This window comes from Mesorhizobium sp. M7A.F.Ca.US.010.02.1.1, assembly GCF_004023085.1.
GTDB lineage: Bacteria > Pseudomonadota > Alphaproteobacteria > Rhizobiales > Rhizobiaceae > Mesorhizobium.
This window is the reverse complement of the sequence record NZ_RZRV01000037.1, coordinates 1-54593: the sequence shown is the minus strand read 5'-3', so window position 1 is coordinate 54593 and position 54593 is coordinate 1. Positions and strand designations below refer to the sequence as shown.

At 62.3% G+C, this 54593-nt stretch carries 63 protein-coding genes and 2 tRNA genes (1 of these 65 running past the window's edge); 23 read left to right on the top strand and 42 right to left on the bottom strand.

Annotated elements, in window-relative coordinates; genetic code table 11:
* The 6 genes from EOA19_RS27490 to EOA19_RS27460 form a co-directional block, all read right to left on the bottom strand.
* Positions 1–291, bottom strand: partial view of an amino acid ABC transporter ATP-binding protein gene (locus EOA19_RS27490; protein WP_013532420.1) — the start only. 513 nt of this gene lie to the left of the window's left edge; the window shows 291 of its 804 coding nt (coding positions 1–291); the start codon lies at positions 289–291; the stop codon falls past the left edge of the window.
* A 26-nt stretch (positions 292–317) separates the two neighbouring features.
* Positions 318–1475 (bottom strand): amino acid ABC transporter permease, encoded by a 1158-nt coding sequence (locus EOA19_RS27485; RefSeq protein ID WP_127289116.1) that lies wholly within the window; start codon positions 1473–1475, stop codon positions 318–320.
* 9 nt (positions 1476–1484) lie between these two features.
* On the bottom strand, positions 1485–2672 hold the full coding sequence (locus EOA19_RS27480; protein ID WP_128305379.1) for an amino acid ABC transporter permease: 1188 nt from the start codon (positions 2670–2672) through the stop codon (positions 1485–1487).
* Between the two features lie 63 nt (positions 2673–2735).
* A complete protein-coding gene (locus EOA19_RS27475; RefSeq protein ID WP_023814120.1) occupies positions 2736–3764 on the bottom strand; it encodes an amino acid ABC transporter substrate-binding protein in 1029 nt (342 codons plus the stop codon).
* Between the two features lie 433 nt (positions 3765–4197).
* A complete protein-coding gene (locus EOA19_RS27465) occupies positions 4198–5043 on the bottom strand; it encodes a DUF2182 domain-containing protein (RefSeq protein ID WP_128305377.1) in 846 nt (281 codons plus the stop codon).
* A gap of 9 nt (positions 5044–5052) precedes the next feature.
* Positions 5053–5688 carry a DUF1326 domain-containing protein gene (locus EOA19_RS27460; protein ID WP_023814117.1) on the bottom strand — a complete coding sequence of 212 codons (636 nt, stop codon included), beginning with the start codon at positions 5686–5688 and terminating at the stop codon, positions 5053–5055.
* Between the two features lie 515 nt (positions 5689–6203).
* Here EOA19_RS27460 and EOA19_RS27455 point away from each other — a divergent pair.
* The 5 genes from EOA19_RS27455 (at position 6204) to EOA19_RS27435 (ending at position 10441) form a co-directional block, all read left to right on the top strand.
* Positions 6204–7382, top strand: coding sequence for a cystathionine beta-lyase (locus tag EOA19_RS27455; protein WP_128305376.1), 1179 nt, complete (start codon positions 6204–6206; stop codon positions 7380–7382).
* A 232-nt stretch (positions 7383–7614) separates the two neighbouring features.
* Positions 7615–8676 (top strand): HPP family protein, encoded by a 1062-nt coding sequence (locus tag EOA19_RS27450; RefSeq protein ID WP_027037856.1) that lies wholly within the window; start codon positions 7615–7617, stop codon positions 8674–8676.
* A 130-nt stretch (positions 8677–8806) separates the two neighbouring features.
* Entirely contained in the window at positions 8807–9481 is a 675-nt protein-coding gene (locus EOA19_RS27445; protein WP_128305375.1) for an RNA polymerase sigma factor, read from the top strand.
* A gap of 115 nt (positions 9482–9596) precedes the next feature.
* Positions 9597–10121 (top strand): DUF4142 domain-containing protein, encoded by a 525-nt coding sequence (locus EOA19_RS27440; protein ID WP_128305374.1) that lies wholly within the window; start codon positions 9597–9599, stop codon positions 10119–10121.
* Positions 10122–10132: 11 nt separating this feature from the next.
* The gene (locus tag EOA19_RS27435) at positions 10133–10441 is read left to right on the top strand and encodes a cupredoxin family copper-binding protein (protein ID WP_128305373.1); all 309 of its coding nucleotides are present in this window, start codon (positions 10133–10135) and stop codon (positions 10439–10441) included.
* Here EOA19_RS27435 and EOA19_RS27430 read toward each other — a convergent pair.
* Positions 10402–11283 carry a crotonase/enoyl-CoA hydratase family protein gene (locus EOA19_RS27430; protein WP_128305372.1) on the bottom strand — a complete coding sequence of 294 codons (882 nt, stop codon included), beginning with the start codon at positions 11281–11283 and terminating at the stop codon, positions 10402–10404. The two genes, EOA19_RS27435 and EOA19_RS27430, sit on opposite strands and share 40 nt — an antisense overlap.
* 87 nt (positions 11284–11370) lie before the next feature.
* Here EOA19_RS27430 and EOA19_RS27425 point away from each other — a divergent pair, with 87 nt between their 5' ends.
* Positions 11371–11958, top strand: a complete 588-nt coding sequence (locus tag EOA19_RS27425; RefSeq protein WP_164748925.1) for a TetR/AcrR family transcriptional regulator — start codon at positions 11371–11373, stop codon at positions 11956–11958.
* Between the two features lie 76 nt (positions 11959–12034).
* Here the strand turns inward: EOA19_RS27425 and EOA19_RS27415 are convergent, their stop codons facing one another.
* The 4 genes from EOA19_RS27415 to EOA19_RS27400 all read right to left on the bottom strand — a co-directional run bounded on the left by EOA19_RS27415 (position 12035) and on the right by EOA19_RS27400 (position 15913).
* Positions 12035–13261 (bottom strand): anion transporter, encoded by a 1227-nt coding sequence (locus tag EOA19_RS27415; RefSeq protein ID WP_128305371.1) that lies wholly within the window; start codon positions 13259–13261, stop codon positions 12035–12037.
* Positions 13262–13407: 146 nt separating this feature from the next.
* Positions 13408–14370, bottom strand: coding sequence for a glycosyltransferase family 4 protein (locus EOA19_RS27410; protein WP_128305370.1), 963 nt, complete (start codon positions 14368–14370; stop codon positions 13408–13410).
* A gap of 294 nt (positions 14371–14664) precedes the next feature.
* Positions 14665–15453, bottom strand: a complete 789-nt coding sequence (locus EOA19_RS27405; RefSeq protein ID WP_128305369.1) for a GGDEF domain-containing protein — start codon at positions 15451–15453, stop codon at positions 14665–14667.
* 238 nt (positions 15454–15691) lie between these two features.
* The gene (locus EOA19_RS27400) at positions 15692–15913 is read right to left on the bottom strand and encodes a hypothetical protein (RefSeq protein ID WP_023814103.1); all 222 of its coding nucleotides are present in this window, start codon (positions 15911–15913) and stop codon (positions 15692–15694) included.
* Positions 15914–16221: 308 nt separating this feature from the next.
* Here EOA19_RS27400 and EOA19_RS27395 point away from each other — a divergent pair, with 308 nt between their 5' ends.
* The 3 genes from EOA19_RS27395 to EOA19_RS27385 are packed head-to-tail and all read left to right on the top strand — an operon-like array spanning position 16222 to position 17092.
* Positions 16222–16485, top strand: coding sequence for a hypothetical protein (locus EOA19_RS27395; protein ID WP_348629854.1), 264 nt, complete (start codon positions 16222–16224; stop codon positions 16483–16485).
* A gap of 4 nt (positions 16486–16489) precedes the next feature.
* Entirely contained in the window at positions 16490–16771 is a 282-nt protein-coding gene (locus tag EOA19_RS27390; protein WP_031213538.1) for a helix-turn-helix transcriptional regulator, read from the top strand.
* Positions 16772–16810: 39 nt separating this feature from the next.
* A complete protein-coding gene (locus tag EOA19_RS27385) occupies positions 16811–17092 on the top strand; it encodes a hypothetical protein (RefSeq protein WP_128305368.1) in 282 nt (93 codons plus the stop codon).
* A gap of 87 nt (positions 17093–17179) precedes the next feature.
* Here the strand turns inward: EOA19_RS27385 and EOA19_RS27380 are convergent.
* Both EOA19_RS27380 and EOA19_RS27375 read right to left on the bottom strand, forming a co-directional pair.
* A tRNA-Arg gene (locus tag EOA19_RS27380) sits at positions 17180–17256 on the bottom strand.
* A gap of 47 nt (positions 17257–17303) precedes the next feature.
* Positions 17304–17609 carry an ETC complex I subunit gene (locus tag EOA19_RS27375; protein WP_023812590.1) on the bottom strand — a complete coding sequence of 102 codons (306 nt, stop codon included), beginning with the start codon at positions 17607–17609 and terminating at the stop codon, positions 17304–17306.
* A 140-nt stretch (positions 17610–17749) separates the two neighbouring features.
* Here EOA19_RS27375 and EOA19_RS27370 point away from each other — a divergent pair.
* Positions 17750–17826, top strand: a tRNA-Pro gene (locus EOA19_RS27370).
* Positions 17827–17927: 101 nt separating this feature from the next.
* Positions 17928–18209, top strand: coding sequence for a hypothetical protein (locus EOA19_RS27365; RefSeq protein WP_128305367.1), 282 nt, complete (start codon positions 17928–17930; stop codon positions 18207–18209).
* Positions 18210–18224: 15 nt separating this feature from the next.
* Here the strand turns inward: EOA19_RS27365 and hdaA are convergent, their stop codons facing one another.
* From hdaA to EOA19_RS27350, 3 genes are read right to left on the bottom strand one after another with little or no spacing between them, the layout of a single operon-like run.
* Positions 18225–18929 (bottom strand): DnaA regulatory inactivator HdaA, encoded by a 705-nt coding sequence (gene hdaA / locus EOA19_RS27360; RefSeq protein WP_128305366.1) that lies wholly within the window; start codon positions 18927–18929, stop codon positions 18225–18227.
* Between the two features lies 1 nt (position 18930).
* A complete protein-coding gene (locus EOA19_RS27355; RefSeq protein ID WP_128305365.1) occupies positions 18931–20133 on the bottom strand; it encodes an AI-2E family transporter in 1203 nt (400 codons plus the stop codon).
* A complete protein-coding gene (locus EOA19_RS27350) occupies positions 20105–20662 on the bottom strand; it encodes a CDP-alcohol phosphatidyltransferase family protein (RefSeq protein ID WP_023812594.1) in 558 nt (185 codons plus the stop codon). The genes EOA19_RS27355 and EOA19_RS27350 overlap by 29 nt, the downstream gene beginning before the upstream one ends.
* Before the next feature lie 238 nt (positions 20663–20900).
* Here EOA19_RS27350 and purM point away from each other — a divergent pair, with 238 nt between their 5' ends.
* From purM to EOA19_RS27330, 3 genes are all read left to right on the top strand, one after another.
* Positions 20901–21980: a phosphoribosylformylglycinamidine cyclo-ligase gene (gene purM / locus EOA19_RS27345; protein ID WP_023812595.1), complete on the top strand. Its 1080-nt coding sequence runs from the start codon at positions 20901–20903 to the stop codon at positions 21978–21980.
* Positions 21977–22690 carry a phosphoribosylglycinamide formyltransferase gene (gene purN / locus EOA19_RS27340; protein WP_023812596.1) on the top strand — a complete coding sequence of 238 codons (714 nt, stop codon included), beginning with the start codon at positions 21977–21979 and terminating at the stop codon, positions 22688–22690. Before purM ends, purN begins: the two co-directional genes overlap by 4 nt.
* A 195-nt stretch (positions 22691–22885) precedes the next feature.
* On the top strand, positions 22886–23392 hold the full coding sequence (locus tag EOA19_RS27330) for a histidine phosphatase family protein (protein WP_023812597.1): 507 nt from the start codon (positions 22886–22888) through the stop codon (positions 23390–23392).
* Between the two features lie 51 nt (positions 23393–23443).
* Here the strand turns inward: EOA19_RS27330 and EOA19_RS27325 are convergent, their stop codons facing one another.
* From EOA19_RS27325 to EOA19_RS27280, 10 genes are all read right to left on the bottom strand, one after another.
* Complete coding sequence (locus tag EOA19_RS27325; RefSeq protein ID WP_023812598.1) at positions 23444–23677, bottom strand: DUF680 domain-containing protein; 234 nt, start codon at positions 23675–23677, stop codon at positions 23444–23446.
* A 411-nt stretch (positions 23678–24088) separates the two neighbouring features.
* The gene (locus tag EOA19_RS27320; protein ID WP_023812599.1) at positions 24089–24316 is read right to left on the bottom strand and encodes a DUF680 domain-containing protein; all 228 of its coding nucleotides are present in this window, start codon (positions 24314–24316) and stop codon (positions 24089–24091) included.
* 47 nt (positions 24317–24363) lie between these two features.
* Entirely contained in the window at positions 24364–24567 is a 204-nt protein-coding gene (locus tag EOA19_RS27315; RefSeq protein ID WP_128305364.1) for a DUF680 domain-containing protein, read from the bottom strand.
* Positions 24568–24614: 47 nt separating this feature from the next.
* Positions 24615–24818 carry a DUF680 domain-containing protein gene (locus tag EOA19_RS27310; RefSeq protein ID WP_128305363.1) on the bottom strand — a complete coding sequence of 68 codons (204 nt, stop codon included), beginning with the start codon at positions 24816–24818 and terminating at the stop codon, positions 24615–24617.
* Between the two features lie 397 nt (positions 24819–25215).
* Positions 25216–25995, bottom strand: coding sequence for a 4-hydroxy-tetrahydrodipicolinate reductase (dapB, locus tag EOA19_RS27305; protein ID WP_128305362.1), 780 nt, complete (start codon positions 25993–25995; stop codon positions 25216–25218).
* Positions 25996–26014: 19 nt separating this feature from the next.
* Positions 26015–28108, bottom strand: coding sequence for an ATP-dependent helicase (locus tag EOA19_RS27300; protein ID WP_128305361.1), 2094 nt, complete (start codon positions 28106–28108; stop codon positions 26015–26017).
* 89 nt (positions 28109–28197) lie between these two features.
* The gene (locus EOA19_RS27295) at positions 28198–28371 is read right to left on the bottom strand and encodes a hypothetical protein (protein ID WP_023812604.1); all 174 of its coding nucleotides are present in this window, start codon (positions 28369–28371) and stop codon (positions 28198–28200) included.
* 487 nt (positions 28372–28858) lie between these two features.
* Positions 28859–30031, bottom strand: coding sequence for a M20 aminoacylase family protein (locus EOA19_RS27290; RefSeq protein ID WP_128305360.1), 1173 nt, complete (start codon positions 30029–30031; stop codon positions 28859–28861).
* An 18-nt stretch (positions 30032–30049) separates the two neighbouring features.
* The gene (locus EOA19_RS27285; RefSeq protein ID WP_128305359.1) at positions 30050–31270 is read right to left on the bottom strand and encodes a Zn-dependent hydrolase; all 1221 of its coding nucleotides are present in this window, start codon (positions 31268–31270) and stop codon (positions 30050–30052) included.
* Positions 31267–32475 (bottom strand): diaminopropionate ammonia-lyase, encoded by a 1209-nt coding sequence (locus EOA19_RS27280; protein ID WP_128305358.1) that lies wholly within the window; start codon positions 32473–32475, stop codon positions 31267–31269. Before EOA19_RS27280 ends, EOA19_RS27285 begins: the two co-directional genes overlap by 4 nt.
* A 105-nt stretch (positions 32476–32580) precedes the next feature.
* Between EOA19_RS27280 and EOA19_RS27275 the strand changes: the two genes are divergently transcribed.
* From EOA19_RS27275 to EOA19_RS27265, 3 genes are all read left to right on the top strand, one after another.
* Positions 32581–33060, top strand: a complete 480-nt coding sequence (locus EOA19_RS27275; RefSeq protein WP_128305357.1) for an Lrp/AsnC family transcriptional regulator — start codon at positions 32581–32583, stop codon at positions 33058–33060.
* Between the two features lie 76 nt (positions 33061–33136).
* The gene (locus EOA19_RS27270; protein WP_128305356.1) at positions 33137–34279 is read left to right on the top strand and encodes an NAD(P)/FAD-dependent oxidoreductase; all 1143 of its coding nucleotides are present in this window, start codon (positions 33137–33139) and stop codon (positions 34277–34279) included.
* A 313-nt stretch (positions 34280–34592) separates the two neighbouring features.
* Positions 34593–35096 (top strand): hypothetical protein, encoded by a 504-nt coding sequence (locus EOA19_RS27265; protein ID WP_128305355.1) that lies wholly within the window; start codon positions 34593–34595, stop codon positions 35094–35096.
* A gap of 137 nt (positions 35097–35233) precedes the next feature.
* On the opposite strand, the gene EOA19_RS27260 is transcribed toward EOA19_RS27265, so the two are convergent.
* From EOA19_RS27260 to EOA19_RS27250, 3 genes are all read right to left on the bottom strand, one after another.
* Complete coding sequence (locus tag EOA19_RS27260; RefSeq protein WP_023812610.1) at positions 35234–37342, bottom strand: molybdopterin oxidoreductase family protein; 2109 nt, start codon at positions 37340–37342, stop codon at positions 35234–35236.
* A gap of 135 nt (positions 37343–37477) precedes the next feature.
* The gene (locus EOA19_RS27255; RefSeq protein WP_031213540.1) at positions 37478–37891 is read right to left on the bottom strand and encodes a GFA family protein; all 414 of its coding nucleotides are present in this window, start codon (positions 37889–37891) and stop codon (positions 37478–37480) included.
* Positions 37884–38798 (bottom strand): NAD(P)-binding domain-containing protein, encoded by a 915-nt coding sequence (locus tag EOA19_RS27250; protein WP_128305354.1) that lies wholly within the window; start codon positions 38796–38798, stop codon positions 37884–37886. Before EOA19_RS27250 ends, EOA19_RS27255 begins: the two co-directional genes overlap by 8 nt.
* A 135-nt stretch (positions 38799–38933) precedes the next feature.
* On the opposite strand from EOA19_RS27250, the gene EOA19_RS27245 reads away from it, so the two are divergent.
* The gene (locus EOA19_RS27245; RefSeq protein ID WP_023812614.1) at positions 38934–39272 is read left to right on the top strand and encodes a helix-turn-helix domain-containing protein; all 339 of its coding nucleotides are present in this window, start codon (positions 38934–38936) and stop codon (positions 39270–39272) included.
* A gap of 244 nt (positions 39273–39516) precedes the next feature.
* On the opposite strand, the gene EOA19_RS27240 is transcribed toward EOA19_RS27245, so the two are convergent.
* The 5 genes from EOA19_RS27240 to EOA19_RS35430 all read right to left on the bottom strand — a co-directional run bounded on the left by EOA19_RS27240 (position 39517) and on the right by EOA19_RS35430 (position 44132).
* Complete coding sequence (locus EOA19_RS27240) at positions 39517–41394, bottom strand: ABC-F family ATP-binding cassette domain-containing protein (protein ID WP_023812615.1); 1878 nt, start codon at positions 41392–41394, stop codon at positions 39517–39519.
* Between the two features lie 124 nt (positions 41395–41518).
* On the bottom strand, positions 41519–41968 hold the full coding sequence (locus EOA19_RS27235; RefSeq protein ID WP_023812616.1) for a MucR family transcriptional regulator: 450 nt from the start codon (positions 41966–41968) through the stop codon (positions 41519–41521).
* A gap of 162 nt (positions 41969–42130) precedes the next feature.
* Positions 42131–42334, bottom strand: coding sequence for a hypothetical protein (locus EOA19_RS27230; RefSeq protein ID WP_023812617.1), 204 nt, complete (start codon positions 42332–42334; stop codon positions 42131–42133).
* Positions 42327–43253 (bottom strand): DMT family transporter, encoded by a 927-nt coding sequence (locus EOA19_RS27225; protein ID WP_128305353.1) that lies wholly within the window; start codon positions 43251–43253, stop codon positions 42327–42329. The genes EOA19_RS27230 and EOA19_RS27225 overlap by 8 nt, the downstream gene beginning before the upstream one ends.
* A gap of 45 nt (positions 43254–43298) precedes the next feature.
* Complete coding sequence (locus EOA19_RS35430; protein WP_023812619.1) at positions 43299–44132, bottom strand: hypothetical protein; 834 nt, start codon at positions 44130–44132, stop codon at positions 43299–43301.
* 110 nt (positions 44133–44242) lie between these two features.
* Here EOA19_RS35430 and EOA19_RS27210 point away from each other — a divergent pair, with 110 nt between their 5' ends.
* Both EOA19_RS27210 and EOA19_RS27205 read left to right on the top strand, forming a co-directional pair.
* Positions 44243–45202, top strand: a complete 960-nt coding sequence (locus tag EOA19_RS27210) for a LysR substrate-binding domain-containing protein (RefSeq protein ID WP_023812620.1) — start codon at positions 44243–44245, stop codon at positions 45200–45202.
* A 1-nt stretch (position 45203) separates the two neighbouring features.
* A complete protein-coding gene (locus tag EOA19_RS27205; protein WP_206535255.1) occupies positions 45204–45794 on the top strand; it encodes a GNAT family protein in 591 nt (196 codons plus the stop codon).
* Positions 45795–45842: 48 nt separating this feature from the next.
* On the opposite strand, the gene EOA19_RS27200 is transcribed toward EOA19_RS27205, so the two are convergent.
* The gene (locus tag EOA19_RS27200; RefSeq protein ID WP_023812622.1) at positions 45843–46355 is read right to left on the bottom strand and encodes a DinB family protein; all 513 of its coding nucleotides are present in this window, start codon (positions 46353–46355) and stop codon (positions 45843–45845) included.
* Between the two features lie 60 nt (positions 46356–46415).
* Between EOA19_RS27200 and EOA19_RS27195 the strand changes: the two genes are divergently transcribed.
* Complete coding sequence (locus EOA19_RS27195; protein ID WP_128305352.1) at positions 46416–47108, top strand: glutathione S-transferase family protein; 693 nt, start codon at positions 46416–46418, stop codon at positions 47106–47108.
* Between the two features lie 17 nt (positions 47109–47125).
* Here the strand turns inward: EOA19_RS27195 and EOA19_RS27190 are convergent, their stop codons facing one another.
* Complete coding sequence (locus EOA19_RS27190; RefSeq protein ID WP_023812624.1) at positions 47126–47383, bottom strand: DUF2934 domain-containing protein; 258 nt, start codon at positions 47381–47383, stop codon at positions 47126–47128.
* 345 nt (positions 47384–47728) lie between these two features.
* Here EOA19_RS27190 and ndk point away from each other — a divergent pair, with 345 nt between their 5' ends.
* A complete protein-coding gene (gene ndk / locus EOA19_RS27185) occupies positions 47729–48151 on the top strand; it encodes a nucleoside-diphosphate kinase (protein ID WP_013532476.1) in 423 nt (140 codons plus the stop codon).
* A 69-nt stretch (positions 48152–48220) separates the two neighbouring features.
* Here ndk and EOA19_RS27180 read toward each other — a convergent pair whose 3' ends face one another.
* From EOA19_RS27180 to EOA19_RS27155, 6 genes are all read right to left on the bottom strand, one after another.
* A complete protein-coding gene (locus tag EOA19_RS27180; RefSeq protein ID WP_023812625.1) occupies positions 48221–48985 on the bottom strand; it encodes a YbaY family lipoprotein in 765 nt (254 codons plus the stop codon).
* A gap of 111 nt (positions 48986–49096) precedes the next feature.
* On the bottom strand, positions 49097–49573 hold the full coding sequence (locus EOA19_RS27175; RefSeq protein ID WP_023812626.1) for a molybdenum cofactor biosynthesis protein MoaE: 477 nt from the start codon (positions 49571–49573) through the stop codon (positions 49097–49099).
* A gap of 1 nt (position 49574) precedes the next feature.
* The gene (moaD, locus tag EOA19_RS27170) at positions 49575–49832 is read right to left on the bottom strand and encodes a molybdopterin converting factor subunit 1 (protein WP_023812627.1); all 258 of its coding nucleotides are present in this window, start codon (positions 49830–49832) and stop codon (positions 49575–49577) included.
* A 1-nt stretch (position 49833) separates the two neighbouring features.
* The gene (gene pgsA, locus EOA19_RS27165) at positions 49834–50430 is read right to left on the bottom strand and encodes a CDP-diacylglycerol--glycerol-3-phosphate 3-phosphatidyltransferase (protein ID WP_023673449.1); all 597 of its coding nucleotides are present in this window, start codon (positions 50428–50430) and stop codon (positions 49834–49836) included.
* 100 nt (positions 50431–50530) lie between these two features.
* Positions 50531–52594: an excinuclease ABC subunit UvrC gene (gene uvrC, locus EOA19_RS27160; RefSeq protein ID WP_023812628.1), complete on the bottom strand. Its 2064-nt coding sequence runs from the start codon at positions 52592–52594 to the stop codon at positions 50531–50533.
* Complete coding sequence (locus tag EOA19_RS27155) at positions 52591–53355, bottom strand: SDR family oxidoreductase (RefSeq protein ID WP_023812629.1); 765 nt, start codon at positions 53353–53355, stop codon at positions 52591–52593. Before EOA19_RS27155 ends, uvrC begins: the two co-directional genes overlap by 4 nt.
* 413 nt (positions 53356–53768) lie before the next feature.
* Between EOA19_RS27155 and EOA19_RS27150 the strand changes: the two genes are divergently transcribed.
* Positions 53769–54425 (top strand): outer membrane protein, encoded by a 657-nt coding sequence (locus EOA19_RS27150; protein WP_023812630.1) that lies wholly within the window; start codon positions 53769–53771, stop codon positions 54423–54425.
* Positions 54426–54593 lie beyond the last annotated feature (168 nt).

The following is a 54593-nucleotide window of genomic DNA, read 5'->3' as shown; positions in this document are numbered from 1 at the left end:
CTTCTTGAGATCGTTGGTCAATTCCTTGCCGTCGACAATGATCTTGCCCTTCTGGTGCTCCTCCAGGCGATTGATGCAGCGGATCATCGTCGATTTGCCGGAGCCGGAGGGGCCGCAGATGACGATGCGCTCGCCGCGCATCACTTTCAGGTTGATGTCCTTCAGCACATGGAACTCGCCATACCATTTGTGCATGGCGATGATGTCGATGGCGACATCGGTGGTGGAAATCTGCATCTTGGCGGCGTTGACCTTGATCTCTTCGGCGCTGACGGCATTTTCGGTGGCCATGACAGGGGGTCCCCTTGTTCTTTTGTTTAACGTTTGTGGCCGGTGTCGAGCCGGCGTTCGGTGTACATTGAATAGCGCGACATGCCGAAGCAGAACAGCCAGAAGACGAAGGCCGCGAAGATCAGGCCGGACCTCGCCGTCTGCGCGGTTGCCCAGTTTGCATCGGAAAAATTCTGTTTGACGATGCCGAGCAGGTCGAACATCGAGATGATGATGACCAGGCTGGTGTCCTTGAACATGCCGATGAAGGTGTTGACGATGCCCGGGATGACCAGTTTCAGCGCCTGCGGCATGACGATGAAATACATTTTCTGCCAATAGCCGAGACCGAGCGAATCGGCACCTTCATACTGGCCCTTGGGAATCGCCTGCAGGCCGCCGCGCACCACTTCGGCCATATAGGCCGCGGCAAACAGCGACACACCGATCAGCGCGCGCAGGAACTTGTCGAACGAGACACCCTCCGGCAGGAACAGTGGCAGCATGACGCTGGCAAAGAACAGCACGGTGATCAGCGGGATGCCGCGCACCGTCTCGATGAAGACGACGCACAGCGTCTTGATGATCGGCATCTTGGAGCGGCGGCCGAGCGCCAGCACGATGCCGAGCGGCAGCGACACGGCAATGCCGACGAAAGACAGGCTGAGCGTTACCAAGAGCCCGCCCCACAGCGAGGTCTCGACATGCGGCAGGCCGAACATGCCGCCGACCAGCAGGACGAAGGAGACGACCGGCAGCACGAAGAACAGCAGAACCGCATTCAGCCCTTTGCGCGGCACTTTCGGGATAAGCATCGGCACCAGCAGTGCCACGAACAGTATGGCGACCAAAATCGGCCGCCAGCGCTCCTCGATGGGATAGCGTCCGACCATGAACTGGCCGAATTTGGCGTTGACGAAAGCCCAGCAGGCGCCGGTCCAGCCATCCGGCTGGATGCCGCCTTGCGCCACCGTGGCGCATACGGTCCGGTCCGGTCCCGTCCACACGGCGTTGATGAACGCCCAATTGATGATTTGCGGCAGGATCATCGCCACCAGGGCGATGCCGACGATGGTCAAAATGGTGTCGCCGGCAGAAGCGATCAGGTTCTTGCGCACCCATGCGCCGAGGCCGGTGACGCTGGCGGGCGCCGGCTGCGCCAGCACCATTTCGGTTCGCACCCAGGACATATCATGTTCTTGCATGTCCTTACCTCACCTCTCCACCAGCGCCATCTTGGCGTTGAACCAGTTCATCACAAGCGAGGTCAGGAGGCTGATGGCCAGATAGATCACCATCATGATCACCACGCCTTCGACGGCCTGGCCGGTCTGGTTCAGCACCGTCCCGGCGGTCGCCGTCAGGTCCGGATAGCCGATGGCGATAGCCAGCGACGAGTTCTTGGTCAGGTTGAGATACTGGCTGGTCAGCGGCGGAATGACGATGCGCATGGCCTGCGGCACGACGACCAGCCGCAGGATCGATCCGGACCGCAAGCCCAACGCACCGGCAGCTTCCGTCTGGCCCGCGCTGACACCCCTGATGCCGGCGCGCACGATCTCGGCGATGAAGGCGGCGGTATAGCAGGACAGCGCCAGATAAAGCGACAGGAACTCCGGCCGGACCTGAAAGCCGCCGGCCAGGTTGAAAGTCGACTGCTTCGGGTAGTCGAAGCTCAGGGGAAAGCCGCTCAGCGCATAGGCGAGCAGCGGAAGCCCGACGATCAGCGCGGTGGACGTCCAAAACACTGGAAATTGCTGGCCGGTCGCCATCTGCCGTTGCCGCGCCCTGCGCGCGACGAACCACGCCATGGCGATGCCGACGAGCAGGGCGACGAAGATCAGCCATGAGCCGTCGCCCCACACGGCGCGTGGAAAATAGAAACCGCGCTGGTTGAGGAAGGAGCCGAACGGCAAACCGATGCTGTCGCGCGGCGCCGGCAACACGGCCAGCACGCCGGAATACCAGAAGAAGATGACCAGCAACGGCGGGATGTTGCGGAAGACCTCGACATAGACGGTGCAGATCTTCCTGATCAGCCAGTTCTGCGAGAGCCGGCCGATGCCGATGACGAAGCCGATGATTGTCGCGGTGATGATGCCGACGATGGCGACGATCAAGGTGTTGATGAGGCCGACCAGAATCGCGCGGCCATAGGTCGAATCCGACGAATAGGCGATCGCGCTCTCGCTGATGTCGAAGCCGGCGCGGCCCTTGAGGAAGCCGAAGCCTGAAGCGATGCGCAGCCGCGTCAGGTTGTCGATGACGTTGTGGGCAATCCACCAGACGCCCGCCACCAGCAGCACGACGACCAGCACCTGGAAGAATATGCCCCGGATTTTCGGATCGTTGATGAAGGAACCGCGGCTGGGCTCCTCGCGAAGTACGTCCTGCGATGCCATTCGACCGTCCCCTGGAAAGAGAAACCGGGAGGCAGATGATCTGCCTCCCGGATCACATTTCGATCAGCGGATCGGCGGCGCGTATTGCAGGCCGCCTTTGGTCCACAGCGCGTTGATGCCGCGCGCGATCTTCAGCGGGCTGCCCGAGCCGACATTGCGCTCGAACATTTCGCCATAATTGCCGACTGCCTTGACGATGTTGACCACCCAGTCATTGGAGACGCCGAGATCGGTACCGATCTTGGTATCGGCTTCCTGGCCGAGCACGCGCTTGATCTCGGGGCTGGCCGAGTTCTTCATCTCATCGACATTGGCCTTGGTGATGCCGAGCTCTTCAGCCTGCAGCAGCGCGAAATAGGTCCACTTGACGATGTGGTACCACTGGTCGTCGCCCTGGCGAACGGCCGGTCCGAGCGGCTCCTTGGAGATGATCTCGGGCAGCACGACATGGTCGGCCGGCGCTCCCAGCGTCAGGCGGATGCCATAGAGGCCCGACTGATCGGTGGTGTAGACGTCGCAGCGGCCGGCATCATAGGCGGCGTTGACCTCTTCCAGCTTTTCGAAGACGACGGGATTGTACTCCATCTTGTTGGCCTTGAAGTAGTCGGCGAGGTTCAGCTCGGTGGTGGTGCCGCTCTGCACGCAGACGGCGGCGCCCGAAAGCTGCAATGCCGAATTGACGCCCGGCAGCTTCTTGGCGTTGATCATGAAACCCTGGCCGTCATAGTAGGTGACGCCGATGAAATTCAGGCCAAGCGCCGTATCGCGGTTGATGGTCCAGGTGGTGTTGCGCGAGAGGATGTCGATCTCGCCCGACTGCAGCGCGGTGAACCGCTCCTTGGCGCTGAGCGGCGTGAACTTGACCTTGGAGCCGTCACCAAAGACGGCGGCCGCGACAGCGCGGCAGAAATCCGCATCGATGCCTTGCCAGTCACCCTTGTCGTCCGGCGCCGAAAAGCCGGCCAGGCCGGTGGAGACGCCGCACTGGATGAAGCCCTTCGCCTTGACGGTGTCGAGCGTGGCCGCCGACGCGGCGGACGCCATCAATCCAAGCGTGGCGGCGCCTAGAATGCCGATAGCAATATGTTTCATGACCCACAGACCCTTTTCTCTGTTTTTCAGGAGTAAATCCTGATTTTTTTCTCCCGTGTGAACGCGGCTCCCATCCCGGCCCATCCCGGAACCCCGCATCGTAACCGACGCGCCGCCTCCCGTTCACAAATGTCATCGAAGGCGATAATTCCTGTGAGGTCAAGGAAAATGACCGAAACCCAAAGAGTTTGAAAACCGATTGCCGCAAATGCCCGATTTACAGACAAACACGCCCGCGATTTAGCCAGCAGGGCTAATAAAGGCGGCAAATCTCATGCAACGCCAACGCCGGGCCAATACGGGCTGCGGCAGCGAAATCCATCCCGGGCAATACCTCGTCGTTGTTGACCTCCCCGTGCGACGAACTACCAGGTTCCAAGATTGTCATCTGACGATTTACTGACGGCTCACAGACCGCCGACGAAGACTGCTCTCAAAAGGCTTGAAAGACGATCCAGGTCCCGACGGCGGCCATCAACGCGCCTGAAACGCGCGGAATCAGCTGCCCGGTCGGCACCGTCTTCTCCAGCAGAACAAGGATGGCGATGCCGGCGATCCACAGCACGTTCATGACGCCACCGACGAACAACAGAGCCATCAGCGCCCAGCAACACCCCAAGCAATAAGCGCCGTGATCCATGCCGAGCCGAAGCGCGCCGAGCGGAGCGGAACGGAATCCGCCATGGCTGGCCAGGAACGCGATCGGTGCCTGACATTGGCGCAGGCAGACGCCCTTCATCGGCGTCCATTGATAGAGACCGGCGGCGATCAGGACGAGGCCGCCGAGGATCGCGCTGACGGTCGCCATCAAGGGATCGAGCAAGGCTACACGGGCGAGAAGCCATTGCGCACCGGTCGCCAGGAGGCTGAAGACGACCCAGACGGCGAGATAGCCGGCAAAAAACCATCCCGTCGAAGCGATGGGCCGGCCATCCGCCCGCGCCTTGCGGCCGACACCGGCATAGAGCAGCAGCATCGGCGCGACCGAAGGCGTCATCATGCCAACCATCATCACTGCCCACATCGTGAAGGTGAAGGCGAAATCGCCCATCGCCCAGGCCCGGAAGCCGGGCGCCATGGCGGCGCCCATATCCATGCCGCCCATATCCATGCCGGCCATGTCGTCGCCTCCGCCGTCCGGCAAAGGGGAGCCGGGCATGACCATGGTGGCGGCGAGCCACAGCACATAGGCCCAGGCGAGCACGGCGATCACGACGAGCGCGGCCGTCACGACCGCGCGATCGCGCCTCAGCACCGCCTCGAGGGCCGTATCGCCCATTGGATCAGGTCAATGCACGATGCCGCTCTGCGTGAGATGCAGATTGGCGAAATGGCTGTGCGTATCGGCCAGCTCGAACTTGATCGGGCCCGTCGCCTTGGTCCAGCCCCGCCCGACCTCGGCGATCGCGTATTCGAAGCCGTGCGGCAAGTCGATGCGCGCCTGGTGCGCGGCCCCGGTGACCGGATTCCGGATCGGCTCGCCGCGACCGTCGGTTATACCCTCGACATGCAGCTGACTGGTCCGCGCGTCGACGTCGATCTTGAATTCGATCGGCGCGAAGATCGGATCGTGGAATTTCTCCAGCGTGGTCGAAAAGACCTGAAATATCGTTGCACCTGGCTCGGTGTCCAGACCGCCCAATATGCGAAGCAGCGCGCCACGTTGGGCTTCCGTCGCCCTCTCGTCGATGACCACCGCGGCTTCGCCCCCGCCCTGGTGTATGGCGCCGGGCCAGCTGAAAATCCCGACGAACCGCAACCCGTCGAGCTTGGTGTCGCCGTGATGGCCGCTCTCGATTTCCATGCCGGCGACCGCCTGGCAGAATCCGTATGTCGGCATGGCGTTGAACTGGCACGGGCAGCCATAGGCGCAGTTGCAGTTGATGAATTCGCTCGCCTTCATGGCCCATTTGACGTCCGGCATGGCATTCCTCCCTTGCCGCGCTCACGCTTCGTGAGCGCGATCCGGATCGTGGAGGACCAGAAGTCAACCGGCAGCAACCATCCGGCAGCATCTGATCGAAGCAATCCGGCGATTAATATTAGCCGACGATCATATACCATTCACCGCCGCCCACAATAGACCGATCGGCTGGGACAAGGGCTCCGAACGCAGGTCAACAAAAGACCTGACGACAACAGGTCGGCGGCGGCGGCAGCAGCTTTTTGTGCCGGTAGCTTTTGTGCCTGTCGCTTTTCTTGATAGGAATTTTTTCTTGACTCCCTGCCCTCAGCTATGGTACATATTCGTCCATGGTGCTGATTTGCGCCGATAGCCCGCCGCACAGGCGGGTTTTTCGTTTAATACTCCGTCCCCGCATCGCTGTTTTTGCCGCGACGAATTGGCATATTCGAAGTCCGCCTCCTGGCGGGCGGTGGCCGTTGCACGGTCCATAGCGCCGCACTATGGCTAGCGGCTTATCAAACAAGGCGACGCAGATGGCGAAAGACGGCAGCGAGCACGGCGGGATGGGCATCAACACGCGGCTTGCCCATTCGGGCAACAATCCGCACGACTATTTCGGCTTCGTCAATCCGCCGGTGGTGCATGCTTCGACCGTGCTTTTCCGCGACGCGGCTTCGATGGCGACGCGAACCCAGAAATACACTTACGGCACGCGCGGCACACCGACGACCGATGCGCTTGCCCATGCCATAGACGCGCTGGAAGGCTCGGCAGGCACGATCCTGGTGCCGTCGGGCCTTGCGGCGGTGACGGTGCCGCTGCTCGCCTTCGTCTCGGCCGGCGACCATCTGCTGATCGTCGATACCGTCTATCATCCAACCCGCAATTTCGCCGACACGATGCTGAAGCGGCTGGGCGTCGAGGTCGAGTATTACGCCCCCGATGTCGGCGCCGGCATCGCGGCGTTGATCAAGCCCAACACCAAGGTGGTGTTCACGGAATCGCCGGCCTCCAACACGTTCGAGGTGCAGGACATCCCGGCCATCGTCAAGGCGGCGCACGCCGCGGGCGCCATCGTCATGATGGACAACACCTGGGCGACGCCACTCTATTTCCGCCCGCTCGACCACGGTGTCGACATATCTATCCATGCCGCGACCAAATACCCGGCCGGCCATTCCGACGTGCTGCTTGGCACGGTGTCGGCCAATGAGAGTTGCTGGACGCACCTCTACGAAAGCTTCTGCACGCTTGGCTGTTGCGCCGGGCCCGACGACGTCTACCAGGTGCTGCGTGGCCTGCGCAGCATGGGCGTGCGCCTCGAACACCATCAGCGCAGTACGCTTGCCATCGCCTCCTGGCTCGAGGGCCAGAAGGGCGTGGCGCGCGTGCTCCACCCGGCCCTGCCCAGCCATCCGGATCACGCTCTGTGGAAGCGCGACTTTTCCGGCTCGAGCGGCATCTTTTCCATCGTTCTTGCCGGTGGCGGCCAGAAGCAGCAGCACGCCTTCCTCGACGCGCTGCGGATCTTCGGCCTCGGTTATTCCTGGGGCGGCTATGAGAGCCTTGCCGTACCGGTCTGGCTCGGCGACCGCGTCGTTGCAAAAGCCCCCTATGAGGGTCCGTTGATCCGCCTGCAGATCGGCCTCGAGGATGTCGACGACCTGAAGGCCGATATTTCGCGCGGCCTGACCGCCGCAGCAGCGGCCTAAAGCGTGTCGCGCCTGAAGATTTTCAGGCGACCCGCTTCAGGTTTTGTTTTTGTGCATGTCGTTCTCCCAAAACCGAGGTCACTTTTGGGCGACATGCACTAGCGGAATTCTATTCCCTAAAATTGCGATTTCGCGGATCAGTTTGGCTTTCAAATTCAACGATGCCGCGTCATTGCGGTGCAATCAGCACATTTTCGACGTCCCCTGGAATACCGGCAGAGTTTTCGACCCCATGGCTTTCCGCCTTTTTGTTCCCATTCTTGCCGGCGCGACGCTGCGCGAGCGTCTCGTCGCCTGTATCGGCGCAACGATCGGCATTGCACTCACCGGCGTGATCGCCAGCCTTGTGCTCGGCAACGGCCCGCACGTGCCGCTGCTGGTGGCGCCGATGGGGGCGTCGGCGGTGCTCCTGTTCGCCGTGCCCGCCAGTCCGCTGGCACAGCCATGGTCGATCATCGGCGGCAACACGATATCGGCACTGGTCGGCGTGATCGTGGCGCATTTCATCCACGAAACCGCCCTTGCCAGCGGCATTGCGGTGGCACTGGCCATCGCCGCCATGTCGTTCACGCGCTGCCTGCATCCGCCGGGCGGAGCGGCCGCGCTGACCGCGGTGCTGGGAGGGCCTGCCGTCATCAGCGCCGGCTTCCTGTTTCCATTTGTGCCGGTGGCGCTGAACTCGATCCTGCTGGTGGCGCTCGGCTACGGCTTCCACAGGCTGGCCCGGCGCAATTATCCGCATGTACCGGTTGCAGCGCCGGCGAACAGCCACGGCACCGGCGACCCGCCGGCGCAGCTGCGCGTGGGCTTCCGGTCCGAAGACATCGATGCCGCGCTTGGCGCACTTGACGAGACGTTCGATATCGATCGCAACGATCTCGACCGGCTGCTGCGGCAGGTCGAATTGCAGGCGATGGTGCGCGCGCACAAGACGCTTCTGTGCGAGGACATCATGTCGCGCGATGTGATCTCGGTCGATGCTCACACCTCCACCGAGGCGGCGCGCCAATTGCTGCTTGACCACAACATCCGGACCCTGCCGGTCGTCAATGCGGAAGCCAGGCTGGCAGGCACCGTGGGGTTGCGCGAACTCACCCAGGCCTCCGGGACAGTCGGATCCGTCATATCACCCGCGGCAACAGCCGCCGCAGGTTTTGCCGCCATGGGTCTGCTGCCGGTGCTCACCGACGGCCGCAGCCATGCGGTGATCATCGTCGACGACGACAAACGGATTCTCGGGCTGATCACCCAGACCGATCTGTTGGCGGCCACGGCGCGCCTGCAGGCTGCCTGACAAGCCTTCACTCGCGCGGTAGGGTACCGCCGCCGGGCCCCGCGAAAAGTCTTCGGGAACCTTTTGCCGGCGACAGCGTCCAATCTCTCAATCGAGGTTCGGTCCGGAGATTGGGTTGAGGAAACTGGCCATGCCTGCTGTCTTGACGGCCGTGCCTTCCGCTGTGCCAGGCGAGATGCAGCTTGTGCGCCGCGCCTTGGCGCGCGACGGCGATGCCTTCCGCACCATCATCAAGACACACAATCAGCGGCTCTACCGGATCGCGCGCGGCGTCGTGCGCAATGACAGCGAGGCCGAGGACATCGTGCAGGAGGCCTACGTCAGGGCTTTCGCCCATCTCGATGCGTTTCGCGGCGACTCCTCGCTCGCCACATGGCTGTCGCGCATCGTTATCAACGAGGCGCTTGGCCGCCTGCGCAAAAGGCGCAGAACGGTGGCACTGCCGGAAAATCCGCAAGCCGAGATCATCCGGTTCCCTCTCAACCCCAGCGACGATCCGGAACGGACGATGGCGCAAAGGCAGATCCTCCAACTGGTCGAACAGGCCACCGACAGCCTTCCCGACGTCTACCGGACGGTGTTCGTGGCGCGGGTGATCGAGGGGCTGAGCATTGAGGAGACCGCCGATCTCCTCGGCGTGCGGCCGCAAACCGTCAAGACAAGGCTGCACCGCGCGCGCGCCCTGGTACGCAAAGCGCTGGACGACCAGATCGGACCGGTGCTGCTCGATGCCTTCCCCTTCGCCGGCCGGCGTTGCGAACGACTGACCAGCGCCGTGATGCGGCGGCTCGGGCTGGAAAGCTGAGCCTCACCGGATTTCAGTTCATTTCAGCGGGAACGTTTGCCGCTGACCAGCATCCAATGACCGTCAACCGAAACACAGTCCGGCGCGATTTCAGCGTCCGGACGAAGGAGATGCCATGTCTATCCGACACACTGCCGCGCTCGCCGCCCTGCTGCTGCTTGGCACGTCCCCGTTCGCACAGGCCGCCGACAAGCCAACCGATCCGCAGATCGCCCACATCGCCTACACGGCCGGGGTCATCGACGTCGAAACGGCCAAGCTGGCGATCGAGAAATCGAAGAACAAGGAGGTCGTCAATTTCGCCAACGACATGGTGCGCGACCATGAAGCCGTGAATGTTCAGGCGCTCGACCTGGTGAAGAAGCTCAAGGTCACGCCGGAAGACAACGCCACCAGCCAGGCGCTGACCAAAGCTGCGGCGGAGGAGCGGGCCAAGCTCGCCAAACTCGACGGCGCTGCCTTCGACAAGGCCTATGTCGACAATGAGGTCGCCTACCACAAGCAGGTCAACGGCGCGCTCGAAACCCTTTTGATCCCGTCGGCGCAGAATGCCGAACTGAAGAGCCTGCTGGAAACCGGCCTGAAGATTTTCCAGGGCCATGAGCAGCACGCCGAGCACGTCGCCGGCATGCTCAAGTAAGGACCGGGAGCATGCCGAAACGCCATCTGTGGATTGCGTTGGCGCTGGCCGTCGGTACCGTTCCGGCGCGAGCAGAAACCATCCAGGTCATCATCGACAGGCTGGTGTTCTCGCCAGCCACCGTCGAGGCCAAGGTCGGCGACACGATCGAGTGGGTGAACAAGGATGTGTTCGCCCACACGGCCACCGTGAAAGGCGGCTGGGAGGTGATGATCCCGCCGAAGAAATCCGCAAGCCTGACATTGAAGGCGGCGGGAAAGGTCGACTATTTCTGCCGCTTTCACCCCAACATGAAAGGCCGTTTGGTGGTGGCCCCCTGATCCAGCGCCAACGAGGCTCGCCTGGCCTCGTCGGGGCGCGCGATATGCGTCCACGAGCCGTCATAGCCCGGCTCGCGGCGTGCGATCCAGGCATCCAGCCCTTCGCGCAGATCAGCGGTCGGGGCCATGCGGGCGAACTGCTCGGCCTCGACAGCCAAGCCTTCGGCGATGCTCTGGTTGAGGCCGCGCGTCACTGCCGTGAGGATGCTGGCGATCGCCAGATCGGAGTGCCGCAGGATACGCCTGGCCAGGCCGATCGCGGCCGGCATCAACTCGGCATGCGGCACAACCTCGTTGACGAGACCCAGCTCAAGCGCCCGCGGCGGCGCAAACCAGTCGCCGGTCAACAGCAGTTCGAGCGCCCGCTTGCGCCCGGCGAGCCTCGGCAGGCGTTGGGTTCCGCCAAAGGTCGGCGGCATTGCAAGGCTGATTTCCGGCTTGGCGAACAAAGCGCGGTCGCTGGCGATGGCCAGCGGCACCGCCTCGGTGATTTCGCAACCGCCACCAAAGGCAATGCCGTTGACGGCAGCGATGACGGGTTTGCGAAACGCTTCCAGCCTCGCCGTCAGCCGTTGCCCGCGCATGACGAAGTCCCGCATCGCGACATCGACGCCGACCGCCACGCTTGCCGAGAACTCATGAATGTCGCCGCCCGCCGAAAACGCCCGCTCCCCTGCTCCGGTCAGAATGATTGCGCGGACGCTGTCATCGACTTCAATGTCGTCGAGGATCGCAAGCAGGCGATCGATCAGGGCATAATTCAGCGCGTTGAGCTTCTCCGGCCGGTTGAGGGTGAGGATGGCAATCCCATCCCGGGTTTCGCTAAGGACAAGATCGGTCATTGGCTCTTCCTTCTTCATCATGCTGATGACCGGAAGACTATGCCTCTTTCCGCTTGTGTATATTCACTAGTCGGTATACCTAAGCTCATGCCTGACACGCAAAGTCCTACCCGCAAACGCATTGTCGATGCCGCGACCAGGCTCTTCTATGCCGAAGGAATCGGTCGCGTCAGCGTCGATGCCGTCGCCGAGGAAGCGGGTCTCACCAAGCGCACGCTCTACTACCATTTCAAGAGCAAGGACGACCTCATCGCGGCCTATCTCGATGGCCGCGACCAACCCAATCTGAAGCGGATGGCTGGCTGGTTCGATGCTGCCGAAGGCGGCGCGGATCGCAAGGTCGAGGCGATCTTCACCAATCTGGCGCGGTCCGCTCGTCACCCGAAATGGAAAGGATGCGGCTTCCTGCGCACGGCCGCCGAACTCGCCTCGATGCCCGGACATCCGGCGGTCAAGGTCGGCGCGCGGCACAAGCTGAATTTCGAAACATGGCTGGCCGGCGCCTTGTCGGACCATGGCGTCGGCGAGCCGCCTGCCTTGGCACGCGAGATCGTGCTTTTGATCGACGGCTGCTTTTCGATCATGCTGATCCACCGCAATCCCGATTATATCGAGGCCGCCGGCCGCGCCGCGGCGACGCTGGTGCGGGCGCGGATTTCAGGCAGCCAGGTCTAAAGCGCGACGCGCTTTAAGCCTTTGGTTTTATGCATATCGTTGCCCCAAAACCGGGGCCACTTTTGGGCGACATGCATTAGAACCCAAACGCCAGCCATGCCGTGCCGGCGGCCAGCGTTATCAGCGTCAGCGGCAAGCCGACCTTGAAAAAAGCGCCGAACGACAGCGTCGTGCCGGCGGCCCGTGCCTGTTCGGCGACGATCAGATTGGCGACCGAACCCAGCAGCGTGAAATTGCCGGCCAGCGTCGAACTCATGGCGACGACCAGCCAGGCGCGCTCGGGGTTTTCGAGGCCCGGTATGAAGGGCCGAAGCGCCAGCACGGCCGGGACATTGCTCATGATGTTGGAGAGCACCGCGGTGAAACCGGACAGGCGCCAGACGTCGCCCAGCCCGAGGTTCTTGGCCGAAGCGATCATGTCTGGCGAAAGAAGCGTCTTTTCGGCGCCGGCGACCACAACGAACAGACCGGCGAACATGAACAGCAGCGGACCGTCGATCTCGCGGTAGATGCGTTCCGGCTTGATCGCCCGGGTGAGCAAGAGGATGGCGCCGCCGATGAGTGCGGCCTTGGCGACGGGCACACCGGCGAAGAAGGCGATTGCCAGTCCGATGCAGACCACCACCGCCTTCAGCACCTGCCCCTTGTGCATGCGGCCACGCGAGACTTCGGGCGTCAGTTGGACAGTTCGGGCGAATTCGGCCCGGAAGACGATACGGATGATGACGACAACCGCGATGAGGCCGAACAGGGCGACCGGAGCGAGCGCTGCTGAAAAGGCCGGATAGGAAATGCCCGAAAGCGCGCCGATGACCATGTTTTGCGGATTGCCGGTGATGGTGGCGACGCTGCCGCAATTCGACGCGGTGGCGGTGGCGATCAGATAGGGGATCGGGTTGCGCTTGATGATGCGGGTGACGTGGACGACGATCGGCGCCATGACGAGGCAGATGGCGTCGTTGACCAGGAAGGCGGACAACACGCCGGTCAGCACCGTCACCATCACCAAAAGCATGAAGGGCGCGTGCGCGTGCTCGATGGCGATGGCGCCAAGGCCGCGAAAGGCGCCCGACACTTTCAGATGCGCCACCACGATCATCATGCCGAGCAGAAGCGTGATGGTGTCGAAATTGATCGCCCGGTAGGCATCCTCCATGCTGAGCGCGCCGATGGCGATCATCGCGGCCCCGCCGAGAAGCGCGATCCCCGCCCGGTCGAGGCGCAGGCCGGGGATGCGGCCGATGGCGACACCGGCGTAAGTCAGGATCAGGATCAGCAGTGCCGCCGCGCCCATCAATGTCATCGATAAGAAGTCCTGCCCTGTGGCGCGCCGCTGCCTGTCAGCCCCAATGGGCTGATTTGCGTGCCTGCTTTAGCGCGATGTCGAGATCGATGACAGACAGCCAGGCATGTTGTTGCGTCAAGCACCGCCCAAGGGATGACGTGCCGCTAACGCAGATAGAAATCCAGCCTTTGTCGCAGTGCCTGCGGTGAAAACAGCTGCTCGACGGTCTGCCGTGCCTTGAGGCCCACTGCCGCCCGCAGCGCCGGATCGGCTTTGAGATCGGCCAGGATCCGCGCCGCCTGCTGCGTCGTTTCGAACAAGAAGCCGTTTTCGCCATGCCTGATATGATCGGAATAGCCTCCATATGAATGGCAGACCACGGGCAACCCGCAGGCCATCGCCTCGAACACGACGCGACCGAAGGTTTCCACATGCCAACCGGTGCGATAATAAAACACGTCGAGCGTCTGCAGAAACGCTTCGGCGGAAAATTGGCCGGGTGGCAACAGCTCGAGTTGCGGATGCGGCATGAGGCTGCCCTTGAGCCCTGTCCCTCCCTGAATCCGCAAGGCTGTACCTTCAGCCAGCAATGTCTCGTAAAGGGGTATGTCATCGGGATGATGTTTGCCCGGCCCATCGCGGCTCAAGCGTCCGACGGTGAACGGACGATCCGAATCCAGACGCCGTGTTGAAAAACGTTCGATCTCGATCGGAGAGGGGTGCACGGTGCCGTCGATTTGGAGCAATCGCTTCTGAAAGTCGGAAACAAGCACTATCTCGGCGGCGGGCCATCCCAAGCTCCGAGGCATGCGCGTGGTGAGGTTGAGAACCTTCGGATGAAGGGTGTTGAAGTCGTAAATCAGCCGGCGCGGCCGCGGGATCAGGTAAGGCCACACCTTGTTGCGCCAATGCGCTCCGAGAAAAACGTAAGTGCCGCCATCCGGAACTTTTCGCGTAAGCGGGGAAATACGACGTATCGGGAATTGCCGCATTAATTCACCTGAAGCCCGCGATGACGCAGCCCAAAGGCGCACCTCCGAATCGGCGCTCAACAGCCGATAGAGTTCCAAGGTCTTGAGGTCACTGCCACCGAAAGGATCCTGAAAGCCGTTGAACAAATGGATCATAATCGTGTGCTTACCTGACCGTTTCCGCCATTGTTCGCCGGCGTCAAAATCATGATCGCACGTCGGCCGTAACCCTTGGAAACTCAGGAGTGAGAACCGTTTCTGCCGACAACGAAACATCGCCAACGCGGGGGGAGTATACCGGTAAGCGGTTGCAGTCCATGGCCTATCGAGCCGGCATGCTATCCCTAAAGATCGGAATCCCGGCATATGACTGTAAGCATTGAAGCGTCGAGAAAGCGGCCTGCGTCGATTTCGAGAGCTTCCCGATCAGCCATCCGCAAGTTTCTGCCGTCAATGCACGGTGGCGACCCCGGGCGCAGGCGCCGGAGACGTTCCGGCCGGATCGAAGCTGACTTGATCGCGTCCGTTCGACTTGGCCGTGTAAAGCCTTTTGTCGGCAGCGGAGAAGATTTCCTCATAGGTGATCGGGCCGGTGAAGCTTGTGCCGCCGATGCTGACGGAAAGCGGACAAGGCCTGCCGCCGGGTGAGAATTCCATCTCCCTGATACGCCGGCGGATGCTTTCGGCAACCACCCAGGATTGCGAGGGATCCACGCCGGGCAGAAACACGCCGAATTCTTCGCCGCCGATGCGGCCGACGATATCGCCGCCACGCAGTTGCCCCTTGATCGCCTGCGCTATCAGTTTGAGTGCCTGATCGCCGCAATCATGACCCAGACGGTCATTGATCGACTTGAAGTGGTCGGCGTCGATGATCAGCAGCGCGCCCGAACGGGTTTGCTCCTGCTTTCGGGTCTGCTCGAGATAGGCTTCGACCAGCATCGAGAAGGCGCCACGGTTCAGCACCGCCGTCAGGCTGTCGGTCGCGGCAATGACGCTGAGATCGCGCTGTGCGATGGCCAGCTGGCGAATCTTCCACATCAGGAAAAACAGAAACGAACCACCCAGCACCAAAGGCAGCATCAGGTCGGTCATCTGTGCCCGCCACAGAGCCTCGGGCGAAAGATAGGGAAAGTTGAAGGAATCGACGAAGAACGCCACGGCAATGAAGAATGCCGTACCGACTGCCGTGACAGCGATCACCCTGCCCCAGCTCGTCGGCGACAGATCGAGCTTCATCGCGTTCAACTCCGTTAGCCGTCGCTACTATGACGCACCAACCCCAACAAATTGATAAGACTTTCCCTCCAATTCGATATCGGGCGGCGGAACCAACCCGCCGGCCCTGTCGATGACTTGCGACAGACGCTACAAGACGGCCGCTGGAAAGCAGCCATCCTGTTTCAGAGCTTGAAGGCGTGGGCCAACTGCCGGCCGAGCAAGGGCAAAACGGCGCGCGAAGCCAGACCGCTCGTCGTCAGTTGAGCGTCGGCTCACTCAGCGCATCGACGACAAAGGATGCCGCGATCAGGTCGTCGGCATCGAGGCGCAGGGAGCCTCCGTCGCCTCCCATGGCTGAAGCCACTTTTTGAAAGGTCTTCATTTCATATTCCGTGATCCGGGCGTCCTGCATCCTGGCCTTGAGGTCGGCGATGCGCCGATCCAGAGCCGAAGATATGCCTATTTCTCGCTTCGACATGGCAACACTCCTCCCCACCCTTGTTTGCCTCCCGCCTGTCCACTTTTATATGAGGGTCCGCGAATACAGCGGGCCGAACGCGCCGTGCGCGGGAAGGTTCCGAAAAGGCAGAGTAACGAAATAATACGCTGGCCCCAGCCGACTGCCCGGCCACGCTAAATCCCCTCATCACCATGATAGAGCTGAACAGCTTGCGGTATTTACCGCTGTCGTGGCGTTCCTGGATGGAAAGAGGTGATTCCGTGACTTGCTATATAAGGCATAGCTAATCCTTGACGCCAGCCGGATGCCGCCCCAGAATCAGAAGCATGGCAATAAAGGTCGGCGACGAAGTGGCGGTCATGGCGACGGTGCTGAAGCGCGTCACGGAAGACCGCGTCAGCGTGTCGATCCCCGGTTACAATTTTCCGCATTCGGTCACGCTGGCCAAGGGCCAGCCGATGGAATTATCCGGCGACGTTACGCAGATCGACGGCGACAAGGCCACGGTGTCGTTCGGACAATGGTCACCGTGGATCTGGACAAGGTGCACCTGGTGCAAAGCCACCTCCCGCCGAAGCGAAGGGATCTGAGGATGTGAACACGCGAAGCTCCACCGTCTCAGGGATCCAGCCCCTTACGTCCCAGCAGTGCAGAGCCGCACGAGCGATGCTGAAATGGTCGCAGGTGCGACTCGCCGCGAAGTGCGGCCTTAGCGAAGGAACGATCGGCAGTTTCGAGAGCGGACGAAGGATTCCGAGTTCGGCCAAGCTGGCTGCCATCCGTCGAGGGTTGGAGGCAGCGGGCGTGGTTTTCATCGATCAGAAGGTTGCAAGGACCAAGAGCGGTCCGCCTCGTCAAACTATCGGCGGAACATAATTTAGATATCGCTGTTAGATCCCAAACGGGAGGCGCGCGATGTTCAAAGGTGAAATCGGCATTGTTTCGGACTGGTCGAAATTGGTGGCGGACGATCCTCTGATCGCCGCCGATATTGCCCAGCGTCTTTCTGTTCACGCTTGCAATGACAACACTCCCGCTGCCGCCGACGGCCCGTCGCCCGGCACCGAAACATTTCGAAATCCCCACTTTGCCGGCCTCGTGACACCCGCCGAATATCCTCGCCCGATCGTGCTTCTAGCCACGATCTATGCGTCGACGGTCCTGGGGGTAACGCTGCTTCTGGCGGCGGCGGTTTGAGCGCACGAGGCCTGGTGACGCTCTCTGAAAGCCCATGTCTCTGGTATAAACCGCGACCTATGTGTCCGGAATGGACCCGAAAGGCTTTGGCGATCCCGACAGGATTCGAACCTGTGACCATCGGCTTAGAAGGCCGGTGCTCTATCCAGCTGAGCTACGGGACCGCTGGCCGGCCGGCGGGCCGGCTGGATATTCTGGCGCCGGGCGCCGTTCAATGCGTCCAGGGCGTCCTGCGGTCATAGCGGAAATTCTCCGCATAGGAAATCTGGCGGCGCTTGGTCTCTTTCGGCTCTTCGACGCGGAAAGCGAGCCCTTGCTTTTCGGCGTAGGCCACCGCCTCTTCCCGCGTGTCGAAGCTAAGCCTGATCTGGCTTCTCATGTCTGCCGACGTCGTATAGCCCATCAGCGGATCGATCTTCTTGCGCGTCTCGGGATCGAATTCCAGCACCCAGTGGCCGGTCTTGGCCTTGCCGGACTGCATCGCGGTTTTGGCTGGGCTGAAAATGCGCGCGGACATGGCCACCTCGTTCTTGTGCAAGGCAGCATCGCCACCCTTCGCCCGTCATTACTGCGCAATGCGCACGGCGGCAAGGTTTTTGCTCTCGCGGGTTTTTGCACTTGCCATGCACCACCGAAATGAATAGGCAACAGACCGTTCGGAGTGTAGCGCAGCCTGGTAGCGCATCTGGTTTGGGACCAGAGGGTCGGGAGTTCGAATCTCTCCACTCCGACCATCCCCTCACAGCCCAATGCCCGGCGCAGCCATATGCTCACTTGCTCCGGCTCCGGTCGTGCATCCGGCGGCCGCGGGCCGGTTCGGCAACAGGGGATTCAGATGCTTGGAATCGATGCCTGGGTGTCGCTTTTCGGACCGGCCTACTTTGCCTATGCCGGTATCACCGCTCCGTTCATGGTGACGTGGGCAATTGCCTGCGCCGCACTGGCGATGTGGAACAACCGTGAAAGCCGCAGACAGGCGAGGCAGGCCCCAGGCGCCGTCGTCTCCCGCTCCTGGCGTGTCAGTATCGGAATGTTTGTGCTGGTCGCCGCCGGCTATATCGCCGCTCACTCTGCCGTCTACCTCGCGGTCCGTCATTTCGCCAGAATGTGGCTCTGAGACTGGCCTCTCAGGCTAAATCTCGAATTCGCCCTGCCCTTCGTCCATGGCGTTGACGGTTTCGGCTGCCAGCGCCCTGGTGATCGAGGTCTTGCGTTCGAGCGCGGTCCGGTCGAGCCGCTCCACCACGCGCATCGCTGTCGCCAGCGAGCGCTCGATACGGCGGACCAGATACTGTACGACATGCGGTTCGACCTCGATCTGACGGTCGGCGAAGAGTTTTGTGATGACGCCGGCGAGCAGGAGATCGTCGGGCTCATGAATTTCCACTGTCGCCGCCGCTTTCAGCCGTGAGGCGAGATCAGGCAGCGTGATGCCCCAGGCGGACGGGAAGCGGCGCGCCGTCAGGAGCAGCGTCGACCCGGCACCACGCACCGCATTGATCAGATGGAACAGGCTCTGTTCATCGACCGCGCCGGTATCGACATCGTCGATCAGTGCCGGCCGCGCGCCGAGATTGGCAATGCTGTCGCCGATGCGCCTGGCGTCGACCGCCACCGCATCGGCACGCGCGCGCCAGATCGAGGCCAGATGCGTCTTGCCCGAACCCGCGGGACCGGCCAGCACCACGACCGGCGATGGCCAGTCCGGCCAGCGGTCGACCAGCGCCACCGCCTGGTTGTTGGTGCCGGAGACGACGAGTTCGTCGCGCGAATAGCCGGTGCCATGGCCGAGATCGAGCGGCAACTGGCGTGGCGGGTCGGTTGGCTGGGCAGTCACTTCAGCGACGCGGTTGCGTGCGGTGGCCGCCGCCGCGATCGGCCGGAAGCTGCGGCACAGGTGCCGCGCCGCGGCCCTTGTAGAGCGGCGATTCGAGATAGCGGGCAATGGCGAACCGCACCAGCACGGCGACGGCCGCAGAAGCCGGCACCGCGATCAACAAGCCGACGAAGCCGAACAGCGCACCGAAGGCAAAAAGCGAAAACATCAGCCATACCGGGTGCAGGCCGACGCTTTTGCCGACCAGCCGCGGCTGCAGGATGTTGCCCTCGATGAACTGACCGATGAAGAACACGACCGCGACGGCGACGATCATCGTCCAGTCCGGCCAGAACTGGACGAAGGCGACGCCGACGGCCAGCACCAGCCCGGTCAGCGAGCCGACATAAGGGATGAAGGAAATCAGCCCGGCGAACAGGCCGATGAGGATGCCGAAATTCAGTCCGGTCAGCGTCAGCCCGGTGGCATAAATGGCGCCCAGCACCAGGCACAGCGTGCCTTGGCCGCGCACGAAGCCGGCTGTGGCGGTGTTGATGTCACGCGCGATGGCGCGCACGGTCGCGACGTTGTCGCGCGGCACCCAACCGTCGATGACCGCCACCATGCGGTCCCAGTCGAGCAGCATGTAGAAGGCGACCACCGGCGTCACCACGAACAGGCTGACCACCGAGACCAGCGCCATGCCGGAACTCCACAGTGAGGTGAAGACGGTGGTGATCAGGCCGAAGCCCGAGGTCAGCAGCGAATTCAGCCCGTCGCGCAAGCTATTGGCGTTGACGCCGAACTTCTGTTCCAGCCATTTCGGATCGAACGAGGTGATCAGGCTTTGCAGCCGGGTCAGATATTCCGGCAATTTGCCGGCGAAATCGGCCATCTGCGTGGCCAGAACGGGGATGAGGATGACGAAGGCCAGCACCAGCACGATGAGGAAGGTGATGAGGATGACCACCGTCGCCATGAAACGGGACAGGCCGAGCCGCTGCAGCCGGTCGGCAACGGGATCGAGGAAATAGGCAAGCACCATGCCGGCGACGAAGGGCAGCAGGATCGCGCTGAAAACATAGAGGAAAAGCGCCAGCAGCGCGGCGCCGGCCAGCCAGAAGAAGATCTGGCGGCGAAAGGTCGCGGACGCGGCGGTGTCGGCGGCCGCGGCCTCGATCGCTGCCGCTTCTGTCTCAGATGTCCGGAGTGGAGCCTTCGCCATAGCCGCTCATGTGCCTCAGCCAAGTCACGAGATAGGCTGCGGCCGAAGCCACGGTCAAGACCCCGGACAGCAATATGAGAACTGACCTCAGCGGGTCGAGGTGAACGGCAAGGGCAAGTTCTCCCAGCACAAGCGCGGCCAGCACGATCTGGATCGCGGTGTTGGCCTTCGACACGAACAACGGTTTCATCTCGACCGGATGGGTCATGACGGCGGACAACACCACCGCGCAGACGATCAACGCGTCGCGCGACACCATGATGACGACAAGCCACAGCGGCAATTGCCCGATGAAGCTCATGACAACGAACACCGAAACCAGCAGCAGCTTGTCCGCCACCGGGTCGAGATAGGCGCCGAGGGTGGATTGCTGGTTGAAACGGCGGGCGATGAACCCGTCGACGCCGTCGGAAATACCGGCGACGAGGAACCCGGCAAAAGCCCAGTCCCAGCGCGCCTGCAGCATCGCCAGCACCACCGCCGGCACCAGGATAAGGCGCAGGATGGTGATCAGGTTGGGGATGGTCAAATGCTTGGCACCTCCTCTTGGTCGGAGATAGATGATGAAGATGGTGAGTGGCAACAAGGGAGAAGCTGCCGATCTCCCCGCATGGGAGAGCGGTTTTCAGCCCGGCTTTCGCCAATCACGAGCCCCTACGCGCGCCCTGTCCACGGTTTTGTAGGTCGAGATGGCCGTTATCCTTGCGGACAGAAACCGTTCATGCGAAGAGCCCGCGACAAGGAAAATTGTTGAACGGGCACCAGAAATGAGCAAGCGCGACGTGAACAAGCGCAAGAACGGGCTCACCTATGCCGCGGCCGGTGTCGATATCGATGCCGGCAATCTCATGGTCGAGAAGATCAAGCCGCTGGTGCGCGCGACGCGCCGGCCGGGCGCCGATGGTGAGATCGGCGGTTTCGGAGGCCTGTTCGACCTCAAGGCCGCGGGCTTTACCGACCCGGTGCTGGTGGCGGCCAATGACGGCGTCGGCACCAAGCTCAAGATCGCCATCGATGCCGGCAAGCACGACACAATCGGCATCGACCTCGTCGCCATGTGCGTCAACGACATCGTCGTGCAAGGTGCCGAACCGCTGTTCTTCCTCGACTATTTCGCCACCGGCAAGCTCGATCCCGACCAGGGTGCCGCGATCGTCGGCGGCATTGCCGAGGGCTGCCGCCAGGCCGGCTGCGCGCTGATCGGCGGCGAGACGGCCGAGATGCCCGGCATGTATCACGGCAATGATTACGACCTGGCCGGCTTTGCGGTGGGCGCCGCCGAACGCGGCCAATTGCTGCCCACCGACGATATTGTCGAAGGCGACGTGCTGCTGGGCCTGGCTTCCTCTGGCTTGCACTCGAACGGATATTCGCTGGTGCGCCGCATCGTCGCCGTCAGCGGTCTGTCGTGGAGCGATCCGGCGCCGTTCAACGACGAGGCCACGCTGGCCGAGGCGCTGCTCGAGCCGACCCGCATCTACGTCAAGTCGATTCTCAAGGCGATCCGCAACACGCATGGTATCAAGGCGCTCGCCCACATCACCGGCGGCGGCTTCCCGGAAAACATCCCGCGCGTGCTGCCCAAGGATTTTTCGGCCGAACTCGACCTCGAAGCGATCGACGTTCCTGCCGTGTTTTCGTGGCTGGCCAAGACCGGCGGCGTGGCGCCGGAAGAGATGATGCGCACTTTCAATTGCGGCATCGGCATGATTCTGGCCGTCGCATCCGGCCAGGCAGCACAGGTCGCCGCCGTGCTGCAGGAGGCCGGCGAGACGGTGACGCCGATCGGCCGCATCGTGCCGCGCCGCGACGCCGGGGTCATCTATCGGGGCTCGATCGGCCTATGAGCGCGCAGAGGAAACGCACCGTTGTCCTGATCTCGGGACGCGGCTCCAACATGACCGCGCTGATTGCCGCGGCCAGCGACCCGGCGTTCCCGGCCGAGATCGTCGGTGTCATTTCCGACAAGGCGGATGCCGCCGGGCTCGGCATCGCCAGGGCGCGCGGCATCGCCACGCAGGTCGTCTCGCGTGCCGACCATGGCAGCAAGCAGGCGCATGACGCGGCAATAGACGCGGCGCTCGCGGCCTTCAACGCCGAGATCGTGGCGCTGGCCGGCTATATGCGCATCCTCACCCCCGGCTTCGTCCAGAGATGGCAGGGCCGCATGATCAACATCCACCCTGCCCTGCTGCCGGCGTTCAAGGGGCTCGACACCCATGTGCGCGCACTGGCCGCCGGCATCCGCATCCATGGCTGCACCGTGCACTTCGTCACCTCCGAGATGGACGACGGTCCGATCATCGCACAGGCGGCCGTACCGGTGATGGTCGGCGACACCGCCGATACATTGGCAGCCCGCGTGCTGAAGACCGAACACCGGCTCTATCCGCTGGCGCTGGGACTGGTTGCCGAAGGCAAGGCGCGCATGGAGGCCGGCCGCACCGTGCTTGCCCACTTTGCCGACGATGCCGACAACGGCACCTCGGTGGTGATGGCCCCGGATCCGCTGCGCGAGGAAGCCGACCTCGAGCATCTGGCGCGCATCACGCCTTGAACCTAGATCGGGAATGACAACGGCACTTAGCCTGGAACCGCCAAATCAGACTCGGTGCCAGGCCGAAACGGACCGGCTGCGCAGAGCTTGGCTGGAAGGATTGGAAAGCGGCCCGTTAGATCCCTTCGACATTGAAGCGATCAAACAAAAGGCCCGCACTCGTCTGACCAGTCTCCCTGGTCCTGACCGACATCGATGAGACAACTACTCCTCCTCCGTCACGCCAAATCGAGCTGGGACGACCCTGATCTCGATGATTTCGACCGGCCTTTGGCCGAACGCGGGGTTAAGGCGGCGTGCTTGATGGGACGCGAGCTTGCGGCGCGCGGCTGGCTGCCGGACCTGGCGCTGGTGTCGCCGGCACTGCGCACCCGCGACACCTGGCGGCTTGTGGCGGCGGAGCTGCCCGTGCCACCCCGGATCGCATTCAAGGCGCTGTACGATGCTTCAGCGGCGGACATTCTGAGCCAGATTGGTCAAACCGACGCTTCAAGCGGCAGCTTGCTGGTAATTGGCCACAATCCGGGCCTGGAACATTTGGCCAGACAGCTTGCCGGGCCGGGGTCAGACGCCAAGGCGCTCAAGAGACTTGAGGAGAAATTCCCGACGGCAGCCCTGGCCCGGGTGGTCTTCGAAGGCGATTGGTCCGTCGTGTCCCCCGCCCGGTTGACACATTGCCTGCGGCCGAAGGACCTTGGCTAGCGTCCATGGCAGGTGCGGCAGGCCAAGCCCACCGCACGCCCGCTTGAGCCGTCAGTTTCCCCAGTTGCCCTGGCCGGATTCCGGCTGGACCGAATCGGGCCTCAGCGTGAGGTCGCGGTGCTTGACCAGCCTGTGGGTCGAAGCCGTGTAACTGTGGTCGACATTGACCGCGCGCGAGGTGACGGCCGGCTGATTGACATTGTCCGAACCATAGTTGTCGCTGCCGGCATAAGCGGTGCCAGTGGCAACGAGGATGGCGGCGGCGGTAAGAGCGATCCTGGTCATTTTATTTACTCCGGTATTCCTGTTCCTGTCCGTCTAGTGGCGTGCCCTTGGGAGGAATTTCGCGTCGCTCGGACAGCCTCGATCTGGGTTTTTCGTGCGCCGACTTCCAATCACGAAGACGTTCCCTCACGCGCGAAATCCGGACCTCGAACGTGGGCCAAGGTGTTGAGCTCACCCTGTTTTATCAATTGATCTCAAACGCTTATAAGGGGGATACCTGACGCACGGTGCGGCGGTTCGTCGAGCCAGCGCTCGCCATCCGTTCACGATTCGTCAACATAAATTGAACCAGTTGGTTCGATTACGATCGGCGCCCGACACTGGCGCCGTCGGCCGAAGTCCTGCTCATGCATAAAAAACAAGAGCGGCGGGCAAAGCCCACCGCTCTTTGTGGTCGCAGACTTCAGAAAATCAACGACCCCAGATGCCCTGGCCCGACTGAGCCGGCACGTTGGCATTGGCATCACCCTGCGTCTTCACGGACTTCGGGATCGAGCCGGTGTGCGTGGTGTCGATGTTGGACACGGACTGGTTCGCAACCGGCTGGTTGGCATTGTAAGAGCCGTAATTGTCGCTGCCGGCAAAAGCGGTGCCCGTGGCAACGAGGATGGCGGCGGCGGTGAGTGCGATCTTGGTCATTTTATTTACTCCTGAATTCAAGATTGGGTTGATAGCGGCAGTCGCGATTAGCGACCGAAGAGATTGCGGTCAGCGCCCTGCGAAGCGGGGGCCTGGACGGTCTGCGTCGACTTCGAGACCGAAGCGGTGACTGAATGGTCGACAGTGACGGCAGGCTGATTGGCGTTGGCCGAGCCATAGTTGTCGCTGCCGGCAAAAGCAGTGCCCGTGGCGACGAGGATGGCGGCGGCGGTAAGAGCGATCTTGGTCATTTTATTTACTCCTGAATTCAAGATTGGGTTGATATCGGCAGTCGCGATTAGCGGCCGAAGAGATTGCGGTCAGCGCCCTGCGAAGCGGGGGCCTGGACGGTCTGTGTCACCTTCGAGGTCGAAGCGGTGACCGAATGGTCGACAGTGACGGCAGGCTGATTGGCGTTGGCCGAGCCATAGTTGTCGCTGCCGGCAAAAGCAGTGCTCGTGGCAACGAGGATGGCGGCGGCGGTAAGAGCGATCTTGGTCATTTTATTTACTCCAGTATTTCTTTGTTCTGTCCGTCTAGGGGCGTGCCCTTGGGAGGAATTTCGCGTCACTCGGACCACCCCGAGATGGGCTTGCCCTGCCGCGGATTCCAATCACGAAGATGTTCCCCCGCGGCTCGAATTCGGACCTTGAAATTTGGCACAGGGCCTCGGTGGTCATAATTTTACTGTTCGAAATCAAATCGTTAGTGAGATTCTTCTCCCACCATACGAGGCCGACAACCAAGCCAGCGTTCACCATCTGCTATACAGTCCGTCAACAGAAATCGAACCGAACGGTTCGGTTTGAAGAGACCTGACCCCTCCAGCATTCTTTTTTACGGTGCGGAGGCGGACGAGATATGGGTGCGTACGTCCAACCGGGACGACAAACCGGCCGCTACAGGCCGGTCATGCCCAGCACGTCGCGCATGTCATATTCGCCGGGCGGACGTCCAGCCACCCAGAGTGCGGCGGCGATGGCGCCGCGGGCGAACATGATGCGGTCGCCGGCTGCATGCGACAAGGTTAAGGTCTCGCCCTCGGCGCAGAAGCTGACGCTGTGTTCCCCGACGATGCTGCCGCCACGCAGTACCGCAAAGCCGATCTCGCCGGTCGGCCGCGAGCCCATGACGCCGTCGCGTGCACGCCTTGCGACCGTGTCCAGATCGATGCCGCGTCCGCCGGCTGCGGCATGCCCCAGCATCAACGCCGTTCCCGATGGCGCATCGACCTTGTGGCGATGATGCGCCTCGATAATCTCCACGTCCCAGTCATCGGGATCGAGTGCCCGCGCGGCCTGCTCGACCAGTCCGATCAACATGTTGAGCCCGAGCGAAAAGCTGCCGGAGCGCACGATGGCAATTGTTTTCGCGGCGTCGGCGATCGCAGCCGAATCATCAGCATCGAAGCCCGTTGAGCCGATGACCAGGGCCGGCCCGCCGCGTTCGGCGCAAATGCTGGCCAGATCAGCCGAGGCAGCCGGCGTGGTAAAGTCGATGACCACGTCGGCCACGGCAAGCGCCTCGTCGCGGCTCACCAGCCCTTCGCCGATACTGCCCGGCCGGTGGAAGCGGGCGGCGAGCGCCAGCCGCGCGTCGCCCTGCACGGCCGCCGCCATCTCGCGGCCCATGCGGCCCAGCGCACCCGCGATGGCGACCCTGACCGGTGGTTTCGACATGGCGCTATCCCGCGGCTATTTATTTCCACATGCCGCGCATGCGCGCGCCGATGTCGACGCGCACCTCCGGCCGGGCCGCCCTGCCCTGTGCCGCTTGCGCGGTCGGCCACGATACCTGCTGGAACGCGGCAAGGATCGAAGCCGGGATGAAGCGGGTGCGCGAGGCATAGAGATGGCGGTCGCCGCGCGCCGCCTGGCCGTGCGGAAAGAAGCGTTGCGGCATGACCAGGTTGAGATTGTCCTTGGCCCGCGTCATCGCCACGTAGAGCAGCCGGCGCTCCTCCTCGATGTCCTCCTTGGTGCCGACGCCGAGATCGGCCGGGATACAGCCGTCGACCGTGTTGAGCACGAAGACGTTCTTCCATTCCTGGCCCTTGGCCGAATGGATGGTCGACAGGATCAGATAGTCCTCGTCGCGATGCGGCGGCCCGGCCTGGTCACTGGTGGCGTCCGGCGGGTCGAGCGTCAGTTCGGTGAGGAAGCGCTCGCGCGAGGCATAGCCCGAGCCGATCTGCTCGAGCTGCAACAGGTCGGCGCGCCGCGTCGTCGCATCTTCGTGGATGCGCTCCAGATGTGGCTCATACCACAGCCTGATCTGTTCGAGGTCGGCAGGCCATTTGGCGCCGGCGCGCAGGCCGGAATAGAGCGAGACGAAGCCCGGCCAGTCATCCGCCGCGCGTTGCGGCGGACGCCAGCCGGCCAGCCCCATGGCCTCGTCCAGCGCCGTCGTCATGGTCTCGACGATCTGCGCGGCAGCCGAAGGGCCGATGCCTGGCATCAGCTGCAGCACGCGGAAGCCGGCGACGCGGTCGCGCGGGTTCTCGGCGAAGCGCAGCACCGCCAGCACGTCCTTGACATGGGCTGCATCGAGGAATTTCAGCCCGCCGAACTTGACGAAGGGAATGTTGCGCCGCGTCAGCTCGATCTCCAGCGGGCCGCTGTGGTGCGAGGCGCGAAACAGCACCGCCTGCGATTTCAGTGCCGTGCCGGCCTCGCGCTCGGCCAGGATGGTATCGCAGACGAAATTGGCCTGCTCGACCTCGTCGCGCACGCTCACCAGTTTTGGCCTGTCGGTCGACTTGCGCTCCGACCACAGGTTTTTGGTGAAGCGCTCCGAGGCTTCGCCGATCACCGCATTGGCGGCCTCCAGGATGGTTTCGGTCGAGCGGTAATTGCGCTCCAGCATCACGACGTCGGCGGCTTGCGCGAACTGGTTGGGGAAGTCGAGGATGTTGCGCACCTCGGCGGCACGGAACGAATAGATCGACTGTGCATCGTCGCCCACCACCGTCAGCCCGGCGCCGTCGGGTTTCAGTGCCATCAGGATCGAAGCCTGCAAGCGGTTGGTGTCCTGGTATTCGTCGACCAGCACATGGTCGAAACGCCCGCCCAGATGCGCCGCCATCTCGGGCTCCGCCGCCATCTGCGCCCAGTAGAGCAGCAAATCGTCGTAATCGAGCACGTTCTGTGCCTGCTTGGCCTCGACATAACCGGCGAACAATTCTTTCAGTTGCTCCGCCCAGCCGGCGCACCAGGGAAAGGCAGAACCCAAGACCTCGTTGAGCGGCGCCTGTGCGTTGACGGCGCGCGAATAGATGGCAAGGCAGGTTCCCTTGGTGGGGAAGCGCGCTTCCGTCTTCGAGAAGCCGAGTTCGTGGCGGACCAGGTTCATCAGGTCGGCGGAATCCTCGCGATCATGGATGGTGAAGGCAGGGTCGAGGCCGATCTCCAGCGCATAGTCGCGAAGCAGCCGCGCGCCGATGCCGTGAAAGGTTCCCGCCCAGGTCAGCGCATCGGTGAGGACAGCTGCATCGCGGCCGAGCACTTCGCCGGCGATACGCTCGACGCGCCTGGCCATTTCGGACGCGGCGCGGCGCGAGAAAGTCATCAGCAGGATGCGGCGCGGGTCGGCCCCCTTGACGACCAAATGGGCGACGCGGTGAGCCAGCGTGTTGGTCTTGCCCGAACCCGCGCCGGCAATGACCAGCAGCGGACCGGCTATTTGGCCGTCGCCGTGCTCGACTGCCTGGCGCTGGGCATCGTTGAGCCGGGCGAGATAGGCAGGCTGGACGGTCGGGGCCCGAAAGGTCGAATCAGCAGTGGCGAGGTTCATCGCCCATCAAGCATCGTTTCTGCTTTGTTCGCAACGTCGATGCGAGGCTGGCCTCGTGCTCGACAGGCCGAAGCGTGACGTCCGTGTCTTTAGCGTTGCGGATCGACACCCATGTCGGCCGACTGCCGCCGCAAGGTCTCGCGATCATATTGCGACGGCGGCAACAGCAGCGGGTCGACCGTATCGGGCACGTTTTCGACCATCTTCCTGGCGATACGATAGGTGACATAGGCGAAGGCGCCGACGACGAGCAGACGGAACATGGTGCAACACTCCTTTGGAGCAGAACCAACCGGGGAAACCGCCTTTGGTTCCCTTGCCAATCGTCCACGCGCGCAGTCGAAGATGGAGGACGGCTATGGGTTTCGCCAGCGCTTTCCCGATGCATTCTCGGGGCACCGGAGGCGGAACTTGGCGTTTGCGGGGCTCGTGTCCTGCCGCATGCCGCTGTGGCGTCCCGGACAGGCTTTTGGGGAAGAAGGCCGGCGCCGCTTGGGAGGAGGAATGAAGCGCCGGCCAAGCGGATAATGAGGTCCGCCGCACAGGTGAGGCTAGCTGAGTCTTTCCCCTGCGTCATTGGGGGATTATCTTTGTTAAAAACGTACCGATGCGCACGGCCCTATCGGTCGCCGGTCCGTCACAAGCTTGTCTTGACCATCATCCCCGCAATCTCAATAAACTCCGGAGCTGGTTGGCAATAGCGGTGGTGTTTGGGCTAGCGGCGAGCGCGGCCTGGGGATCAAAACTCGATCATCTTCCCGCCTCGCCACTCAGCCTTTGCCTGACCACGGCGACATGGAAGTCCGTGCCGAACAACAGCCCCTCATCGTTGAAGTCGTAGCTGGAATTGTGCAACGGCGCGGAAGCCTCGCCATTGCCGAGGAAGACGAAGCAACCCGGCACATGGTCGAGGAAGCGGGCGAAATCCTCGGAGGCGGTCATCGGCTCGCGGGCGACGGCGATGTTGCCGGGTTCGAAGACGTGCCTTGCGGCGGCAAATGCCGCATCGACCAGTTCGGAATCGTTGCGCAGCGGCACGAACTCCCTGCTGTACTTGACCTCGGCGGTGACATTGTAGGCGACGGCGATGCCCTCGGCGATGATGCGCATTTGCCGCTCGATCTCGGCGCTGACCTCGGGCCGGAAGCTGCGCGCATCGCCGAGGATGCGGGCAAGGCCGGGCAGAGCGTTGCGGGTGCCGTCGGTGATCAGCTCGGTCACCGAAACCACCGATATGTCGGCCGGGCTCAGCCGGCGCGAGACGATGGTCTGCAGATTGGTGACCAGCGCGCAGGCGGCGACCAGCGTCTCGTTGCCCGCATGCGGTCGCGCGGCATGACCGCCGAGCCCTTTAAGCACGATCTCGAAGATATCCTCGGCCGACATTATGGGGCCGGCACGGGTCTCGAAATGCCCGATCGGCAGGCCGGGCATGTTGTGCAGGCCGAAGATCTCGTCGAAGGGAAAGCGCTGCATCAGCCCATCGTCGAGCATGGCGAGCGCGCCCCTGCCCCATTCCTCGGCTGGCTGGAAGACGAAGCGCACGGTGCCGTCGAAACCGCCCTCACCTGCCAGCAGCTTTGCCGCGCCGAGCAGCATGGTTGTGTGGCCGTCATGGCCGCAGGCATGCATGATGCCAGGGTTGCAGGAACGGTAGGATGCGTCCGACTGCTCTGATATGCGCAACGCATCCATGTCGGCCCTGAGCGCAATCGCCCGGTTGCCGCTGCCGCGCTTCAGCGTGCCGACGACGCCGGTGCCGCCGACACCTTCGGTGACATCGTCGAGGCCGAACTCACGCAGTTTGGCGGCGACGAAGGCCGCGGTGCGCTTCTCCTCGAAGCCGAATTCCGGGTGAGCGTGCAAATCGCGCCGCCAGAAAATCATCTCCTGCTTCAGCGCGTCACGATCCAGTTCAGACATTCTTCTGCCCCTCCTGACCTACTTTGCCAGTTGCGCGGCCACATCAAGCAGGATGTTGGCACCGGCAACAAGCTCGGCGTCATCGGTGTGCTCGCGCGGACTGTGGCTGATGCCGCCGGTGCTCGGCACGAAGATCATCGCTGCCGGTGCGATGCGCGCCAGCATCTGTGCATCGTGGCCGGCGCCGGACGTCATGCGCCGGACGCCGAGGCCACGGTTCTTCGCGGCGGCCTCGATCAGCTCGACGATGCGAAGGTCGAAGATCACCGGCTCGAAGCGGGCCAGCTGCTCGACCGAAACCGTCAGGTTCTCGGTGGCAAGCTGCTCGAGATAGGCGGCAAGCGCCGCCTCCTCCGCCTGCAGGCGTTGTTCGTCGGGATCGCGCAGATCGATGGTGAAGACGGCGCGTGAAGAAATGACGTTGATGGCATTCGGCTCGAAGCGGATCGTACCCACGGTCGCCACCGTCGGCGCGTTCGAGGCTTTGATCCGGTCGAGCAGGAAGGTGATGGTCCGGGCGGCGGCATGGCCGGCATCGTTGCGCATCGACATCGGCGTGGTGCCGGCATGATTGGCGACGCCGTCGATGGTGATACGCTGCCAGGAGATGCCTTGCAGATTCTCCACCGCGCCGATCGGCACGCTTTCACGCTCCAGCACCGGCCCCTGTTCGATATGCAGTTCGAGATAAGCATGCGGTTTGAGGAACCCGGGTTCCCGGTCGCCGGCATAGCCGATGCGGGCGAGCTCCTGGCCCAGCACGCTGCCGTCGGTGCCGACAGCGGCCAGCACCGTTTCGGCATCGATGCCGCCGGCATGGACCAGCGAGCCCATCATGTCGGGGGTGTAGCGCACGCCCTCTTCATTGGTGAAAGCGGCGACCGCGACCGGACGCGACGGCGAAAAGCCTGATGCCTTGAGCGTCTCGATCACCTCCAGCCCGGCAAGCACGCCATAACAGCCGTCATAGATGCCAGCATCGATGACAGTGTCGATGTGCGAGCCGATGAGCAGCGGCGCCTGCTCCCTGTCCGGGCTTTGCCAGATGCCGAAAATATTGCCGACCCGGTCGATGGCGACATCGAGCCCTGCCTGCCGCAGCCAGCCGACGAAGAGATCGCGGCCCTGCTTGTCGGTGTCGGAGGCGGCCAGCCGGATCAGCCTGCCCTCGCCGTCGCGACCGACGGCACCGAGTTCGCGGATACGGCCAAGCAGGCGCTGTGCATCGATCGCGGTCATGCCGTTGCCTCGGCTTTCATCTTGCCTTCCAGCACATCGGCCGGGCTCATGCCAACCAGCTCGGCATAGCGATGCGGGTCGGTGGCACCTTCGGTGTTGATCACCAGCACCCGCGATTTGCCGTCCAGTCCAAGCTCGGTCGGGTTATCGGCCATCGCCCGGATCAGCCCGGCAAGACCAACACCGCCGCTTTCGCCGGCGACGATCACCGGATCCCCGGCGTCCGGCCGGGCCAGCCGCCGCATCACCGCGACGGCGTCGGCCTCATCCACCGTCATGAAGGCATCGGCGGCGCGCGCCAGCACCCGCCAGGCGACCGGAGAGGCCTCGTAGCATTCGAGCATGGCCATCACCGTCGGCCGGCCATGCGCGACCTTGACCGGGCGCCCGGCCTGGGCGGCTGCACAAACACAGGCGGCACGCGCCGGCTCGACCACGATGAAGGTCGGTTTGGCGTCACCGAGCACGATGGCGAGATGACCGGCGACCGCGGCGGCAATGCCACCGACACCAGCCTGCACGAAGACGTGGGTTGGCGTCCGAGAGAGCTGACGCAAGGCTTCGCGCACGATCGCCGTATAGCCCTGCATGACCAGGCCAGGAATCCGTTCATAACCGGGCCACGAGGTGTCGGACACAATGGTCCAGCCCTTCTCGGCCGAAACCTGGGCAGCTTGCCTGACCGAATCATCATAGTTGCCGTCAACGCGGATCATCTCGGCGCCATAACGGGCGATCGCGGCGATGCGCTCCTCGCTGACGCCGGCGTGGACGAAGATCGCCGCCCGCGCACCGAGGAGTTGCGCGCCTTGCGCGACGGAGCGGCCATGGTTGCCGTCGGTCGCACAGGCAAATGTCATCGCCGCGGCGACGGCCCGCACATCAGAGCGATCGAGATCGGCCACGTCGACAGGGCGACCAAGCCGGCTGCCTGCCTCCTCCAGCACCAGCCGGAAGACGGCATAGGCGCCGCCAAGCGCCTTGAAGCTGCCGAGGCCGAGGCGAAAGCCCTCATCCTTGATGTGGACGGCGCCAAGTCCGAATTCGGCGGCGAGCGCCGGCAGCGCATGCAGCGGCGTCATCAGGTGATTGTCGCGATGGCTGAGAAAACGCTCGACCGTGTCGGCGCCGGCCACGCCAAGAGTTTCGGCATCGGTTGGATCGAGTGGCAGGCGATGCAAAGCATTGCGGTTGAGCAGGAACACTGGCAGGCCTCCTTGGCATTCAGCGAGAATATATTGCAGGATCGGCGCAAGGAGCGCTGTAATATGGCCTCCCGAATGCAAATTTGTTTCGTCAGGAATATCTCATTGCCTGCAATCCCGCCCTCGCTCGACAGTTTCGATCTCGCCATCCTTGCCATCCTGCAGCGCGACAACACGACGCCGCAGCGGCTGATCGGCGAAGCTGTGAACCTGTCGGCGCCGGCGGTGCAGCGCCGCATCAAGCGCATGGAACAGACCGGCGTCATCGCCGGCAATGTCGCGGTGATCGAGCCGGCGGCGGTCGGCCAGCCGATCACCATCTTCGTCGAGGTGGAACTCGAGAGCGAACGCGCCGAACTGATCGACGCGGCTAAGCGGCAATTCTCGGCGACCCCTGAAATCCAGCAATGCTACTATGTCACCGGCGAGGCCGATTTCATCCTGGTCATCACCGTGGCCGACATGGGCGCTTATGAAGCGCTGACGCGAAAACTGTTCTTCGACAGCAACAATGTCCGCAAGTTCCGCACGTTTGTTGCGATGGACAGGGTCAAGGTCGGGTTGATGGTGCCCTTGCCCGGCTGAGCGTTGCAGGCATGGCAGGCTCCGGCTGCCATGCTTTTGCCATTCTCCGGAAGCGAATTTGTCGGGGGAGGCGCGCTTGGACGACACCACACCAGTTGCGATTATCGGTGCCGGGCCGGCGGGCCTGGCCATTGCCGCGTGCCTGCGGCAGGCAGGGCAGGATTTCGTCCTGCTCGAAAAAGAGGAGCAGGCCGCACCCGCGTGGCGACGCCACTATGAGCGCGTCCATTTGCACACGACCAAACGCTATTCGTCGCTGCCCTTCGTGCCCTTTCCCAGGGAGTATCCGCGCTATGTGCCGCGCGATCTGTTCGCTTCATATCTCGATGCCTACGCGCAACGCTTCGATCTGCGGCCCAGATTTGGAGAAACGGTGCGGGCGATCAGCCGGCGAGGCAGAAGCTGGCTCGTGGACACGACAACCGGCCCCCTGCACGCTTCAAACGTGGTGTTCGCGTCGGGCAACAACGCGGAGCCGCTGATGCCCGGATTTGCCGGCGCCGATGCCTTCAGGGGCAAAAGGCTGCATAGCGCCGACTATCTCAACGCCATGCCTTTTGCCGGCCAGTCGGTTCTGATCGTCGGCATGGGCAACACCGGCGCCGAGATTGCGCTCGATCTGGTGGAAGGCGGTGCGCGACCGACGATTTCGGTGCGCGGCGGCGTCCATATCGTGCCGCGCGAGCTGCTCGGCGTGCCCATCCAGATGATCGGCATGGCGGCTCGCCTGATGCCGCAACGCATCAACGATGCCTTGTTCCCTATCATTCTCGATCTGGCGTTGGGCAGGCTGGGGAAATATGGGCTGAAGCGGCCGCGGCAAGGAATGCTGCAGCAGATCGCGCTCTCGTCGCGCATCCCGACGATCGATATCGGTACGGTCGGCAAGATCCGCGAAGGCGCGATCAAGGTCACACCCGATATTGCCGAGATCACCGAACAAGGCACCCGTTTTGTCGATGGCAAGCATGGCGCGTTCGATGCGATCATCTTCGCCACCGGTTTCCGGCCGGGCTATGCCAGATTGCTGGAGCCCGGCGTCCAGCCAGGCGGTAGCGGCGTCAATGCGAGGGCTTCGGACCTCGGTCTTTATCTGATTGGGTTTCACAATCCGGTCACCGGATTGCTGCGCGAAATCTCGATCGAGGCAGAGCAGATCGCCGACGACATCAGCCTCCGACGAGACCGAAACAAGGCGGCTGAAATCCTGCCGGTTTGATCTGCGGTCTGCCTATCCCAGCGCAGTCGTCAGCATCATGCTGGCAATCTCCTTCGTCAGCTTGGCGGCGACAAGCGCCATCGTGTTTTAGAGATCCTGGTTTGGGGCGGGGGCGGCCCTAGCTGGAGCCGGATTTACGGTCGAATGGGAAAAACGCCAGCCACGGCCGGAAGAGCCAGAATATTGGGTGATGGTGGTGAGATGACGCAAAGCCCGCTAAAGGGTGTTGCAAAGCTCTGGTACAAAATCGTAGCTTTAAATTGGGAGTTTATGCGAAACCTCTTATTTGGTAAAAGAGAGCAAGCGGCGCTTCATGAAATCTCCCAGATATAGCAATTTCCTAAGAATTTTAGTCCTCCCTAGAATGGTTGGGGATTTTAAATATGAGACATTAGAAAAAGATCTATTCTTTAAAATTTCTGATTCGAATGAAAAACACGGCAACCTGGTAAGCAGTGTGCTTTTAGACAAAGTTAACAAGAAATTCTGGATTGAAGCTGGAGTATACAGAAACATAACAACATTTAAGGCACAGTTTATTGAAGGCAAAAATGGTAATTTTATACGTGGCTCATTTACTAATAGTGGGACATTGATATCATACCCTATTTTAATTTTAGCCTTTTTTGGATGGGTATATTTCTTAGTAACCAATGAAAATGGGGCCGATATGTTTTTCTACCTCATATTTTTTGCGGTTTTCCACCTAATAATTTCGATTTCATTCAACAACCAAATAAAAAATATTCTAATATTTCTTGAAAATGAACTTCACGTGCATCCATCCCAAAGCGAAATTATTTCGAATCCCTCCTAACTTCCGCGATACATAGCCCCCGCTGAAATCTCAACAATATTAACGTCGCAGCTATGCACGGCGCGCGGCCAATACTTGCTATTGTTGCCGCATCGCCAGATGCACGACCAGGAAATCCCTGACCGGCTATGCCGCCCTCACCCCGCCGCGCGCAGCCAGACCTTGTTGTCATGGAAGGCAGCACCGCCATAGGGCGCCGGCGCATCGGCGCCGGTCAGCACGTTGATGCCCTCGCCGCGCTCATGGGCGCTGTTTGGCCAGATGCCTTCGGCGATCACCACGCCGCGCTTGATGCCGTCGAACAGCTTCGCATGCAGCACGACTTCGCCGCGCGTGTTGCCGACTTCGACGCGATCGCCGTCGGCCAACCCAAGGGCTGCGGCATCGTCGGGATGCAGAAGCAGTTCCGGGCGGCCCTCCCTGGCCTTCGACACCGGCGTTTCCGAGAATGTCGAATTGAGGAAGTTGCGCGCCGGCGACGTCGTCAGCCGGAACGGGTGCGCCTCGTCGGCAACCTCGATCAGATCGACATGATCAGGAAATTCCGGCAGCCGCGCCACCGGGCCGAACAGGCCCATGCTTTTCGGCGGCCGATTGGGCGCTGCCTGTCCCGTCCAGTCGGCACGGAAGCGGAATTTTCCATCCGCATGGCCAAATCCCCTGATGAAATGCGCGGTGTCGAAATCCGGCTGCAGGTCGACCCACTTTTCTTCCTTCAAGCTGTCGAAGCTGCCCAGCCCGCGCTTGCCCAGGATGATGTCGATATGCTGCTGCTCGGTCAGGCCGAAGCCCGGGCGATCGGCGACGCCGAGGCGATCAGCCAATTGCTCGATGACGAAATGGTTGGTGCGCGGCCCGTCCGGCGGCTCGATCAGCTTCGGGCCGAGCGTGATGTGCTGGTTGCCGCCGCCCTTGTAGACGTCGTCGTGCTCGAGGAACATCGTCGCCGGCAGCACGACATCGGCAAGCTTGGCCGTGTCGGTCATGAACTGCTCATGCACGCAAGTGAACAGGTCGTCGCGCATAAAACCCTGCGTCACCAGCCGCTGCTCCGGTGCAACATTCACCGGGTTGGTGTTCTGGATCAGCATCGCCGTCACCGGCGGGCCGCCATAGAGCGCGTCGCTGGCTCCCATCAGCACCGGGCCGATGCGCGAATGGTCGAGATGGCGGATCGAAGGATCGCGCATCTTCGTGCCTTCCAGCACATCCTGGTTGAGCTTGAAGATGCCGGAATTGGAATGGAAGGCGCCGCCGCCCTCATATTGCCAGCTGCCGGTGACAGCCGCGATGCAGGACGCTGCATGCATGTTGACGGCGCCATTGCGCTGGCGCGCGAAGCCGTAGCCGAGGCGGAAATAGGTCTTTTTCGTCGTGCCGACGAGGCGGGCGAAGGCCTCGATCTCGGCGACCGTCAAGCCGGTGATCCCGGCCGCCCATTCCGGCGTGCGCGTCTCGAGATGCGCTTCCAGCCCCTTCGGGTCGTCGGTGTATTTCGAGAGATAGGCGCGATCGGCCATGCCTTCCCTGAACAGGACATGCATGACCGCGCAGGCCAGCGCGCCATCGGTGCCCGGCTTCAGCACCAGGCCGAGATCGGCCTGCTTCATCGTCGCATTCTCATAGACGTCGATGACGACGATCTTCGCGCCGCGCTCCTTGCGCGCCTTGATGGCGTGGGTCATGACGTTGACCTGCGTCACCACCGCATTGGTGCCCCAGATCACCACGCAGTCGGATTTCGCCATCTCGCGCGGGTCCGGCCCGCGCAAGGCGCCGGCGCCCATCATCCAGCCGGTCCAGGCGAGATTGGTGCAGATCGAACCAAAGAAGCCCGAATATTTCTTGGCGTGGCGCAGCCGGTCGATGCCGTCACGCTGCACCAGTCCCATCGTGCCGGCATAATAATAGGGCCAGACCGTCTCCGAGCCGTATTTCTCCTCGGCCGCGATGAATTTTTCGGCGACGAGGTCGAGCGCCGCCTCCCAGCTTGCTTCCTTCCAGGCGCCGTCGCCCTTGGCGCCGGCGCGGATCAGCGGCTTCAGCAAACGGTCGGGGTGGTGGACGCGGTCGGCATAACGCGCGACCTTGGCGCAGACGACGCCGGCCGTGTAGCTGTTGGACTTGGCGCCATGGACGCGGCCGATGCGCTTGCCGTCGAGCAGCTCGACCTCGAGCGCACAGGTCGAGGGGCAATCATGCGGACAGGCCGAATGGCCGATGCGGAGGTGCGCGTGCTGGTTCATTCTGCAAGACTAACGGGTTCAGAACGCCGCGTGTAGGGCCAGATGCGGCGCACGGTTTTGCCTCGGCGAGCAAGCCCCCTGCCTTCTCCTCTTTGGAAGAAGCCGATCGGCCACTCAATGCTGGGGCAGTCTGCTTCAGGAGACTTCCGCCAGGGGCACGCCTTCCAGGCAGAGCCATTTGTGCTTCCTGTTGGGCCAATGGAGAATTGCCGGAGCCGGAAATTCCAGGTCCTCCAGACAGCCGACAGATACCGACAGCGCTTCCGTCAGGCCTTCTGCACGCATGAAGACGATCGATCCGCATGTGGTACAAAATGTCTGCTCCAGCCATTGCCCCGACGAACCGGTTCGTCGCCAGGATTTCGTCTCGCCTTTCTGGGCGACTATGGCGGAGTCGGCATAGATGGCTCGGTATGAGAACGCTGCCCCGGTGCATCTCTGGCATTCCAGGCAACTGCAGGCATAGACGCGCCGAGGCTCTCCGGCGAGAACCAGTTCCGCGCCGCGACACGAGCAGGTCGCCCTTCGCTCTGTCTTGCCATCACGCATTCGCGGGCTCCCTGCCCGGACGGGGCGAGCCATTTCCAAACAGGGGTGAGAGAGATGCAAAATCATCATCCGCGCGCCCGCGCGAGAGCGCCTGCTGAAAAATCCCGTCCATTGCGCGCGGCATGGCCGCGTCAAGACCTCGCTCCTGGCATGCTTCGAGAAGATGCCGGAAGGCGCTGTAGTGGGCGCCCAATGACGCGAGCGTTGCGTCGTCGCCGGCAAAGAGGCGCGCCTTTGTCCGGTCAACCACATCGAACAAAGCGGCATCGACAACCGGCTTGAATGCGGACAGATGGCTCCTGAACGTATCCAGATCGAGACCTTCGGCCTCGGCGACAGCCATGCCCTGGAGCGCGCCGAACAGCCCGCCCCACATCTGGGTGAGCAGCGCGGTGTCAAGCGCGGAGGCTTGGCCAGGCACCTCGCCGACATAACTCGTGCCGCCACCAAGGGCAAAAAGCAGGGTCTTGTTCGCTTCGTAGACGGCGTGGGATCCTGAATACAGCAATGCGGTGTCCGGTTTGCCAATAAAATCCGGAGTCGCCAGGATCGCGCCGTCCAGATAGCCGGCGCCATGCGCTTCGATCCAGCGCGCCTCCTCCCGCGCCAAACGCGCTGAGCCGGAGGTGAGTTGTATGACGGCTTTGCCGGCCAGCGCCGAAGCGACATTGCGCTGCTTGAGCAGCGCATCGCTGGCGGCATAATGCAGAACGTTTATGATCAAGACATCGGCCGACCGGATTCCGTCCTCTACTGAAGAGGCCAACCTCGCGCCAAGAGCAGCCAGGGGCTGGCACTTGGCTGCAGTGCGATTCCACACGGATGTTGGATAATTTCGGTCGAGCAACGTTCGAACGATGGACGAGCCCATGCGGCCCGCGCCGAGCACGCAGACATTGGATTTCATGGTGACTTCTCCGATAGCCCTCTCGACGAGGGATTGGTTTGTGTTTGGCGCGCTGATCCAAAAATATATATTCTTGCTGTGTTGAGAAGTACGCACCTTGAGGTAAGCTATTGGAATCATGTCAGGAGTTGTCACATGAGGAGCAAGGAGCCAGACAGTTGCGGCTTTGCCGCCGCGATGCAGGCAATCGGCGGAAAGTGGAAAACCTCGCTATTGTGGGAATTGCACCTGCGGCCGCACCGCTTCGCCGAACTGCACCGGCGGTTGCCTGGAATCAGTGAGAAGATGCTCGCGCAACAATTGCGACAGATGGAGGCCGACGGACTCGTCAGCCGGCGCGCCTATGACGAGGTACCGCCACGCGTGGAATACTCGGTCACGACCCTGGGCATGAGTCTGAACGATGCGGTCACCGCTATGTCGGCATGGGGAAAGCGGCACGAGACATGGAAAGACGAGCGGAAAGCCGCCTGAAAAAAGCAGGAACTCGTGCATGGTCGCGGAAGAGTTTGTGATCCGCGGTCCGCTTCTAAACGCCAAAGGCGGCAATAGATGCCGGGCAGCGTCGTCCGGTCGAGCAAAATAGCCGCAGCAAGTGCATCTGTGCCACAGGCCTTTCAGCCATCTGCCGGATCCGCCGCTACTCTACACCGTCCCGGCGTTCACAGGCAATTCATCGTGCGGCTGGCACGATGAATTCGCTTGCATAGCCGGCTGCTCACTCCGCCGTGCCTTCCTCATACTCGGCCGACATAGTCAGCCATTTTTCCTCGTGGCCGGCCAGTGTCTGGGCCAGTTGCGAGCGCTCCTTGGCCAGCCGGGTCGCCGTCGAGGGATCCTTTTCGTACACCGCCGGATTGGACAGTTCGTCCTCGATGCCGTCGATTCGCTTGCGAATGCGGTCCATCAGCGCTTCGGTGGCGCGGATCTCCTTGGCGAGCGGCTCGAAGGCGGCGCGGCGTGCCGCTGCATCGCGGCGGCGGTCGGCTTTTGACGCCTTGTCGGCCTCGCGCTTGCCGCGGCGGTCGCCGGAGACGCCGGTGACCAGCGACTTGTAGTCTTCCAAGTCGCCGTCATACGGGTTGACCGCGCCGTCCTTGACCAGCCACAGCCGGTCGGCGGTTGCCTCCAGCAGATGGCGATCATGCGAGATCAGGATGACGGCGCCGGGAAATTCGTTCAGCGCATGGATCAGCGATTCGCGGCTGTCGATGTCGAGATGGTTTGTCGGTTCGTCGAGGATGAACAGGTTTGGGCCCTCGAAGGCCGACAGCCCCATCAGCAGCCGCGCCTTCTCGCCGCCCGACAGATCCTTGGCGGCGGTGTTCATCTTCTCGGTCGTGAGGCCGAACTGGGCGACGCGGCCGCGTACCTTCGATTCCGGGGCCTCCGGCATCAGCCGGCGGACATGCTCGTAGGCGTTTTCGTCCGGCCGGAGATCGTCGAGCTGATGCTGGGCAAAGATCGCCACCTTCAACCCGGGCGCCACCGTCATGGTGCCGCTCTCCTGCTTCAGCCGGCCCGACAGCAATTTGGCGAAGGTCGACTTGCCGTTGCCGTTGGCGCCGAGCAGCGCGATGCGGTCGTCGGCGTCGATGCGCAGCGTCATCTTCTTGAGGATCGGCTGACCCTCGGTGTAGCCGACATTGACGTTGTTCAGCGCCACGATCGGCGAGGCCACCGTCTTCACCGGCTCGGGGAAGGAGAACGGCCGCACCGAATCGTTCACGAGGGCCGCGATCGGCTTCATCTTTTCCAGCGCCTTGATGCGCGACTGCGCCTGTCTCGCCTTGGAGGCCTTGGCGCGGAACCGCTCGACGAAGGATTCCATGTGCTTGCGGGCGGCCTCCTGCTTGACCCGGCCCTTCTCCTGCAATTCCTTCTGCTCTGTATATTGACGCTCGAACTGGTCGTAGCCGCCGCGCCAGAAGGTCAGCTTTTTCTGGTCGAGATGGACGATCGAGTTGACGGCGCGGTTGAGCAGGTCGCGGTCATGCGAGATCAAGAGCACTGTGTGCGGGTATTTCGACACATAGTTTTCCAGCCACAGCGTGCCTTCGAGATCGAGATAGTTGGTCGGCTCGTCGAGCAGCAGAAGGTCGGGCTCGGCAAACAGCACCGCAGCGAGCGCCACGCGCATGCGCCAGCCGCCGGAGAAGGACGATGCCGGACGCCTCTGGGCAGCGTCGTCGAAGCCGAGGCCGGCGAGAATGGTGGCGGCGCGGGATTCGGCTGAGTGCGCGTCGATATCGGCCAGCCGCATATGGATGTCGGCGATGCGGTGCGGATCGGTCGCCGTCTTTTCTTCTTCGAGCAGCGCCGTGCGTTCGAGATCGGCCTTGAGCACGATCTCGATCAGCGCATCCTCGGTGCCCGGCGCTTCCTGCGCCACCTGGCCGATGCGGGTGCTCTTCGGCAGGCTGATCGATCCTGTCTCGGACGGGAAATCGCCGGTGATGGCCTTGAACAGTGTCGTCTTGCCGGTGCCGTTGCGGCCGACAAGGCCGGCCTTGGTGCCGGCCGGCAAGGTCAGCGAGGCATGGTCGAGAAGCAAGCGTCCGGCCATGCGGAGCGATAGGTCGTTGATGATCAGCATGGCCGCGCTTTTGCACCGGACATCAACGCTTCGCAAGGCCTTGCGGGCCAGTTGGCCGCACAAGGCCTCGAAACGACGCCCGCTAGGGCGCCGTCAAAGCAGCCGAACAGTGGCTTGCCTGCTCTCAGGCAGTCGCCTTGCGCTTCGTTGCCTTGGCGACAGCGGCCGGCGCTGCTGCCGGCTTGCGGCCAAGTCCCGTCGACTTTGCCAGCGCCGATCGCGTCGCCGAGTAGTTTGGTGCAACCATCGGATAGTCCGGTGGCAAGCCCCATTTGGCCCGATAGTCGTCCGGGCTCAGGCCGTAGTCGGTCCGCAGATGCCGCTTGAGCGACTTGAACTTCTTTCCGTCCTCAAGGCAGATGATGTAGTCGGGAAACACCGACTTCTTCGGATTGACGGCCGGAACCAGGTTTGGGACTTCCGCGACAGCCGCACCGGCGAGCTTGCGAACCGAGGCGCTGACGCTGGCAATCAGCTCGGGCAGGCCGGCAGCCGGAAGCGGATTGTTGCCTACATAGGCCGAGACAATATCGGCCGTCAGCTCGATAACGGTCTTATCATCGATATTTGACAATTCTTTCACCTTATTTGCGACAAAATCATCCACCCCAGCGAAGACTTGTGTCGATGTATCTCTTTAACCGCGTCCCCCAACGGACCGCCAAGCCTCATAAAAGAATCAAGAATCAGCAAAAATAGCATTCATGCAAAATCGACGCTGTGCAAATTAGAAAATCTAATACTTGGAACCAGCAGACTTAGAGGCAGGACTTTCGTCCAATATCTCCAGAATACGCTTCCAGCGGGCGCAACGCGCGAAATCCTTTTGTTCTATCGCCTTTTCGGCCCTCATCGCGGCGTAAAGCGGTGCCTCGGCGCCGAATTCATCGATCAGCCAATTCGCTTCCTGAATAGCCAGACGCTCATTCTCGTCAAACATGGTTTTCGGCCTCCGAACGTTCCACACCGACCGCGACACAACTGCCGATGACGAGGATAGCTCCGACAATGGCCGTCACCGTCAGCCGCTCGCCGGACAAGGTCAAAAGCAGGGTCGAGGCGATCGGCGTGAGATAGGCGACCACCGCGACCCTGCCGCTGCCTTCAAGCTTCAAGGCGCGCGACCAGAAATAGTAGCCCAAGCCCATCGGACCGGTGCCGAGATAAAGGCCGAGAGCCAGGTCCGCGCCGACGGGCCAGGTGAAACCGTCGCGAGCGCACCATAGAAACGTCAAAGCGACGCCAATCAAAGACGATGGCAGCAACAGGCGATCCGCTGGGGTGGCGACCCGTCCCACCATGATCGAGTAGAAGGCCATGCACAGCGCCGACCCGAATGCGGCGAGATAGCCGACCAGATCGCCCTGGAACCAGGATTGGCTGCGCCCTCCCGAAATCACCAGTGCGACGCCGATGAAGCCTACCACCGTGGCGAGACCCAACAGGGCCGGATGCCGCGGATTTTCCAAGGCGATGACTGCCACCGCGACCATCAACGGCCAGGTGTAGGCCATCAGATTGGCCTCGATGACCGGCATCGAAGCGAAGGCGATGTATTGCAGCACCATGGTGCCGACCAGACCGATGAATCCGACTGCGACAGAGATGAGCGCCGCCCCGGCCGTGACCGGTGCTACTCTTTCCCGGCTCATCAATCGGATGGCGGCGAAGACGAGTGCAGCGCCTGCAAATTGCAGGAACTGGACCTGCGACGCCGGGTGGCTGGCCAGCAGGGATTTGCCGACCAGCGCATTGGTGGACCACAACGCCACCGCACCGGCAGCGAAGACCAACGCGGATATCGAGCCGGATCCCTGCCGAAACAATCGGCATGGGATTCTATTTTGCTGTTCGACCATGATCCTGTCCGAAAACCGGTTCCGACTTTTCGGGATCTTGGTTCATTACCATGATTCCCTGGCGCCGCCCGGAACCGGTGCATCGACGGCCGCGGGCACGGGATGCTCTGCCTCGAACCGACGATAGGCCGGCAACTGGTTGGTCCAGACATCTTCGGCCAGTTCGCTGACCCACTCACGGTCGTGGTCATTGTCGGCGGCGAGATAGAACATTCTGTTGTCGTCGACATAGGGCTTGGCCACCGAGCGCTGGTTGAGCACCAGCGTGACGCGCTCGCCGAACCGGATCGGAGCGGTGCGATGCAGGACGCCCAGGAATTGCCCGAGCGTCGCGTAGTTCATCTTGTGATCGATGCGCATGACACTGTTGCGCGGGATCTCGCGGCCGGCTTCGAGAATGGCGCGGCCGGTTTCGGAGTCGTCGCAGTAGATTTCGAGGTGGCCGCCGACCAGCGGATTGCTGATCGACAATGGAATGAGCTCGGTGACCGGAACGCCATCGCAATGCCACTCCACGGCGCCGTCCTTGGGATTCATGAAGGTGACCGTCGAGCCGACGATCGACAGCGGATAGGGCTCCAGCTTGGTGCCCATCATGTCGGACAGCCGCTCCAGGCGCAGCTTGTCATGCAGCAATTCCTTGATCTCGGGGATGAAACGGTCGGCCCCGGTGATGAAGGTCAGATCGAGGTGCTTGTGCACGGCATGGCTGGCCTTGAGCTTCAGGGCAGCCTCCTCGATCGCGGCAAGCAGTGCCGGGTCATAGCCGTGCAGATATTGCGCGACACCGAAACTCGACACTTTCCAGGCGGTTTCATGGCCTATAATGGCTTCGCGGCTCATCGCATAACGCAGTTCGGGAATGGTATGGGCGTTCATTGTACTTCTCCAGGATGGGGGCAACACTTGGTAAACAGTCGATTAATTCACCCACCCCTGTAAAATTAGGAATGCTGGTGCTAGTGTAAGCCAAGCTTAAGGTCGAAACCGTGCGTCTGCTCAGTCAGGTCAACCTCAATTCGCTTAAAATCGTGGAAAGTGCTGCAAGGCACGGTAATTTCACGCGTGCCGGCGAAGAACAGTTCATTACCGCTTCAGCGGTCAGCCAGCGGGTGAAAAGCCTGGAGGATCAGCTTCGTTTCAAGATTTTCCAGCGCGGCGGCAATGCGGTCTCGTTGACGCCGGAGGGTGAGACCTATGTCTCGCGCGTTCGCGAGGCGCTGGAGCGAATCGTCGCCGCCAGCATGGAAGCGACCGGGCAATCGCAGGAGCATGTGCTAAAAATATCGGTGCTGCCGACCTTTGCCGCACGCTGGCTATTTCCACGCCTGCCGCTGTTCCAGCAGCAATATCCCGATATCGTGATGCGGGTCTCGACCTCCTACGCGACGCATGAGTTCACGGCCTCGGAATTCGATCTCGAAATCCGTTATGGCGACGGTCACTTTCACGGGCTGCAATCCGATCTGCTGTTTCGCGAAGACCTGACACCGGTGTGCAGCCGCAAGCTGTTCCACGAAGTCCTCGGCGATAAGCGGCTGTCGAAGGTGACACCGGACGACCTCAAGCACTTCACCCTGCTGCATTCCGACACCTGCACCCAGAATTGGCAATCCTGGCTTGGTTTCGCCGGCGCCAGCTTCGTGCTCAGCGAGACCAAGAGCATCTATTTCGACTCGTGCATGATGTCCTACGAGGCAGCCAATTCCGGGATGGGATTTGCGGTGGCCAACCGTGCCTATATGGCCAGCGACATCCGCGCCGAAAGGCTGGTGGCTCCCTTCGCCGTCCACCATCCCAACACGGCTGGCTGGTATTTTGTCTCTCCGCAGAAAGGCCTTGCCGCACGCAAGGTCCAGTTGTTCAAGCAGTGGGTGATGGCGGAAGCGGCTCTGACGCAGTGCCAGCTGGACAGCGAAATCAGGGGCGAAGCTTCGACGGCTGCCTGAAATGGACGTGCAATCCGTACAGCCCGCCTTGGTCGGAAAGATTGTTGAGCTCACGCCACTTCAGCAGGCACATTCGTCGGGGCTTCTGAGCGCGGCAGCGGATGGTGCGTTGTGGAACCTGAGGGCCACCGTGGTCCCCGGGCCAGACACGATCGATGGATATATTGCCAATGCCCTGGCTGGACGACGGGCCGGCACTGTCATGCCTTATGCAATCGTCATGCGCAGCACGGGAGTGATCTGCGGAAGTACGCGGTTTTGGAAGATCGATCGCACGAATAGAAAGCTGGAGATCGGGCATAGCTGGCTCAGCAGTTCGGTTCAGCGGTCCGGGGTCAATACCGAGGCGAAGTATCTTCTCCTGGCCCATGCATTCGAGTTCATGGGATGTGTCCGTGTGCAATTCACCACAGACGAACTGAACGACGCGTCAAGGGCAGCCATCCTGCGAATTGGCGCCAAGCAGGAAGGGATCGTTCGCAACGAGCGGATCATGCCGGACGGTCGGAAGCGCAATTCCGTCCGGTTCAGCATCATCGATTCCGAGTGGCCCGAGGTAAAGACGATGCTGCAGCACAAAATGCAGCGATAGTGGCGCAAGCTCTTCAACCCCGGACCGACTACGCAAAACGCCACCGGATCAGGCGAAAGCCCTGCCCTCCTCGGTCCGCTGGAAAAGCATCAGGTCCAACCCCAGGCTTGGCCGTCCCAGGATGGTCAGGATCGTATGCGCCTGGCCGCGATGATGGGTCTGGTGGTTGAAGACGTGGTCCAGCGCCGGCGCCAGCCTTTGCGAGACGGTGCGCATATCCGAGACGGTCATGTAGGTGAAGCGGCCCGTCAACGCCTTGTCATTGAGGCCGCCGACCCAATCGATGATCCTCCTGTCCTCGGCTTCACGCGCCGCCCGCAGGCCGGTCAACCCCCGATGCAGGATGGCATCCAGTGTCGTCGGCGCGTCGCCCTCGCCGGTGAAGCGCTTCATCCAGATGCGGTCGGCCGTCAAAAGGTGGTTGAGCGTGCCCATCATCGAGCCGAAGAAGGCACCGACATCGCGGTTGAATTCCTCATCATCGAGCTCGGCGGCGGCCTCATAGATGCGGCCATTGGCCCATTGATTATAGGCCGCAAACATCATGAAATGCTGTCTCATGGCTTCCCCTCGGCTCGCGTCGATGCGGGGCCTACCTAACGCTTGAAGGGCCTGCCGCCAATGACCATTCTGCTCTATGATCTCGTCGGACGCGACAGCACACGTCCGTTCAGCCCGCATTGCTGGAAGGTGGCGATGGCGGTCGCCCACAAGGGGCTCGACATATCGACCGTGCCGACGCGCTTTCTCGAGGTGCCCGCTGTCGAGGGCGGCGTTTCGAAAACCGTCCCGGTGATCCGCGACGGCGAGACGGTCCTCGCGGATTCCTTCGCCATCGCCCTCTATCTCGATGAAGCCTATCCGGACCGGCCGACGCTGTTTGGCGGTGAAGGCGGCAAGGCGATGGCTCGTTTCGTCGAGCGCTGGTCGCAACTGACCATCCATCCCTACGTGACCACCGCCGCGATCATCGACCTCCACACCATGCAGGACGAGGAGAACGCCGCTTATTTCCGCCGGAGCCGCGAGCAACGCTTTGGCAAGACGCTGGAGGACGTCGTCACCGCGCGCGACGCCGGGCTGGCGACATTCCGCGCCGCGCTGGAGCCGCTGCGTTCAATGCTCGGCTATCAGCCATTCATCGGCGGCGCGTCGCCGCTGTTTAGCGACTATATCGTCTTCGGCGCCTTGCAATGGGCGCGCATAGCCTCTCCCTACCAACTGCTCGACGATGGCGACGTGGTGGCGCAGTGGTTCGTTCGCTGCCTCGACCTGCATGGCGGGCTGGGACGAAAGGTCGCCGCCGCGGCTTGACGCCGTAAAGCAGTAACTTACTTGGCCGCCTTCTTTGGCTTGCCGGCCTTCGTGGCAGCCTTTGCCTCCTTGGGGGCGGCCTTTGCCTTGCCTGCGCCAGCTGCCTTCCTGGTTGGCTTTTTGGCTGCCGACTTGCCTGCGGCGTCCTCCTGGTCGACATCGGTGGCCGCCTGATGCCAATGGCGCTCATGATGGCCAGCCGGCTGGCCCTCCTGCACCCAAATCTGGTGTGCGCGGTTGCGAATGCGTTCCTGACGATCGTCTGTCATGGTCATGGTGTCTCCATACGGCCCGACCTCAGCGCGGCGCCGACACGCGACTATAGCAAGCAAAGCGTTGCTGTGCAGCCGTCTGAACGGGGCCGGCTTGCCGCAGAAACGCGCAGCCGTCCGGCCCTTCGCTCTCGCTCCCTGCCCTTCGGGCGTTCAAACCCTTTGAAAGGTCCACTGGACCTTTCAATCCGCCCGAAGGCGGACCGGGCTTTCACCGTTCGTCACTCGGAAAGCCAAGCAGTTGGCTTTCCGTCCGCCGCGCGGACCGTTCCTCACCCCTTGGCAATGGGCCGGGCGGCTTGTATAGAGCCCGCCACTCTCAATTCCATTCTCAGACAAGGACGACCCATGGCGCTCGAACGCACATTTTCCATGATCAAGCCGGACGCAACCCGGCGCAATCTCACCGGCGCCATCACCAGGATGCTGGAAGAGGCAGGCCTGCGCGTCATCGCCTCGCGCCGGGTCTGGATGAGCCGCCGCGAAGCGGAAGGCTTCTATGCCGTCCACAAGGACCGCCCTTTCTTCGGCGAATTGGTGGAATTCATGTCGTCGGCACCGACGGTCGTCCAGGTGCTGGAAGGCGAGAACGCCATTGCCAGGAACCGCGAAGTGATGGGCGCCACGAACCCGGCCAACGCCGCCGAAGGCACCATCCGCAAGGTTCATGCGCTGTCGATCGGCGAAAACTCCGTGCACGGCTCCGACGCACCGGAGACCGCGGCAGAAGAGATCAAGTACTGGTTCTCGGACACCGAGATCGTCGGCTGAGCCGATAGTCCAGACCTTGGATCCCGTAAAAAGAAGGCCGGCGTTTCGCCGGCCTTCTTCGTTGGGGGGTCAGCTCGCCGCGCTAAAGCGCAGGATCTCGCGGCCGTCCTTGTCCGATATGATGAGCTTGCCGGCATCGACACGGTATGACGCCGCCTTGGCCAGCGCATCGAACAGCGCCTTTTCCTCGGCCATCACCTCGGGCGCACAGGCCTTGTAGGTAGAACCGATGTCTCTGATCACGATCGTTTGGCCATCGAGTTTGGCAGTGGCGAAATAGGTGTTGCAGGGGCCGCTGCCGCCCGCCTTGCCGGCCTCGCTGACCCTGAATGTCGCTTGCGGGGCAGCAATGGCGCCGATGCCGTCGACATAGTCGACCAGCCAGAGCTGATCGAAGACCGAAACCATGGGCTCGGCGCTCGGGGTGACCATCTTCAGCATGATGGTCTGCGGCACGTCGGCCAGCGGATCGACCTGATGGCGCATATCGGAGATGAACAGCAGCTTGTCATCGACGGTGATGCGGGCTTGCAACGCGTAGGTCATCTGCGACCGGATGACGGAAGGGTCGAATTTGATCTCGAAGCTGATCGGCACCTGGCCGGCCGGCTGCACTTTCTGCTCGCCGATGATGGTGGCAGGCGCATCGGCCAGCGACACATCGGCAAGTTGTACGGACAGCACGGCACTGGGCGGCAAGGCAATGCGCTCGCGATAGATGACCTCGCCCCTCACGGCCTGTTCGGCGGCAACAGACTGGTCCGGAACGGCCAATATGCCGACGACCAGAGGCACGAAACCGAAGATGAAGAACTCCGCGATCCTGTCCAGCATGACCATCTCCCTCACCCCTGGCTGCCAATGCCCCGGGCTGCCAATGCCCCAGGCTGACCAATCCTGCCAATTGGCCAAAGGATTGCGGTCAATGCATGGCTGCGGCGGATCTTATTCGGACTGAGACCAGCGTTGCGCGGCCGTTGCATCGGCCTCCTTGGCCTCGACCCAGCCACCCTCCGAGCCGTCAGCCCGATGCTCCTTCTTCCAGAAGGGCGCGCGCGATTTCAAATAGTCCATCAGAAAATTCGCCGCCTCGAACGCCGCATGGCGATGCGCCGAGGCTGCCACGACCAGCACGATGTTCTCGCCGGGCGCGATCTTCCCGTGGCGGTGGATGGCGGTGAGCCCCTGCAATGGCCAACGCTCGACCGCTTCAGCAGCGATGCGGGCGATTTCCGCTTCGGCCATGCCGGGATAGTGTTCGAGCTCGAGCGCTGAGAGCGCGCCCTGCTCGTCGCGGCAAAGGCCTGAGAAGGTCACCACGGCGCCGATATCGGCGCGGCCTTGCGTCAGTCTGGCGATCTCGGCGGCGACGTCAAAATCCTGGCGCTGAATGCGCACGACAGGTAAGACCCCGCCGCTCATGTCAGCCCCCGGTCATCGGCGGGAACAGCGCGATTTCGCGGGCGCCCGCGATCTTCTCGCGGTGCTCGACATGTTCCTGGTTGATGGCGACGCGGATCACGTCGGGATATCGCAGCGCGTGCTCGTAGCCCTCGCCGCGCGATTTCAGCCAGCGCAGGAGATCGGCGACCGTCTCGATGCCGGCAGGCAGGTCGACATCCTCCTCAGGCAGGCCGATGCGTTCGCGCACCCAGGCAAAATAAATGAGCCGGGTCGTCATCTCACTCGTCCATGATGTGCTTGAGGCCGGCGCGGAAATAGTCGTAGCCCGTATAGAGCGTAACCAGCGCCGCGATCCACAGCAGCACCAGCCCGGTCTGGGTGGTCAGCGGAAAAATCTTGTCGCCGGCCGGTCCGGCCAAGAGGAACGCTATGGCGACCATCTGGATGGCGGTCTTCCATTTTGCCAGCTGCGTCACCGGCACCGAAACTTTCAGCGCCGCCAAATATTCGCGCAGGCCCGAGACGAGGATTTCGCGGCACAGGATGATGATCGCGGCCCACAACGACCAGCCGGCAATGCCCGCATGGCGATCGGTGTCGGCGGCCAGCAGCAGCAGGCAGGTGGCGACCAGCAGCTTGTCGGCGATCGGGTCGAGCATCTTGCCGATGTTGGAGGTCTGCTGCCAGGCGCGCGCCAAATAGCCATCCAGATAATCGGTGATCGAGGCGAGCAGGAAGATGATCAGCGCCGACCAGCGGGCAAAGTCGCTCGACTTCAGATGTCCTTCGAGAAAAAAGCATAGCACCACCAGCGGCACCGCGACGATGCGGGCGTAGGTGAGCATATTGGGCAGGTTGAACGCGCGCTTGGCCATATCTGGGAAACTCTTTCTGCCTGCCTACTCAAATCAGAAGCGAATGTAGGGGGTCAACAGGCGAGAATCGATTGACCAGACGAAAATAGCATCCTTGCTGTCAGCTCTCATGGAAATGATTGTAGACCAGTTTCGCCACCTGCTCGGAAATACCGTCGACTTTCCTCAAATCCTCGATGGCGGCGCGGCTGACCGCCTTGGCGGTGCCGAAGGCCAACAACAAGGCGCGTTTGCGGCCTGGACCGATACCGCTGATCTCGTCGAGCGGGCTCTTGACCATCTCCTTCTTGCGGCGCGCCCGATGCGAACCGATCGCGAAACGATGGACCTCATCGCGCAGCCGCTGGACGAAATAGAGCACGGGATCGCGAACCGGCAGCGAAAACGAGTCCCTGCCTTTGACGAAGAACCGTTCGCGGCCGGCGTCGCGGTCCTGGCCCTTGGCGATGCCGATGGCAACCACGCGGTCCTCGATGCCGAGATCCGAAAGGATCTTGCGCACCGCGGTCATCTGGCCCTGGCCACCGTCAATCAGGATGACATCGGGCCAGGCCGGGAAGCTGCCGGAGATATCGTCCTCCATATCGTCTGCCGAACCATCAACTGCATCGCCAGCCGGGACATCGCCATGCTCCTTGAGCAACCGCGAAAACCGTCGCTCCATCACCTCGCGCATCATGCCGAAATCGTCACCAGGCGTGATCTCGGTCGAGCGGATGTTGAATTTCCGGTACTGATTCTTCACAAAACCTTCCGGCCCGGCGACGACCATGGCGCCAACGGCATTGGTGCCCATGATGTGCGAATTGTCGTAGACCTCGATGCGCACCGGCGGCTTCGGCAGGCCGAATGTCTCGGCGAAACCCGCAAGCAGGCGTCCCTGGGTGGAGGTTTCAGCCAGCCGGCGTCCGAGCGCCTCGCGGGCATTCTGCAGGGCGTTGTCGGTCAGGTCCTTCTTCTCGCCACGCTGCGGCACGGAGATCGCGACCTTGCGGCCGGCGCGGGTGGAGAGCGCCTCGGCCAATAGTTCCTGATCCTCGACGCCATGCGACAGAAGAATGTTCCGCGGCGTCGGCTTGTCGTCATAGAACTGCGCCAGGAACGAACCCAACACCTCGGCTGCTTCCAACGCCGGATCGGCCTTGGGGAAATAGGCGCGGTTGCCCCAGTTCTGGCCGGTGCGGAAGAAGAACACCTGGATGCAGACCTGGCCGCCTTCCTGATGGATGGCGAAGACATCGGCTTCGTCGACGGTAGCCGGATTGATGCCCTGGTGGCTCTGCACATGCGACAGGGCCGCAAGTCGATCGCGATAGATCGCGGCGCGCTCGAAATCGAGAGCTTCCGACGCCTGCTGCATGGCGGCGGAGATTTCCGTCTTCACCTTTTGGCTGCGGCCGGACAAGAAGTCCTTCGCCTCATTGACCAGTTCGGCATAGTCCTGGTGCGAAACCTCTCCGGTGCAGGGGCCGGCGCAGCGCTTGATCTGATAAAGCAGGCATGGCCGCGTGCGGTTCTCGTAGAACGAGTTGGTGCAACTCCTGAGCAGGAAGGCGCGCTGCAGGGAGTTGATGGTGCGGCCAACGGCACCGGCCGAGGCGAAGGGCCCAAAATAATCGCCTTTGCGCGAGCGCGCGCCGCGATGCTTGTAGATGCCGGGCGAGACATGGTCGCCGGTCAAGAGGATATAGGGAAACGACTTGTCGTCGCGCATCAGGACGTTGAAGCGCGGCCGCAAGCGCTTGATAAGGTTGGCTTCGAGCAGCAGCGCTTCGATCTCGGTGCGGGTGACGACGAACTCCATCGTCGACGTTTCGCGCACCATGCGGCCGATGCGGGTGGTGTGGAAGCGGCCTTGCGCGTAGTTGGTGACGCGCTTCTTCAGGCTGCGCGCCTTGCCGACATAGAGCACATCGCCGGCAGCGTTCATCATGCGGTAGACGCCGGGCGCGTTGGGCAGCCGCTTGACCAGCGTCTGGATCACCTCGGCGCCGATCATGCCTTCCGCGTCGCCGGCATGCGGCGTCCAGTCGATGGCGGTGAAGGCGACATCGGGACCGACGGTTTCAACGATCTCCTCGACTGCCTCGTCCTCGACGTCGATATCGGGGGGCAGATCGTCGGCGCCGCCGCGCGGCTTGCTTTTGTGGTCTACGGGACTCATTCCGTCATGCCTGTCACATCGGGCGTCTGCCACGCAAGATGCTGGCCGCCATCAAGCGCGATCATCTGGCCGGTGACCGAGCGCGCTTCCCAGAGATAGCGGATCGTGGCGCCGAATTCCGGCAAATCCGGGCCGCGCTTCAGGACCAAGCCATCGACTTGGGCTGCAAAATCGCTGTCATCCTGACGCGCGTTCTTCAGGGTCGGCCCCGGGCCGATGGCATTGACGCGGATGCTGGGGCCGAGCGCTTGCGCCATCATCTGCGTGGCCGTCCACAGCGTCGACTTGGACAGCGCATAGGAGAAGTAGCGCGGCGTCGGCCGCCAGACGCGCTGATCGATCATGTTGACGATCAGGCCCTCCTGCCCTGCCGGCAACGCCCGGGCGAAATTCTGCGCCAGGAGCGCGGGCGCTTTCACATGGACGGCAAAGTGCCGGTCCCAGGCCCGCCACTCGAAATCCAGAACCGAATCGTCCTCGAACAGCGACGCATTGTTGACCAGCAGCGGAATCGGTCCGAGCGCTGCTTGCGCCTGGCCGACGAGATCGCCAACGGCGTCCATATCGGTCAGGTCGGCGGCGACCACGGCGGCACGGCCACCTCCGGCGATGATTTCGGCAGCCAACACATCGGCCTGGGTGCGCGAGCGGTTGCAATGAATGGCGACGGCAAAACCGTGGGCGGCGAGATCCTCGACGATCGCCCTGCCGATCCGCCTGGCCCCGCCCGTCACCAGCGCCGTGACAGTGGCTTTGCTCATATGGTGTCAATCCTCAATTTCGGGCCGAAAAAGCAGTGCCGGCGAAATATGGCCCGGCATGCGTTAAATGGTGTTCGCACCTTGGGCAGCATTGTGGCGAAACGGCCGTTTGGACATCCCGGCCCGCCCTGGACTCGGGCGCGCCCGACCGCAATATAGGGTGCTGGAGTCCTTGCACCAAGCGGTGTGCAGCGCAGCACGGGATGGTTCCTGCCATTTCGCTGTTGCGAAGATGCAACGTCAAGGTTCTGCCTCATTCGTGCCGGGGAATGACCCAAGTTCAGGTTCGCTTCAGCCGCATTTTGACACGACATTTGGAACCGACGAACGCCAGATCCGTTTCACCCCCCGGACGGGTAGATGGCGATCGTGAGAAACAAGCCTGTGTCCTGTGGCTTAAGGAGTAAAGAACAATGCAAGCCAATCTCAAATTCGCACGGCCGCTGGCCGTTGCGCTCGGCCTCTTCGCCCTCAGCGGAACTGCCTATGCTGCTGACGTGGTTTCGGAAGAGCCGCCGGCACCTGCGCCGATCGCTGAACTTCCGGTCGCTTCGTGGGCCGGCCCCTACGCCGGTCTCAACGTCGGCTATGGCTTCAGCGGCCGGACCAAGGAAAAGGATTTCGACGTTGAAACCGATACCAAGGGTTTCGTCGGCAGTGTCTTCGGCGGCTATCAGTGGCAGCAGGAGAACTTCGTCTACGGCGCTGAAGCCGAACTCGGCTACAACGGCGTCAAGGGCGACGACAACGGCATCGACTCCAAGGCCGGCTTTGAAGGTTCGCTGCGTGCCCGTCTCGGCTACGCGGTCAGCCCAGAAATCCTGCTCTATGGCACCGGCGGTCTCGCCGGCAGAAGCCTGAAGGTGGAAGACACCGTCCTTGGGGCCAGCGATCGCGCAACGATGCTCGGCTGGACCGCCGGTGTTGGCACCGACATCAAGTTGACCGACAATGTCTTCGGCCGCGTCGAGTACCGCTACACCGACTTCGGCAGCAAGAGCTTCGACGGCATCGGCAAGGTCAAGGCCACCGACAACCGCGTCACCTTCGGCGTCGGTATGAAGTTCTAAGTCGTTCAAGCCACGACACGAAAAAGCCGGGCCTCGCGCCCTAATGCAGTTCACTTAAGTTGGGCTGGATGAGGATCTGGTAAGACCTATCGAACAGGATGGAGATTCGTTTCCATCCTGTTCGTGTTTTGAGATGCCAGGTCGCATAGGACATACAGCCGATTTATC

Coding starts and splice junctions, on each gene's coding strand:
- EOA19_RS27355 (WP_128305365.1), bottom strand. CDS start 20,133: ATGGCGAAGGCTCCACTCCGGACATCTGAGACAGAAGCGGCAGCGATC.
- EOA19_RS27150 (WP_023812630.1), top strand. CDS start 53,769: ATGCAAGCCAATCTCAAATTCGCACGGCCGCTGGCCGTTGCGCTCGGC.
- EOA19_RS27245 (WP_023812614.1), top strand. CDS start 38,934: ATGAGGAGCAAGGAGCCAGACAGTTGCGGCTTTGCCGCCGCGATGCAG.
- EOA19_RS27290 (WP_128305360.1), bottom strand. CDS start 30,031: ATGTCTGAACTGGATCGTGACGCGCTGAAGCAGGAGATGATTTTCTGG.
- EOA19_RS27225 (WP_128305353.1), bottom strand. CDS start 43,253: ATGGTCGAACAGCAAAATAGAATCCCATGCCGATTGTTTCGGCAGGGA.
- EOA19_RS27475 (WP_023814120.1), bottom strand. CDS start 3,764: ATGAAACATATTGCTATCGGCATTCTAGGCGCCGCCACGCTTGGATTG.
- EOA19_RS27465 (WP_128305377.1), bottom strand. CDS start 5,043: ATGGGCGATACGGCCCTCGAGGCGGTGCTGAGGCGCGATCGCGCGGTC.
- EOA19_RS27250 (WP_128305354.1), bottom strand. CDS start 38,798: ATGAAATCCAATGTCTGCGTGCTCGGCGCGGGCCGCATGGGCTCGTCC.
- moaD (WP_023812627.1), bottom strand. CDS start 49,832: ATGACGACCCGGCTCATTTATTTTGCCTGGGTGCGCGAACGCATCGGC.
- dapB (WP_128305362.1), bottom strand. CDS start 25,995: ATGTCGAAACCACCGGTCAGGGTCGCCATCGCGGGTGCGCTGGGCCGC.
- EOA19_RS35430 (WP_023812619.1), bottom strand. CDS start 44,132: ATGAACGCCCATACCATTCCCGAACTGCGTTATGCGATGAGCCGCGAA.
- EOA19_RS27480 (WP_128305379.1), bottom strand. CDS start 2,672: ATGGCATCGCAGGACGTACTTCGCGAGGAGCCCAGCCGCGGTTCCTTC.
- EOA19_RS27260 (WP_023812610.1), bottom strand. CDS start 37,342: ATGAACCAGCACGCGCACCTCCGCATCGGCCATTCGGCCTGTCCGCAT.
- ndk (WP_013532476.1), top strand. CDS start 47,729: ATGGCGCTCGAACGCACATTTTCCATGATCAAGCCGGACGCAACCCGG.
- EOA19_RS27410 (WP_128305370.1), bottom strand. CDS start 14,370: ATGATCCATTTGTTCAACGGCTTTCAGGATCCTTTCGGTGGCAGTGAC.
- EOA19_RS27255 (WP_031213540.1), bottom strand. CDS start 37,891: ATGCGTGATGGCAAGACAGAGCGAAGGGCGACCTGCTCGTGTCGCGGC.
- purN (WP_023812596.1), top strand. CDS start 21,977: ATGAGCGCGCAGAGGAAACGCACCGTTGTCCTGATCTCGGGACGCGGC.
- EOA19_RS27175 (WP_023812626.1), bottom strand. CDS start 49,573: ATGAGCGGCGGGGTCTTACCTGTCGTGCGCATTCAGCGCCAGGATTTT.
- EOA19_RS27460 (WP_023814117.1), bottom strand. CDS start 5,688: ATGCCGGACGTCAAATGGGCCATGAAGGCGAGCGAATTCATCAACTGC.
- EOA19_RS27435 (WP_128305373.1), top strand. CDS start 10,133: ATGCCGAAACGCCATCTGTGGATTGCGTTGGCGCTGGCCGTCGGTACC.
- EOA19_RS27395 (WP_348629854.1), top strand. CDS start 16,222: ATGGCAATAAAGGTCGGCGACGAAGTGGCGGTCATGGCGACGGTGCTG.
- EOA19_RS27415 (WP_128305371.1), bottom strand. CDS start 13,261: ATGACATTGATGGGCGCGGCGGCACTGCTGATCCTGATCCTGACTTAC.
- EOA19_RS27230 (WP_023812617.1), bottom strand. CDS start 42,334: ATGTTTGACGAGAATGAGCGTCTGGCTATTCAGGAAGCGAATTGGCTG.
- EOA19_RS27400 (WP_023814103.1), bottom strand. CDS start 15,913: ATGTCGAAGCGAGAAATAGGCATATCTTCGGCTCTGGATCGGCGCATC.
- purM (WP_023812595.1), top strand. CDS start 20,901: ATGAGCAAGCGCGACGTGAACAAGCGCAAGAACGGGCTCACCTATGCC.
- EOA19_RS27425 (WP_164748925.1), top strand. CDS start 11,371: ATGCCTGACACGCAAAGTCCTACCCGCAAACGCATTGTCGATGCCGCG.
- EOA19_RS27310 (WP_128305363.1), bottom strand. CDS start 24,818: ATGACCAAGATCGCTCTTACCGCCGCCGCCATCCTCGTTGCCACGAGC.
- EOA19_RS27375 (WP_023812590.1), bottom strand. CDS start 17,609: ATGTCCGCGCGCATTTTCAGCCCAGCCAAAACCGCGATGCAGTCCGGC.
- EOA19_RS27330 (WP_023812597.1), top strand. CDS start 22,886: ATGAGACAACTACTCCTCCTCCGTCACGCCAAATCGAGCTGGGACGAC.
- EOA19_RS27325 (WP_023812598.1), bottom strand. CDS start 23,677: ATGACCAGGATCGCTCTTACCGCCGCCGCCATCCTCGTTGCCACTGGC.
- EOA19_RS27300 (WP_128305361.1), bottom strand. CDS start 28,108: ATGAACCTCGCCACTGCTGATTCGACCTTTCGGGCCCCGACCGTCCAG.
- EOA19_RS27190 (WP_023812624.1), bottom strand. CDS start 47,383: ATGACCATGACAGACGATCGTCAGGAACGCATTCGCAACCGCGCACAC.
- EOA19_RS27455 (WP_128305376.1), top strand. CDS start 6,204: ATGGCGAAAGACGGCAGCGAGCACGGCGGGATGGGCATCAACACGCGG.
- EOA19_RS27265 (WP_128305355.1), top strand. CDS start 34,593: ATGAAATCTCCCAGATATAGCAATTTCCTAAGAATTTTAGTCCTCCCT.
- EOA19_RS27285 (WP_128305359.1), bottom strand. CDS start 31,270: ATGACCGCGATCGATGCACAGCGCCTGCTTGGCCGTATCCGCGAACTC.
- EOA19_RS27200 (WP_023812622.1), bottom strand. CDS start 46,355: ATGAGACAGCATTTCATGATGTTTGCGGCCTATAATCAATGGGCCAAT.
- EOA19_RS27450 (WP_027037856.1), top strand. CDS start 7,615: ATGGCTTTCCGCCTTTTTGTTCCCATTCTTGCCGGCGCGACGCTGCGC.
- EOA19_RS27205 (WP_206535255.1), top strand. CDS start 45,204: ATGGACGTGCAATCCGTACAGCCCGCCTTGGTCGGAAAGATTGTTGAG.
- uvrC (WP_023812628.1), bottom strand. CDS start 52,594: ATGAGTCCCGTAGACCACAAAAGCAAGCCGCGCGGCGGCGCCGACGAT.
- EOA19_RS27315 (WP_128305364.1), bottom strand. CDS start 24,567: ATGACCAAGATCGCTCTTACCGCCGCCGCCATCCTCGTCGCCACGGGC.
- EOA19_RS27180 (WP_023812625.1), bottom strand. CDS start 48,985: ATGCTGGACAGGATCGCGGAGTTCTTCATCTTCGGTTTCGTGCCTCTG.
- EOA19_RS27240 (WP_023812615.1), bottom strand. CDS start 41,394: ATGCTGATCATCAACGACCTATCGCTCCGCATGGCCGGACGCTTGCTT.
- pgsA (WP_023673449.1), bottom strand. CDS start 50,430: ATGGCCAAGCGCGCGTTCAACCTGCCCAATATGCTCACCTACGCCCGC.
- EOA19_RS27195 (WP_128305352.1), top strand. CDS start 46,416: ATGACCATTCTGCTCTATGATCTCGTCGGACGCGACAGCACACGTCCG.
- EOA19_RS27430 (WP_128305372.1), bottom strand. CDS start 11,283: ATGACCGATCTTGTCCTTAGCGAAACCCGGGATGGGATTGCCATCCTC.
- EOA19_RS27445 (WP_128305375.1), top strand. CDS start 8,807: ATGCCTGCTGTCTTGACGGCCGTGCCTTCCGCTGTGCCAGGCGAGATG.
- EOA19_RS27320 (WP_023812599.1), bottom strand. CDS start 24,316: ATGACCAAGATCGCACTCACCGCCGCCGCCATCCTCGTTGCCACGGGC.
- EOA19_RS27295 (WP_023812604.1), bottom strand. CDS start 28,371: ATGTTCCGTCTGCTCGTCGTCGGCGCCTTCGCCTATGTCACCTATCGT.
- EOA19_RS27385 (WP_128305368.1), top strand. CDS start 16,811: ATGTTCAAAGGTGAAATCGGCATTGTTTCGGACTGGTCGAAATTGGTG.
- EOA19_RS27365 (WP_128305367.1), top strand. CDS start 17,928: ATGCTTGGAATCGATGCCTGGGTGTCGCTTTTCGGACCGGCCTACTTT.
- EOA19_RS27405 (WP_128305369.1), bottom strand. CDS start 15,453: ATGAAGCTCGATCTGTCGCCGACGAGCTGGGGCAGGGTGATCGCTGTC.
- EOA19_RS27155 (WP_023812629.1), bottom strand. CDS start 53,355: ATGAGCAAAGCCACTGTCACGGCGCTGGTGACGGGCGGGGCCAGGCGG.
- EOA19_RS27485 (WP_127289116.1), bottom strand. CDS start 1,475: ATGCAAGAACATGATATGTCCTGGGTGCGAACCGAAATGGTGCTGGCG.
- EOA19_RS27440 (WP_128305374.1), top strand. CDS start 9,597: ATGTCTATCCGACACACTGCCGCGCTCGCCGCCCTGCTGCTGCTTGGC.